Consider the following 45,171-nt stretch of genomic DNA (forward strand, 5'->3'; position numbering starts at 1 on the left):
TGTACACAGCGCATTGGGTTATGTATCGCCTTTTGAGTTTGAAGCAATGTACTATGATAAGATTAACCCGTTAGGTCACGTGGCCTAACTTAAATAAAAATGTCTCCGACAAACCCGGTACGGTTCAAGACTAGCATTAAGATTCAATCTAATTGCTGGAATTTATAACTTGGAGCTGAGTGAAAAATGACTTATGAAAGAAATCTATTGTAAATGCATCTAGGTTATTGTTATTAAGATATGTTTTTGTGCTTTGCCACACACGCTCAGGATAGGCTAGATCCTGAATTAAGGTATCTAATACATCAACCCAAGTTTCTAACTCTGTATCTTTATTTAGAGATTTATCACTTAAGGTAAAATATTTATTGAATTCGGGGTTAAATTGACTCCCTGAAAAGGCGATTACTTTTTTAAATGGATAGCGTTTTTTTATTTCACTTATTATATGCCCACCTTCAAATTTTGAACCAAATGCTTTACCTACCCCAATAATGTCACAGACGATAAGGTCATACGCTTCCACAGCATTTATATCTTCAATATCAGAAACTACTTTTAAATTAAAATCATGATTTTTGAGTAAGTGCTCATATTGAAAACCTTGATCGTCAATACATAAAATTTTGAATTTATTTCTATCTATAGTTTCAATTGAACCAACTCTTAAGTCAGAAATATCAAATTTTTTTTGAATTTTCACATTTCTTTTAAAGAATCCAAACATATTTAAAAATTCTAATTTTCAATTTCTTAATTATATGTTTAATCAAATTTTATGCAATAAAAACCTCCCAATTGGGAGGTTTTTTATTGCTGAATATCAGCAGTAAATGACTTAGCGAATCATTGGAACGATCCAACTGGTAATGATCAGCAAAATACCGAAATGTCCCAATTTACGGGTCACATATACCAATTTTGACGGCTTTTGTTCCAATTGTTTCGCATAGTCTTCGATGCTAATGCCTTGTTTTGCATTACTGGTAAATAAAAACACCGCCAAATCGATACAAATTAAAATCGTACCAACATCTGCCACCACTTCCATTAAATCGTATTGGCCGCTGATCAAGGCGGTTGACACTTGATAAACAAGGAAAAGTGCAAAAGCGATGCAGGCATACTGCAAAACAGTTAAAAATATCCGCATAAATCTATACTAAATAAGCTCAAAATTTTGAAATAGGATTATAGCGTCCCTCGCAAGAGATTACTGTAACGCTCAGAGTGCTTGCATGACTGCTGGGAAATGTTGCTTTTCAACCAACTCCAAAAACTCATCGCCCATACGCTGACTTTCTGCCACACATTGGTTCCACATTTTAATGCGTTGTTGGTTGTCTAAGCCTTTGAGGGTAAAGTCTTTACGGTCAGGCAGTCGGCCAAGCGGCAAGCTTGCAAGGTATTCTTGTGAAGGTGACAGTAACAGGGTACGCGCCTGATTTTCAGGATTGGCTTGGCGTTTAAATAATTTATCAAACCAACCTGGGGTGATGCTATCCGTGAAATGTGGATACAGCACGATGCCCTGACTTTGGAAGGGTAGGTCAATATGATAGTCAATCAGGCCGCCATCGCGGTAACTGCCTTGTGGCGCATCAGGGATATCACGTATCGCGGCCATGACACCGGGAATAGATGCAGAAGCCATAAGCCACGGCATGACACTGTCTTGAGTCAATGCATGGTAATGCGTGGTAAAGCCATCATCCGCCACGGTAAATTGATGACCTGACACAGGCTGACTAATTACACGCTGCATGAAATAACGACTGTGTTTACGTGCGAGCGCTGTCGTGCCCACGATCCCTGCGACAGAGGCTAACAGCGGCAGGGCTTTATCACTTTGGAAAATATGCTGAGCTTTGACTGAAAGCACAGTGAGGTGATAATCCGGGTGATTAACCAGTGCCGCTTCTTGACCTTGAATCAAATCGATCAGCATGCCACGACACACATCGCTGACTTCTTGACGGCTCATCTTTTTATGAAAGCTCAGATTGGTATACAGCTCAGAGAGGCGTTTCGTCCCTTCAATGGCTCCCCAAGCAGCAATACTGGCAAAGCGCCAACTGCCAATCGATGAACCAATTAAAGTACGCTTTTGTTGCGCGCGTGGCAAAAAGTCAGCAAAAATCGCCTGATCTAAACCTTGAATACCAATGCCTTTCGGACCACCCGCAGCACCGGGCAGGATATCCACTTGAGCAGCGTTTAAACCCTCTTGTTCAATCAGTTGGCGGGCTAAATGGCCAGCACGGATATTGAGCGCAGGCGGTCTTTTTTGCAAAATTTGAGTCATGGTAGTCGCTTAAAATACAGTCGTAGAATTATTCTAGTGCGTTTTTGCACAGACCCAATGGCTGAAACTTCCGACAAATGACTTCTCAGTCATATCAGGGCGTCTCTCAGGAATGCTGTAATAGTTGTTCGTTATGCCGATGCAATTGAAACAAACTGAGGCAGACGATTGCCCATGTCGCCATTGGAAAGACCGCCCAAGCAAATAGGTTAATGATAAAAATCACGGCCCCAGCTAATAACCAATAATTTAACCCCGCCATCAGCTTTTGCTGTGGCAAACAAAGTAGGAATAAACAGGGAAGTGCATTAAAGAGAATGATCCACCAAAATGTAGCGCTATGCTGCATCCGATACAGAGTGGTGTTGGCTGGCGGTTGCCAGTTTAGGAAAGGCATGTGCATATTTAATTGAACTAGCACATCGAGCAGGGTCGAAAAACTATACAGCAAGGCCGTTGCACATGCTCGGAGTGGGTTTCGACCATACAGTACCCCTAAATAACTGTATGACATGGCGTTCAGCCTTATTTAAATTTTTGAATTTTTTGTTTTTATGGCTTTAAGCCTTTTATTGTCAAAAGGCTTAAAGGAGCTATGGATACATCAAGATCATTTAAACACACGCCAAATGGCAAGTAAGCTTGAAAGTGCAATTAATACGATGGAAACGTACCATGGCGCAATTATCGCAATGGAGAGGAAGATGGCCATAACACTGCCAAAGACCCAACTACGCTTTTGCTGATGTTCCATTTGCAAGCGCATGCTTTGCAGTTCATTGAGTTGTTTAGCATGCCAAGCCGACTGATTTTTTAAACCATTCAGGCTGTCGATCATCAGCGTTGGTAAATCTTGCGCACCTAAAAGTAAGTCTGGAATTTTTTGTCCGAGTTCTTTTAAGTTTTTCTGCGGATTCATTTGCACTTTAATCCAATCGGTGAGGATTGGTTTTGCCAAACTCCAAATATCCAATTCAGGATAGAGATCAGTTCCTAAACCTTCAACATGGACCAAGGTCTTGAGCAGCAACATCAATTGTGGCGGAATCTCTAAATGGAAACGACGCGCAATATCCATCACTTGAATCAGGATGCCGGCGAAGTCCAATTCATGCATTGGTTTAGAGACCATCGGGCCAACCGTACGACGCATTTCACGTGCTAATGCATCTTGATCTGTACCCGGTGGAATCCAACCCGCTTGATGCACGATTTGAATCAGCTGCATAAAGTCGCTGTTCATAACCGCAAGCAGCATGCGTGCTACGGTCATTTGGTCGTGCTTTGAAAGCTCACCCATAATCGCGCAGTCCAAGGCAATAAAGCGTGGATTGCTTGGATTAATGGTTTCGACGAAGACATTCCCCGGATGCATGTCTGCATGAAAGAAGTTGTCGCGGAACACTTGGGTAAAGAAAATGGTGAGCCCTTTTTCGGCTAAATCTTTACGATCCATGCCCAAGCGATCAAAGGTCGCAATATCAGAAATCGGCACACCCGTAATACGCTCTTCGACCATGACATCACGGCTGTCCATATAGACTTCAGGCACGTACATCATGCTTGAACCGGTGAAGTAATGACGCATACGACGTGTGTTATCCGCTTCTAAAGTCAAATCCAATTCATTGAGAATAATTTGACGGTAGTCCTGAATAATTTCGGACAGATGCAGGGCACGAGCGGCTTCTAGGCGTTTTTCAAGGAACTGACCAAGCCACTCTAATATTTCAAAATCATGCAGAATTTGATTGCGAATATTCGGGCGAGTCACTTTCACCACGACTTCGCGACCATCATGCAGGGCAGCAGTATGCACTTGTGCAATAGATGCTGCGGCTAATGGTTGCTCGTCAAAGCGTGCAAATAAGGTATTCACATCGGCTTTGAGTGATTCCTGAATGCGCATTTTGGCAACGTCATTTGAAAAAGGTTTTACACGGTCTTGTAGAAGCACCAATTGCTGTAAAACTTCAGGTGGAATCAAATCACGACGGGTAGACAGTAATTGCCCCATTTTAATGGCCAGCGGGCCCATCTCTTCCATGGCTTCTTTGAGCTTGAGCGGATTTTTTCGCTCGCGGCTTGACCATGCCGCAGGGTGCATGCGAATGAGAGAAAGAATATGACGGGCTTTTTCCGGTAATTCTTCCGCAGGAAACAACGTGTCGAGTCTATAGTGCGCAGCAATGCGCCAAAGGTCGAGTAAACGTGAAACGTGCGGAATCATATATGCAATTACCTAGTCTTAAGTGTTGTCTTGTAATGAGTCAATTTGGCTGTGCAGCTGCTGAATTTTTGCTTCTGCACGGTCCAGATTTTGATTCAAAATTCGGGTGTCTTGATTCAGGTCATCCATTTGCCAGCGTGGGGCAAGCAAGCCTGAATCTTCTTTTAACGCGTCTTCAGCAAAGAACAAATGGCTTTGTAAAGTACGTTTGAGATGTTTGGGTGCAAGTTGTAACTTACCAATTTCATGCGCAAGGCTTGGACCAATCCAAGGGCTTAGATGCGAAGCTAAATCGGGCTCAGCTTGCTGCATAATGCGCTGGATATCCTGCAATAAGTGATAATCACCTTGCAATGGGATATTGCCAACATCTTCAGCCAACAGCAGTTTAAGGAGCTCGACGACTGTTTTGACATGTAAGGTCGCCGTTGCTTCAGTTATGTTTAACTGCTGCTCGAAAGGGCGTTGCTCAAAGATGGATGCGGTTTCAGTATGTCCTGTTGGCGTCGGTTCTAAGCGAACTTTCTGATCGTCAAAAAACACATCCACCGACAACTGTGGTGAGTCGATCACCACACGAAGCATTTTGCCTTGCAATTCATTCAGTTGGATGCGAGTAATAGCATCCAAATCAATGACATGATGAATTAAGCGTTCAACTGCACCAAGTGCGAGAATCGACCACATAGTTCAGCCTGCAGTATTAAAGTTTGAAACCACGGTGTACAGCCACGATACCACCCGTTAAGTTGTGGTAATCACAGTTTTGGAAGCCCGCATTTTCCATCATACCTTTAAGAGTACGTTGGTCTGGGTGCATACGAATTGATTCTGCAAGGTATTTATAACTTTCAGAGTCATTTGCTACGATTTTTCCCATAATTGGTAATGCAGTGAATGAGTATAAGTCATACAGTTTTGAGAATGGTTCAAATACCGGTTTAGAGAATTCTAAAATCAGTAAACGACCACCTGGCTTAAGAACGCGGTACATTGCAGCAAGAGCAGCATCTTTGTCAGTCACATTACGTAGACCAAATGAAATGGTTAATAGGTCAAAACTGTTGTCTGCAAAAGGTTCTAAAGTTTCAGCATTGGCCAAAACGAAATCGACATTGGTACAACCAGCATCAATGAGGCGGTCACGACCGACATTGAGCATCGATTCGTTAATGTCTGAAAGCACCACATGACCTGTCGGACCAACTTCACGACTGAACACTTTAGCAAGGTCACCTGTACCGCCTGCAATATCCAGTACGTGCTGACCGCGACGAACACCTGACATGTTAATGGCAAAACGTTTCCATAGACGGTGAATACCAAATGACATTAAATCATTCATGATGTCGTATTTTGCAGCCACTGAGTGGAAAACTTCCGCGACTTTTTGCGCTTTGTCTTCGCTGCTCACGGTCTGATAACCAAAGTGTGTGGTTGGCCCAACATTACCTGTGTTCGCGCCACGTGGCAGATTATATTTGGGTACTGAACCTGTCACAGGTGTGTCGGTCAGACGTTGTTCTAAAGATTGTTGCTGACCTTGCGCTGTCCCTTGTGGTAAAGGTTCAGTTAAGAATGGACTCGCTTTGTCTGTATTTTGTGCCGACTCAGGTGTAGGGACAGGCGTTTGATTCTCGTTAGACATTAGAGTCACTCCTAACTTATAAATAGGGTTAATGTTACTTTGTAAGCATGATGACAGATTCTCTGTTGTTATACAGCAGTCATTTGCATTTGTTGTGAATAATATACAGAAAAAATAAGGGGCTGCTGTAATTGCTTTGCAAAACCCCTATAAAAAATCTGAATTCAGCCTTGAACGCCCTGTTTGTTTTATATCAAATGTGGGCTGAATGGGGATGATAATTTTGTTAGGTCGCAGGCTGAAACGGGTTCGGGTCTCCAGCATGTACACGGTCAATGATTTGACGTTCTACAGTGGTAAATTCACGCACAAATTTTTCTGCTGACTTAAGTGGTTTCATTGCGAGAAAGCCATCTTGCATAAAGTCATACATCACTTCGAAGTTATATTTTATTGCTGCACCTTTGCACATCTTAAAGGCGGTATAGACCATAAATGAGCGCATGTATTTATCTAAATTACGACCTAAATCGTCCAACAGTTGCAGTTGCAACATGCGGTCTTTGCCCTGATCGAGCTTGAGATAGGTCTGGCGCATCATTTCGTCGGTCAGAGTTGGATTATTTGGATAATCTTGCAGTAATTGCATGGCCACTTGTTCATCGAGCTGTACGGCCAATATCGCAAGTTGTACACCCGAAGTGCCAGTCTTAATGGCATTGTCTGGAATCAATTTTTCTGCTTTGTGCGCATAGCGGGTGAGACGTGCAATTTGTGCAGCTAATGCATCAAAATCAGGACCGCCATATAAACGGTTAATAAAATATTCAGACATCAGTACATTGTGTTTTTCAGCAAATTGCACAGCATGCGTACGTTGCATGCGCTGTTTTTGCCACTGCTGGACATCTTGTAAACGCTGTAAAATTTCTGGCTTTTTGTGGTAATTCAACTGGTAATACAGTTCAAGTAAATCATCTAATACCGCAAGTTTGGACATTGAGTGTCTCAATTATTTTTTAGATGTTTGAATCTTAGTGGGTGTTGGAGCTTAGGGCTATGACAAAGTGACGAAATTACAGGTCAATCTGAGTCAGTTTGTTGCAGAAACGGTCATATTTTGCATTTCAGCATATACATGAAAGCATTGTTGTGGGGTGAAGGGCATGGTTATACTCAAAACAGAATAAAACCAAGGGTCCGCCATGAGCTTAAAAGAAACAGAATTTCAATTGATGGATGAAGAACAACTCTCGGTTGAGCTGATTGAAGCGCAGTATCAACTAAAAAATACCAGCCGTCAGCCCAATGCCAAAAGCGTGTTGATTTTAGTCAGCGGAATCGAGCTTGCGGGTAAGGGCGAGGCTGTCAAACAGCTCCGCGAATGGGTCGATCCACGCTACTTAAGGGTGAAAGCGGATGCCCCGATCATGTTTAATCAAAAACAAACCTTTTGGCAGTCTTATGCACGGTTTATTCCTGCCGAAGGGCAAATCATGGTGATGTTTGGAAACTGGTACAGTGACTTACTGAGTACCGCCATGCATGTGTCAAAGCCTTTGGATGAAACCTTATTTGATGAATATGTCGAGAACATGCGGGCTTATGAACGAGACCTAAAAAATAATCATGTCGATGTGATTAAGGTCTGGTTCGATTTATCTTGGAAATCTTTACAAAAACGTTTGGATGAAATGGACCCGAGTGAAGCGCGTTGGCATAAATTGCATGGTTTAGATTGGCGCAATAAAAAACAATATGACAACTTGCAACGTTTACGTCAGCGTTTTAGTCATGACTGGATCATTATCGACTGTGAAGATGAACAAGTCCGTGATCAGCAATTTGCACAGCATATTTTACGGACCTTAAAACATTGTCCAGCACATGAAACCACGGCGGTGGGGCGCTGGAAACAAGCCAAAACACCACAGGCGTTATTGGAACCCAGCACTGCCGTCGCTGATGAAGCTGATTATAAAAAAGAATTAAAAAAATTAAGCCGCAAGGTGGCTGAAGCTTTACGTTTTGATTCACGCAATGTGGTGATCGTCTTTGAAGGGATGGATGCGGCAGGGAAAGGCGGGGCAATTAAGCGCATTGTCAAAAAGTTAGATCCGCGCGAATATGAAATTCATACCATTGCAGCACCCGAAAAATATGAGCTACGCCGTCCATACTTATGGCGCTTTTGGAATAAAATTCTCCCTGAAGAAAAGATCACGATTTTTGACCGCAGTTGGTATGGTCGCGTCTTGGTTGAGCGGATTGAAGGCTTTGCCAATACGGTTGAATGGCAGAGGGCGTATGATGAAATCAACCGTTTTGAAAAGGATCTATATGACAGTCAAACGGTCGTCATCAAGTTTTGGTTAGCCATTGGAAAGGATGAGCAAGCTGCACGGTTTAAAGCTCGAGAAGAAACCGCGCATAAGCGTTTTAAAATTACTCCAGATGACTGGCGGAATCGTGACCGTTGGGATGACTATCTCAAAGCTGCCGCAGATATGTTGCAACGTACGGATACAGAATATGCGCCGTGGCATGTGATCGCGACCAATGACAAACATAGTGCGCGCTTACAGGTATTAGAGACGATCTTAGCGCAATTGAAAGCAGATTGAATGCATGAAAAAAGCCACGATATTCGTGGCTTTTTTCATTTTCAAAACTAGCTCATTTTCAGATCTACTTAATCTTTAGATCTATGGTTTAGATCACTTTGATTTGTAAACTATGTTGATGCGCTAGATATCGCCGTTAAACATTGTTCGGCGTTGGGACAGGTTGGTTCGGAAATTTCTGTTGAATACGCTTCGCCAATTGGTAGCTTTCTTCTACATGGGTTTCAGCGACTTTTTTCATCACAATATAACCCAAACTGGCTGCTACCAATTGTCCACCTAATGGAATAAATTTAGTCACTTGTTTGGTAATATATTTTGCTGCAATGTTATTTAGCGATTTTTTCATCGCGGTTCGTGCAACCACTAAACCAGAAAATTCGACACCACGTTTACGCAGTTCTGTCCAATGAATTTGTTTGGTTTTCGGATCATACACACTAATTTGATCTGGCGCTAAACCAAAACGCGCATTAATTTCTGGAATGAGCTGTGACAAAATTCCGACGTCAATCACCACATCCAAAAATGGCACAGGAATAATAGCTGCACCTGCTGAAAAATAAGCACGTTTTTTGACGAGCTCTAAGCATTCAGCGCGAATAATGTCCAGATTTAAGTTAGGGTCGATGGAATCAGGAATGTTATCAATTTTCATAAGCAGATACCCTTGATACTGGATTGGTTTTTTTCTCATAAAGTATCATTAAGATACTTGTTTAAAAGCATTTTTTGCAATCTATTCTCTTGTCAAAGTCGCATAGACAGCCCAAGATGTATAGTAAATAATCATTGTTGTTTTGTAGTAGTTGGTCACTCAGGCTGTAAAGGTAATCCATGGCAATACATGTAATTCAAAGTCAACGAATCGAAGTTTTGGTGGATTGTCTAATCGAAAAATTGAAATCGAATCAATCGACCAATGCTTTGTCCGTCTTGCAAGAACGACATATCGTGGTGCCCGATCAAGCCATTGCTGCATGGTTAGAAAAACAAATTGCTGAAAAAATCAGTATTAGTGCCAATATTAAGCATCATCGTAAAATTTTAGGGTTGCAGTGGAAAGCCTACGATTGGGCCTTGCCGAATAAACAAGACCGAGAGCGGATTAAAGGTATCAACATGCCGCCGTTGATTATGCAATGGCGTATTTATAATGCTCTAGCTGGGTTTATTGCGGCTGATAAGTTTGATGCTGCTCAGATTCCGACAGACGTGCAGCCCTTAGTTCAGCGTATTTTTGACAGCACAGCACAGCTCTCAGATCGAAAAAAACGTGAGCAAAAGCGGCAAGAAATGTTGTACTGGATCGCTGCTCAAGTCACTCGGCTTTTTACCAACTACATGGCCTTTCGTGGCAGTTGTATTCATACCCCAGATGAAGGTGTTGAGCACTGGGTTTGTCCACATTGCGATACTGACTGGCTAAAAGCGTGGAGTTATAACCAGCCGTTAAATATTATGCAACTTACAGGTCTGAAACCTGAACAAGCTGATGAATATCTACCGACTCAGGCTCGACAACTGGAGCATTGGCAGCGTTGGCTGTGGCATCAAGTATTCCAAAAAGACTTTAATGACCGTCAGGAAATAGACAATAAATTTTGGTTTGCCTTGGCGCATGCTGAGCAAAATCGGCAGCAGCAATTTGATTTGGATGCTGAGGATGATGAGCGCGATGATGATGAGCGTCACCAAACCTATAACGGTTTGCCTGAACAGATTTTCGTCTTTACGACCTTAGAATTACCCCCCGCACAACTGAAATTTTTATATCGCTTGGCAGCGTATACCGAAGTGCATCTGTTGTATTTCAACCCATCGCGTGAGTATTGGGCAGACATGGTCGATCCCGTATGGAAAGATCGTTATAACTTGAAATTACAACAGCGTTATATTGAGCGAAATCCCAATGTCAGCACGGCACAAATTCAGGCCTATCTGAGTACGACCAATGCCGAATTTCGTGAATCTCAGCATTCATTACTGACGCGTTTAGGTAAACGTGCGCGGGATAACTTTGCATTATTGGTGAATATGTCTGGTGGCGAAGGTTGGGAAGATATTTTTCCAGACACCGAGCCGACAACGCTGCTCGCTCAAATTCAATATGACATCATGACCTTAGAAGAACCCAAGCAGCATCAATATGCACTCGCGGGTTCAGATGAATCGATTCAATTTCATGTCTGTCATTCTAGCCTGCGTCAGTTAGAGGTTTTACGTGAACAGTTGGTGCATTGGTTGGCCGATGGCACGGAACAAGAGCCACGCTATCCGAGTGATATCTTGGTCTTGGTGCCAAACTTAAAAGAACTGGAACCGCATATTCGGACGGTCTTTTCGACGACTCGAGGCATGGGTCGCAGTGCTGTGGATTTACCTTATATCCCAGTCAAAATTGCAGGGGTGGTCAGTCAAGATATTCAAAATGCATGGCAAGCCTTTGTTGGACGCATTGAAATTAGTCAAGGTCGTTTTACCGCAGAAGATTTTCATGATTGGCTGAATTTGAATGCGGTGCAAGAACTGTATCAGCTCGACCATGTGCAAATGGAACGTATGATGGAACTGCTGATTCAAGCCGGTTTCCGTCGTGGTTTAGACGAACAGCACATGTTGGCTTATTTGTCCGAGCAAGACCGAGATTATCGTTATACCTTTAAATTTGCATTAGACCGTTTGGCTTTAGGGATTGCGATTCCACAACATGCCGTATTTGAGGACACGTTAAGTTTTGCAGGGGTGTTGAGTAGTGATTTTGAGTTGGTGCAAACTTTAATTCAGATCTACCGAGATATCAGTGCGCGTCGAGATTGGCTCAATCCAAATCTCAGCGCACAGACGGTCAAAGCATGGTTGCAACAATTAGACGCAGATTTGAAGCCTTTTGTGGAGGCCAGTGGTCGTGCATTTGAAACCATTCGCAGTGTAATGCGTGCGATGACGCAACGTCTGCACAATGCTCAAAGTGATAAAGTTGAGTCGCTCCCCAATAGCTTTAATTTGCCATTATCTTTGCTGCTCAAAGAAATACAACAAGGCATCGATAGCTCTGCCGATCAGATCGAACCGACAGGATCAGTGACCTTTGCGGACATGGGGAAAATCCGCCAAGTCCCATTTTCATTGGTGGTGTTAATGAACATGGATAGCGGCAAATTTCCGCGTCGTGATCAGCAAGTGCCTTTTGATTTGATGGATGTGTTTAAACCGGTTTTGGGTGATCGCTCTCGTTTGGAAGATGATAAAGGTGCATTTCTAGATGCCTTGTTATTTGCCCGACAGTCCTTGTGGATTTTCTATAATGGCTTTGATGTCAATGATGGTGAAAGTCGGGAGCCATCCTCTGTGATATATGAATTTAGCCAGTTCCTCGCACGGATGATTCAGCCGCAGCAATTGAACCAACCCCATGATGCCATGCTGGATTTGGATGGCTTACGCATTCCACAGCAGCTCGAGCCGCTATACCATATTTATCCTTTGCAGCCTTTTGACCCGATGGGTTTTCAGCAGTCGAAAAACTTACGATATAAAGATCAATGGTTTGCTGTGGCGGAACATATTTTAGATCAGTCGGGACAACGCCAATCGTGGATTAACCGTGATTATCCTGTGCATGATGAGCAAGAAGTACGGGTATTAGATGGTCAGGAATGGATTAAAGATGTGGTGTTTCCTGCCCGTGCATATTTGAAAACGCTTGGCGTGGCCAGTGTCTATACCGGTGACCAATTACCACAGCAAGAGCCTTTATTGCTCGACCGTTTACAGCAATATCATGTCCGTGACTTATTGCAAAAGCATTATGTGCAACCTGCCTCTCGTGTCCATCAAGCTGAGGATCAGAACTCTACGACTCCAACTGAACCGGATATGGCCTTGTTCCAAGATGTACTGCCTGTGGGACATAGTCAAATAGCGACTTGGAAGCTCAGTTTGCAAGAGCAGGCACAGTTATTAGAGCGTTTGGATGGACGCCGTGTAACCGCGACCACCTTACAAAACTTACAGCTTGAACCGCATTTGATACTGAGTATCACCGTGCCTGAAGACTCTCAGAGTATGCATTGGTTAAGCTGTATGGCGTCTGGGGCAAAGCCTAAGCGTCAGACGCAAACCTGGCTCGAATATCTATTGTGGTTGAGCTATTTAGACTTAGGCGATGAGGGCGCGACGTATCGTCGTGAAGTGATTTGTAATGATAAAAGCATAGTCTGTTGTGGATTAAGCTCTGCACAAGCCAAGCTGCAGCTCAGTGAATGGGTGGCGATGTGGAAACATGCACAAAAACGTCCTGTGGTGCTGCCTGCTGCCTTAATTCGCCAAGAAAAATGCACTTGGGTGGAAAATGAAACAGGCCAACTCATGCCTGATAATTTTGCAAAGCTTCAAGAGGAATGGCTGAAAAATCATAGTTTTGGTGGAGTGGAGTTGGAGTCGAATGAAGCCAATAGCCACCATCGTGATTGGAGCTTTATTTTACAGCAACAAGCGGCAGATGAACTTCTGGCATTGTCCTGTCGTTATTATGCAGAACGTTTATATCATGTGATGGATACCGAGGCGGATGACGGCCTAAAAAAACTTAATGTCATCAAGCCTGAGGTGAAAAAATGAATATGCCACAGCAAACGATGAAAATGTCCACCAACCCAATTGCAGACATGAGCTTTACCGGACTGCACTGGATTGAAGCCTCGGCGGGTACAGGGAAAACCTATACGCTTTCCAGTCTAATGGTGCGGATTTTTCTCGATCGCTATATGCCAAATCAGGTCATTGCCACCACTTTCACCCGTAAAGCCACAGCGGAACTCAAAGCGCGGGTACGACTGCGGATTGAAGAAACCCGTGACTTTATTTATGGCCTGCTCGCGGCACCTCAAAATGAGTTGGCCGAACTTCAGCAGAGTTTGAGTGACCCTTTGTATCAGCAGGTGTTGAAAGATCATGGGCATCATTTAGATTATGCCTACAATCGTCTGAACGTGGTCTTACAACAATATGAAGAACTCTTTGTCGGAACTTTAGACAGCTTTAGTCAAAAGTTATTACGTGAATTTGCCTTTGAAAGTGGTCGTATTGAACAGGTGCAAATCAGTGATGATGAAGACCTGCATATTGAACGTATTATTCATGATTTATTAAGAGATTGGATTCAGCAGCAGCCTGCGCATTTGATTGAATATTTGATATTAAATCATCAGTTGAAAGGCCCTGAATACTATCTGGGCGTGGTAAAGGAAAGTCTAAACTTCCCATCGGTGGATTTACGCGTCCCTGAATTACCTGAAAATGCCTTAGCGCATTTTGAGGCGATGATTCATCAGCTTGCGCAGATGCTGCCTACCGCTCGTGTAGAGCTTGCAGCGTGTTTTGATGCCGAAAGTCATTATAAGAACCTTGTCGACGCTAGACGTTTTAATAAAGGGACATTCTTTGTCACTTTTAATACACGCATTCCCGAGTTTTTACAGCACTTTGAAGATTCGGGTAGCCAAGGGGTATTGACTCAGTCCGACGTGTTACAACCGACGATGAAAGCCATTCGTTCATTATTTTATGATCCGAATAAAACTGAATTTAAGCCACGTGTCTTTAAAGACAAAGTCGTTGAAGAGCAGCCAGATGTCTCAAAAGAATTTTATCAACATGCTTTTGTTCAACAACTCCGAGCGGTGCTCAATGCTTATGAACATATCAATCAAGCAGAACAATTTCTAAACTTTTATTTGGCACAGGAAGTCAAAAAGCGTTTACCTCAAGTGTTGTCCCACGCTGGCGAAACCACCTTTTCACAACAAATTAGGACCTTATCGGAAGCCTTACAGCAAAGCTCAGTAGCAGGGAAAGACAGTTTTGCCGCTCATGTTTTGGCAAGATATCCACTGATTTTAGTCGATGAATTTCAAGACACCAACCAAGATCAAGATGACATGCTATCCAGTATTTGGCGGGTCAAGGAGCGCTTACATCAGGGTTGTATGATTATGGTCGGCGACCCCAAACAGGCGATTTATGGGTTCCGTGGCGGTGACATGCTGACCTATCGTAAAGCGCGTCATGATATTCAAACTAAGGGTGGACGTTGTTATACCTTGAACAAAAACCATCGTTCAGTCAAAAATTTGGTTGAAGTGGTGGATGCCTTGTTTCATCGGCAAATGGATTTTGGTGAGCATGTTGAATACACCCCAATTCAAGCAGGTGAGCGTGAGCATCCTCCGTTGATTGATCATGATCAAGTCAATCCACAACCGCTGCGTTGGTTGGCTTTGGATGAAACGCTCAATGAAGCTGAACAAGTAGCTTGGCAGATTCAGTCATTACTCAACCAAGCTCAGCAAGGACATTTATATTTTCAAGACAACAATATCCAGCGAGCACTGACAGCAAACGATATTGCGGTCTTGGGGCAAAACCATTTCGACTTAGAGCAAGTGCAACAATGTTTATTGCAGCTGGGCGTTCCTTGTTATAAAGCCTCTCGGGACAGTGTCTATAAAAGTTCCGTCGCACAAGATGTTGCCGCTTTGCTGACGGCGATTTTAAATCCTTATCAAGAAGCCAAGGTGAAACGTGCGCTGCTGAGCCGTTTATTGGGTTTTGATCTGAAACAACTGGTCGCACTCGAACAGCAGGCAGATGGACTGAGCGAAATTATCGAAAAACTCGAACAGATCCGACAAATTTGGAATGAGCAAGGATTCCGCAGCGCGTGGAATAGCTGCATGACGGTCTTTCAGGTGTGGACGCGTTTGGTGGCTGGGCAAAGTCGAGATAATGAACGCACAGTGGTGAATTTACGCCATATCGCAGAATTATTAAGTCAGCAAAGTGAACATTACACAGGTGCACATAAGCTTTATCAATGGTTTATTCGCCAAATCAATTTAGGCATCAATAATGAAAGCACCCAAGAGCGAAAATTGACTGGGCAATTGGGGGTGCAATTGATGACGATCCATGCATCCAAAGGCTTAGAGTTTGGTTGTGTATTTTTATTGGGAGCAAATGCAGGCTTAAGTGAAAAAGGCAATTTGAATTTTTCCCTTAAAGACAATCAGCAAAAAAGCCTTGGGTTAGAGCGTGTGATTGCCGTGAAGTCTTCGGACTTACCCGAAGATGATATTCAACAAAATGATGCGCGCAATGAAGCAGAGCATCATCGCTTGTGGTACGTGGCGTTGACCCGTGCCAGTTATCGTGTCTATGCTGTGCTACGTCATCATGAAGTAGAAAAGAAACAAATGGCAGAAGCGCGTTCAGGACTGACTTTTTGGCGTGGAAGCGCACCTGATCTGTTCCAACATGCAGAAAGTGTGGATGCCGATGTCCTGCGTGCAGCACCACCGATTTTGACCCAGACTCAGGTTGAAGCTGTTGTATTAGACGCGGAAGAAATTCCCAACAGCCATTTTTATCCACGGGAAACCACCAGCTTTACCGCGCTCACGCGCACGACACATAAGGCACATATACAACGTGACCAACTGGCAGCGGTCATGACCGAGCCAGAAGACAGTGCTGCCGATGAAGTTGAACAAATTGAAATCATTGAAGCAGAAACTGCAGAGAAAATTAGCTGGATTAAACGACATTTTCCAAAGGGAACCAAGCCCGGAAGTTTCTTGCACAAGTTGATGGAAAAAGTTCGATTTAGCACTCCAGAAGATAAGTTGGCCAAAGCCATCGCATCGCGCTTTCACAGTGATGTTGAGTTTGATTCGCCGCAAATATTGCAAAATTTGATGAAGCAGTTTGGGCAAACGGCTAACCCTGAACAAGATGAAGCTGAACTGATTGAAGAAATGCAGGAATGGTACAGTCAAATCATTCATACACCGTTGCATGATGGTTTTAGCCTGCATCAGTTAAACGATGGTGAATACCGTTCAGAAATGGACTTTCATTTAAGTATGGCGGATCGTGCATTGGCGATACGTAAAATACGCATGCTATTTGAAAGCCTAAAAGAGCCAGATTTACAAATACAAGATTTGAATGATGTGTTTACAGCACGCTATCTGACGGGGTCGATTGACTTGGTGTATTTTGATGGTCAGCGCTATCACATTGCCGATTATAAAAGTAATTTCTTAGGCGATCAGACCGCACATTATGATCATGCCTATATTCGAGAAAGTATGAGTCATTCTAGTTACTGGTTGCAGGCGGCTTTATATTTGGTGGCCCTACATCGTTATTTGAAAGCCGTGATGAAAGACTATGACATGACGCAGCATTTGGGTGGGGCGAGTTATCTGTATCTTCGTGGTATGGATGGACAGTCCGATCGTGGAGTATATCACTGGAAGCCGGCGGATACATTCATTCAAAACCTCGATGCAATATTGAGCGAAAAGGTTGTGGCTAAAACGTGAAAAAGCACGAAAAAGATAAAAATATTCACGCTGAAACAATAAGTTGCATTGTGGATAAGTTTGAGGATAACTGTGTGGAAAATGATCAAAAAGCCTTATCAGCACAGCCTTTGCACGCGAGACAAGAAAATACTGTAGAAAAACAGGTTTTAGTTCCCCAAAATACCCAAGAAAAAGCTGATTTAGATGCGGTTTTGCCGGATTGGATTGACTATTTAATCCAACATTATTTACCCAATCAGGCCAGTCATCCTGCTGCAAATCAGTTAATTCAACAATTGATGCAAGCCGTGGAAAAAGGCGATAGTTGTATTTTGGCCGAAGATGCGCAGATTCAATGTTTGGCTCAGATGGTTCAGCATGAGCAAGCTGAAAAAACACCTGTTGCGCCTTTTATTTTTGATTCACAGCGACTTTATCTTTATCGCTATTGGGCATTAGAAAATGCTTTAGCCAAGCAAGTTGCACGTTTAAAACAGCAAACAGAGCAAAATCTCAATCAAACACAGATGCTTAATATCGAAAAGGATTTACTGACCGATCCCCATCAGATCCAAGCACTGCACATGGTGTGTCAGCACAATTTTAATATCATTACCGGTGGGCCTGGGACAGGTAAAACCTATACCTTGGCTCGGATTATTGCCGTGTTGAATGAGCAAAATCCAAATTTAAGAATTGCGATGGCAGCGCCGACAGGAAAAGCGGCGCAGCGAATGGAAGAAGCCTTACAAGCAGCGTTTAAAGATCCTGCATTGCAGCATTATTCGATTATTCACAAACATTTGAAACCCGTAACTTTGCATCGTCTATTGGGTTTAGGGACGCGCGCTATCCCGCGGTTTAATGAGCGCCAACGCTTACCCTATGACGTCATTGTGGTCGATGAAGCCTCCATGTTGGACTTAAGTTTGGCGCAGATGCTATTCGCGGCAATCCCTCAGAACAGTAAGCTGATTCTATTGGGGGATGCAGAACAGTTGGCTTCGGTCGATGTAGGTGCAGTTTTGGCTAATCTTCAGGATGTGGATGCCTTACAAGCCAACCGCACCCATTTACAGACCAGCCGTCGCTTTGTACAGGGTGCAGCCATTGGTGAGTTTGCCCGTTTTATTCAACAACAAGAACAACAGCAAACAACCACAGAAGTTCTGGCGAAATTCGAACATCAGGTGGTATCTGCATCCGAACTTCAGCCGATTCAACTGACACCGAATATGAGCGATGTGATTCAGTTGCAATATCTCCCCGACGCTACGAACAGTGCGGCACATTGGGCAAAATATTATGATCAACTGATGTATGGTTTTCAGCCCTATGTGGCGTGGTTAAAACAATGGCCAGAGCAACCCGCTGAATATGCAAATTGGTCAGCCCAATTGATTCGCTATTTTGATGATTATCGGATTCTATCGGCCATTCGACATGGAAAATTAGGCTTACACGAACTCAATCAGCAGATTGAACTTCGGGTCTTAAATACCTTGGGTGTGTTGAAACAAGGGGATTGGTATGTCGGTCGTCCAGTCATGATGACCTATAACGATTATCAACTTGGACTATCAAATGGTGATATCGGGATTTGCTTAAAACGACCGATGACGGAAAAGTCGCAGTTTGAGGTTTATTTTCCAAGTTTGGATAAATGGGTGGTGGCAACACGGTTACCTAAAAGTATAGAAACCGCCTATGCCTTGACCATACATAAGTCTCAAGGTTCTGAATTTACCCATACGGCGGTAGTTTTGGAAAATCATGCTACCGAAATGATGAGTAAAGAGCTGATTTATACCGCCATCACTCGTGCCAAAAAAGTGGTGAGTTTGCTTGTTGCAAAAGATGCATTGGCAAAAGCGCTTATAAAAAGAACAGCGCGAGTTAGTGGTCTGTTAGAAAAAATTAACAATCACCTACCTTTGTAAAGCCTAGGCAAAATGTACCGTATTTTGTAAGAAATGGCTTACATCGATTCAGGAGATTTGCGCATAGAGCTTTTTAGAGCTTTTTGAGAAGATGACTTCACAGAAAAAGAACTCAACACGGATGGTTGAGTAAAATCGCAAAAGTATAAGAATAACGTCAAAAGACAGCGAACTTACAGTGAAGTAAGGAAATAGGAAACTTACAGCCGCTAAGCCTTGTAGTTTTGGGAGAGACTACAGGGCTTTTTTATGTCTGGAAAATAAGAAATGCCTATACGCTGTAACAGAAAAGAAATAGAGCTTAACTGATGTACGAAAAAGCTTACATATAGATACGAAAAATACGACTTTTATCTAATAGCCGTTGTGGCAAAATCTACCACATAAGGAAGTGCAAGTTAAAACATGGAATGTTTGACATAAGGACGCGGAAAAGCGCCACATAAAACAATAAATAATAAAACAATAACTAAAAAAGAAGAAACTACAGCGCAAAAAAGCCCGAGCCTAGCTCGGGCTTTTTTTTAATCATTCCATTTTGAGTTTTGCATGCTAAACATCGAGTGGCAAAATATATCAAAAAATCAGTTTAAAATTCATTCAATGACATCGCATTCAACATGTTAGAAATATGCGGTTTTGTGTCGCATAAAGTATCGAAACATATAAAAAATTTATAATGGAATCGATGTGAAAAAAAAGGCGCTATTATCGTCATGAAAACCTGACGAAGTCGGCCATCTCTTTTTGCAATTGGGACGATTTTCCCTTAATATAATGCACTTGCTGTAGTGATGCACGGCAGTCAGCTGATTTATCAGTTGATTCGTATCAAAAGTTAACTTTATAAGCATCTCGGAGAAATCGAATGGCTTTAACAAACGCAGATCGCGCAGAGATCGTTGCAAAATTCGCTCGCGCTGAAAACGACACTGGTTCACCAGAAGTTCAAGTAGCTCTTTTAACTGCTCAAATCAATGATTTACAAGGTCACTTCAAAGAGCACAAACACGACCACCATAGCCGTCGCGGTCTTATCCGTATGGTTAACCAACGTCGTAAGCTTCTTGACTACCTTAAAGGTAAAGACGCTACTCGTTACAGCGCATTGATTGCTGCTTTAGGTTTACGTCGTTAATTCGATTTAAACTTTTATTTTCGGACTATTGCATGCTTAGTGCTGTATTACTGAAAACTAAAGTCTATCCAACCTTGGTTGGATAATGGGGAAGGGGCGTTGATTCGCTCCTTCTTTGTGTCTCAAATTAGTATTTTTAATTAATGTTTTTAATATCTAGTGAGGTCGGCTTCTAAGCTTTGTCATTTATGTTGCAGCGTTTGGGGCGTTGAGTGAATGCCAAACCTTAGGGGTCTCCACTAGAATAAAATCAGGAAAAAATAAAACATGTCGATGTTTAATATTATTCGTAAAGAATTCCAATACGGTCAGCATCAAGTTGTCCTAGAAACAGGTCGTGTTGCGCGTCAAGCGAACACTGTAATCATCACTATGGGTGGTGTACAAGTTCTTGTTGCCGTTGTTGCTCAACCAACAGCTAAAGCAGGTCAAGACTTCTTCCCATTGACTGTTAACTACCAAGAAAAACAATATGCTGCAGGTCGTATCCCGGGCGGTTACGGTAAACGTGAAGGCCGCGCGTCTGAAGCTGAAACTCTTATTTCACGCTTAATCGACCGTCCAATCCGTCCGTTGTTCCCAGAAGGTTACTACAACGAAATCCAAGTGACTGCGACTGTGATTTCTTCTGACAAAACGATGGATGCTGACATTGCTGCAATGTTAGGTACATCTGCTGCACTTGCAATTGCGGGTACGCCTTTCCGTGGTCCAATCGGTGGTGCGCGCGTTGGTTTAATCAACGGTGAATACATCCTTAACCCGAACCACGAACAGCTTAAAGAATCTGACCTTGACCTTGTGGTTGCAGGTACAGAATCTGCAGTATTGATGGTTGAATCAGAAGCGAAAGAACTTTCTGAAGACCAAATGCTTGGCGCTGTATTGTTCGGTCATGACGAAATGCAAATCGCGATCCAAGCGATTAAAGAATTTGCTGCGGCTGCTGGTGCAACAGAGTCTACTTGGACTGCACCTGCGAAAAACGAAGACCTTCGTGCAAAATTAAAAGAAGCGTTTGAAGCGAAAATCTCTGAAGCATACACAATCGCTGTTAAACACGATCGTTATGCAGCACTTGATGCGCTTCAAGCTGAAGCTGTTGCTCAATTCGTTCCAGAAGAAGACGTTGACGGTATCGCTGACGACTTAGCTGAATTATTCGAAGACCTGAAATACCGTACAGTACGTGACAACATCTTGTCAGGTAAACCACGTATTGATGGCCGTGATACTAAAACAGTTCGTGCGCTTGACGTACAAGTTGGCGTGTTAGACCGTGCTCACGGTTCTGCATTATTCACACGTGGTGAAACTCAGGCGTTGGTAACAACAACTTTGGGTAATACACGTGATGCGTTAATGGTAGATACATTAGCGGGTACGAAAACTGACAACTTCATGTTGCACTACAACTTCCCTGCATACTCTGTAGGTGAAACTGGTCGTGAATCTGGTCCTAAACGTCGTGAAATCGGTCACGGTCGTTTAGCGCGTCGTGGTGTACAAGCTGTACTTCCAGCAGCTGACCGCTTCCCGTACGTGATCCGTATCGTATCGGACATCACTGAATCTAACGGTTCATCTTCAATGGCTTCTGTATGTGGTGCTTCTCTATCACTTATGGACGCAGGTGTTCCACTTAAAGCGCCAGTTGCGGGTATCGCAATGGGTCTAGTCAAAGAAGGCGAGCGTTTCGCAGTTCTTTCTGACATCTTGGGTGACGAAGACCACCTTGGCGACATGGACTTTAAAGTAGCAGGTTCTGCAAACGGTATTACTGCACTTCAAATGGACATCAAGATCGAAGGTATTACTGAAGAGATCATGGAAGTTGCATTGAACCAAGCGTATGCAGGTCGTATGCACATCTTAAATGCAATGAACCAAGTGATTTCACGCGCTCGTCCTGAAATCTCTATGCACGCGCCTACATTCCAAGTGATCAACATCAACCCTGATAAGATCCGTGATGTGATTGGTAAAGGTGGCGCAACGATTCGTGCGATCACTGAAGAAACTAAAGCAGCAATCGATATCGAAGATAACGGTACAGTTCGCGTATTTGGTGAAACTAAAGCGGCTGCTTCAGCTGCTGTTGCGAAAATCCAAGCGCTTACTGCTGAAATCGAACCAGGTACAATCTACACTGGTAAAGTGATTCGTATCGTTGAATTTGGTGCGTTTGTAAACATCCTTCCAGGTACTGATGGCTTACTTCATATCTCTCAAATTTCTAACGAACGCATTGCGAACGTTTCAGACGTATTATCTGAAGGTCAAGAGATCAAAGTACAAGTTGCTGATGTCGACAACCGCGGTCGTATCAAATTAACCATGAAAGACATCGAACAAGCTTAATGGTTTGTTGATTCACAGGGTTTCGGCTCTGTGAATGGATTCTAAAAAGCCTTGAGTGCAGTCAGAGTATGAACTTTGACTTGCTCAAGGCTTTTTTTATGGCATCATGAAAAAGTAAACACAATAATAAATGAGATATGCAAACCTATTATTTTTTTCAGCATCCAACAGCCGCGCATATCTATGTGCAAGACCAAGTGCAATGTGAGCATTATCCTGAACTTGAGCCTGAGTTTATTTGGATTGATTGTACCCGTGAAGATGTCGTCAACCGCCCAGAGCAGTGGCAGAGTGATATTTTTCAGGCATCAGATCTACGGGTCAATGAATACCATCTGCGGGATATTTTAAATTTAGAGCATCCGTGTGCCTTTGACACACTCGATGATTATGATTTATTAATTTTTAGAAAAATGGTCACACCCGATGACCAAATTGTTGCAGGTGCAGAAGCTCTTGAAAAGCATGAGCGGGTCTTTGGTTTGGCGACCACCCCGATCAGTTTTTTGATCACGCCCCAAGTGCTGATCACGGTGCGCGAAAAAGGCAACAAAGCCATTGAAAGTTATATCCAACGGATTGAAACTTTAATTTCTCGTCCGATTGATGAACAAAATAAACCACGAAAATTAGCCATTACACCCTTAGATTTGGCATTGCGCTTACTGAATAATATGGTAGATGGATACTTGGATTTACGTGTTCCTTTGACCCGCCGTGTCGAGTTTTGGCAGCGAGAATTGCTGCAAGGGCATCGGCGTTTTACCAAGTGGCATCAACTGTTGCAGGAAAATATGGCCTTTCAGCAAGTGGAAAACTTGTGTGAAGAGCAAATTGAAGCCTTGCAAGAACTGCGTGATGAAGTTGTGGATAATTACCCGCATTTGAAAGGCAAAAAGCGCAGTGAAAAGCAGGATATCATGCTGGTTCGCGTAGATGATTTAACTAGCCATATCGAACGCATTCAAAAACACACCACACGATTACGCAGTGCCGTGCAGGCCGCCATTGATCTGCATTTTTCAGCCGTTGCCAACCAAACCAATGAAAATATGCGTATTTTAGCGATTATTACGGCGATTTTCGCACCATTAACCTTATTAACTGGTATATACGGTATGAACTTTGAGTTTATTCCCGGACTCAAATCGCCAACCGGTTTTTGGATCATGCTTGGTATCATGTTGATTACCACGATTTTACTGCTGTATTATTTTTATCGACGGCATTTGGTGGGGCGTGGCGAAAAAAGTGTGATTGATATGCTGGCACAGCAACATGGCGATCAACACATGAATTTGTTTTGGTTTATGGATTATGAACCAATTAAACAAACGGTGAAGGGCACAGTCAAAGGTACGGTTAAAACTATGAAAGAAATTGAGAAGCTGACGAAACTCAAATAGTTCGCGTTAGCTTCTCTGATGGATGGGTCTGCTTTAAATCCTTTGATAACTTCGAGACTCACCAAGGGTGCATATTTGAGTTTGCCTTTGCGTTTTAAGCACACTTCGACCAAGGGCTTGTACGGCATTGGGCGTATTGCAGTAAGTGTTCCACTATACGTCCCGTCGGCATTTTTGACGATGGTCACATCACCGCGTGAATATCCTGTTTGGTCATCCATGGTTTTTCAAATACTCGTTTATCACTGGCATGCAACAGACCGCTGAAACTGAGTAATGCTCCAAATAGCACATGATGTATTTGCATGATGAATCCTTTGTCATGATTTTATTGTTTTTTAAAAATCTGCAGTACAACGCGATTTGACCGATCCTTATGGTCTTAGTAATTCAATTGTGTAGCCTCGTGGGTTGTACTGCGAACGACATGCATCATGAAAAATCCCCTATACGAGTCGATATCTCAAGATATATCATCATTTTCATTACTTTTCAGTAAGCGATAAATTTCATCTTTTAGCTTTAATTTCTTACGCTTAATGGTCTCAATATCCGTGTTGTAGTGATTAACAGGATCTAATTCCAATTGAATGATTTCGCGATCCAACTCATCATGTTCTTCAAAGATCCGCGCAAAATGCGGATTTTCATCACGTAACTGAGTGACCAAATCACGGTACTCAGGAAACATGTTTTTGACTTTTTTATTGCAATCTCGTGTTTTCATGGTTGTCGATCATTTCCTCTACAAGAAAAAAGAAAAACGCCCTGCAGGACAGAGCGTTCACGAATACATTTAGTGCGAATGAAGCTGTTGGTGTTTCACTTGGCGACGTAGTTGTTGGACTTCATCAATCAGGTCGAGCATCATGGCGACCGCAGTAAAACTGGCATCGAAATCTCGTTGAAGCCGATAGGCACGCCGTGCGCGAGATATATCATCGCCAAAAAATTGATGAATCCTGTCTTCTGAACGGCTAGGCAGAATATCGTATTCGAGTAGTTGCAGAACCCATTCTGGACTTTGCCCACAGGCAGAGGCAAAGTGTTGTAGATCAAAACTACTTTTTTCGTCTACGATTTCAGTCTGTTTACATCCGTCACAGACAATTTCACGATAATGAATTGTTGTCATGGTGCTCTCCTTAAGACTGTCGTGGATTAAATGACGGAAAAGCTTGAGCAAAAGCCGCATAAGCTTGTTGCTCTTGTTCTGTTTGTGCAGCTGGTATCACTATATTTAAAACCAGGTAAAGCTGTCCGGGTGTTTTGTTTGGTATCCCTTTGTCCTTTAATCGTAGCTGCTGTCCAGTACGCGCATTTTTAGGAATCTGTAGCTCTAATGTTTTGCCATCAGGACTGGTAAATGCAATTTTTTGACCCAATGCTGCTTCCCAAGGACTGATATTCAGTTGTTGGAAAATATCAGCACCTTCTACACGGGTTTGCTCGGTTTGTTTATACAAAATTTCAATGTATAAATTACCAGCAGCTCCACCGTTATAGCCAGCTTGCCCTTGGCCCGAGAGTCGAATTTGTTGACCTGATTTCATGCCTGCAGGAATTTTGACTTGTAGGGTTTTACGTTGAACTTCAGGCTCACCATGGGCATTTAAGCTCGGAATCTGCAAGGTGATATTCTGCGTTGCACCATGAAATGCGATTTCTAAATCCACTTCTAAACTGGCGTGTTGGTCTTCACCACGGAAGCTCTTGGTTTGGCGGTTTGCACGTTGATACTGATAGTCACCGCCACCAAAGCCTTGCCCAAAACGACCAAACAAGTCTTCAAATCCACTAAAGTCCGCATGCTGACCATCAGTCGTCGATTGGCGATAAAACTGAGATTGGTCAAAACCACCTTGGTTGCCAGCATTAAACCCAGCAAATCCTTGAGGATGATCGAGTTCAAAATCGTATTGTTTTTTCTTTTCGGCATCACTTAAAGTGTCGTATGCAACATTAATCGCTTGCATACGCGTTTCGGCATCAGCTTCTTTGCTGACGTCAGGGTGATATTTACGCGCCAATTTTCGATAGGCTTTTTTAATTTGATCTGCCGAAGCATCTCGGGCGATCCCTAAAGTTTGATAGTGATTGTCTGGCATACTCTCTGTATAAATATTAATCATGTTTTAATCAATATAGAAGGGTTCATCAAACTGTCATAGGGGCAAACTGCAGCATATTGTTTCAAAACATGACAATAAAAAAGCCTCACGAGGAGGCTTTTAAAAACACATTTAAAATTAATATTTTATCCAAGTGACACTACGACCAATCACAGATACACCAACATACCCACGTATAGTTAAATGTTTTCCTGAAGCACTAAGTCTTGCTTTGCCTTTATAGATTTTTCCACCAATCGGGTCCAGAACTTTACCGTTTTGGAATTCACGTGGATTTTTTGGATCTTGTTTAAAGTCCCAAATAAATGGCAAGCCGATAAAAGGTTTATTTTTCAATTCACCTGGGCAGTTCGAGCAGACGCCCATTTTTTCAGTGCCAGGGACATTGCGTGTGGTGACAATGATGCCTTCATAGCTTCCATCGGCTTTTTTGCGAATTTCAACGTCTGCACGTGAATATCCGGTGCGGTCATCGACAGTTTTCCACTTACCCACTAGCGGATCGGTTTCCGCAGCGATTGACAATCCTGACAAAGTGCTAAGTAGTATTCCGGCAAATAATTGTTGATATATTTTTTTCATTTCATCCCCTGAAAATTCAGAATTGTGTTTTTAGAGTAAGTTGCCTAATTTATATATAAAGCCCTACAAAATCAATGTGATGGTTTGTGATGTATTTGGCAGATTTTTTTAAAACACTGCTTTAATATGGAGTTTTTACTCTAATTTTTAAGTTAAAAAAGGCCTTTAATGATTTAAAGGCCTCGTGCTTAGTTTTTGACCCAAGTGACATTGCGTCCAATTGCAGAGCCTTCAGTACGACCATTGATGATCAAATGCTTGCCATTATTCATCAAACGAGCGCGTGCATTGTAGTGCTTGCCTGATTTGGGATCGAGCATCACTCCACCCACAAATTCATTGGGCTTTTCTGGATCAGCGCTTAAGCCGCTTAAAGTGGTTAAACCGACCATGGGTTTATTTTTCTGAGCACCGGTGCATTGCGTGCATGTCGAAACATTTGCTGTTCCGGGTACGCTTCGGCTTTGGATAATGGTGGCCGAATACAGGTCATGCTTATCTTTGCGAATCACCACATCGGCAAGGGAATATCCTGTTCGATCATCAATGGTTTTCCATGTCCCCACTAAGGGGTCAATCGCTGCAAAAGCAGAGGATAAACTGCAGATGGAGAACATGCCGAACAGGATAGAAGGGAGGAATTTAACAGCCATATAATTACCCACATTACACAAAAAGCGGATGCCTAAAACTTAAAGGCATAAAAATATTATGGGTTTAATGTAGCCTGAAATAATATGAATATTCTAGTGATTTTTTAAGAATTGGTATTTATATTTTGAGCCAAAACATGAACGAGTTGGCGCTAAATGAGGTTTATGCTGAACGTCTACGCACTAGTAAAATAGTCGGAATTCATCTCAAAGTAGATTATTATCGGCATGATGAACTCGTCTGGAGTTGAGTTCATCATGCCAATGAAAGCCAAATGGCGACTTTAGTTGACGCGGATCCAAGATACCGTCCGGCCGAGAAGCGTGGTTCCAACATAACCTCGAAGTGTCAGGACATTGCCGCGCGCATTCAATTGCCCTTTACCTTGATAGGTATTGCCTGAAAGTGGGTCGATCACCTTGCCATCGGTATAGGCATTCTCTTTTGCATTATGTTTAAAGCCAGAGAATATCGGTAAACCAATTAAGGGGGCATTTTTGAGTTTACCTTCGCATTTTTCACAAATCGTGGTGACAGGGCGGTTGGGGATGGCATGCACTTTGGTGATTTTACCGCTATAGCTGCCGTCTTTTAATTTGGTGATTTGGACTTCAGCACGAGCATAGCCTGTTTTGTCATCTATGGTTTTCCATGTCCCGACGAGGTCTGCTGCATGTGCTGTCATTGGGCCAAAGCAGAACATGGCTAAAGCAATAGCGAGTGTTTTGAGTTTCATATTTTATCCAGTTTTTTACATTATTTTTCTATTAAAAAATAAAGCTTTTTTGGTTTTTTTGACTTTATTTCTGGCGCGATTCTACTCTAAAAAAAATTGATCGCAAATACAGCTGATCATATTGAGGTTCTAAAGTTCGCAACCATTCGACTAAGCGGAAGAAAGTAGTAGGTCTAAATTTTGCGGGGACAACAAAAAAGCACCCCGAGGGATGCTTAGATTTAGGCTTTTAATCATGCAATGATTTAGCTGAGGTGTTGACCAAAAAGGGATAGAGCTTCTTCTGCCGTAAAAGTATATTTTGTATTACAGAATTGGCAGTCCATTTCAATTGGGTTTTGAAACTCTAGAGTTTCACGAACTGCAGCAACACCAATTTGTTCAAGTGCTGTCGCACAGCGTTCTTTTGAACATGTGCAGCCAAATTTTAAGGCTTCAGTTTCAGGTAGACGAACTTCTTCTTCGTTATATAAACGATATAAAATTTCGTTTGCAGATAAAGACGTTAACTCTTCTGCTTTTAATGTCTCGGTCAGCATGGTTAAACGTGGCCATAGATCTTCATCAACTCGGCGTTGTTCTTCTTCGCTGTTACGCGGCAATAACTGGATCAGTAAACCACCTGAACGGCTGTTGCTGCTTGCTAAGACGATGCGTGTCGGGATCTGTGCAGATAGATCATAATATTGCATCAAGCAACCCGCTAAAGTCGGTTTGTCTAAAGGTACAATCCCTTGATAACGCTCACCAAATTCAGGCTCGATATTAATGAAAAGTACTGGGTTTACCAAGGCTTTGAGTACCGTGCTGCTGTCTTCAGCGGTTTGAAAGTGCGGGTCTTCTTCATAATCTGCAAGTGCGCGAACTTCACCGAGATGATTACATTCCGCCATTGCCCATTTAAAAGTGCCTGCAGCCTGAATTTGTAAGCTAATACGACCTTTAATTTTTAAGGTGCTGGCCAACAAGGCAGTCGCGCTGAGCATTTCACCCAAGAGAATTTGTACAGCAGGTGCATAGTCACGCTGTGCAAGAATCGTTTGTAGAGCTTCTTCAAGATGAACCACTTCTCCACGAACAGGGCTATCTTCAATAAAAAAGCGTTGGCGTAAATCTGACATAAAATTCTCCATAACCCTGCTTTAATGGTGACGATATTGTAAAACACAAGTCATTCATTATCATCTCTTGTGACATCAATACGATGACGTTGTAGACTGCGTTGTAAATCAACACCTGTAGGTTTTTCAAGGGCTTGCGCATCGCTTTCAAACAAATGTTCCAGTTCAGCTAAAGCGTTACGATGCGTTTCATAAATTTTTTGTTCATCGGTATAGATTTGCTGCTGTTGAGTCAGCAGTTTTTCATCATAATCACGGAACAATTCGATACTTTTATAGGCATCTTCATCGCTGATGCCTAAGTCGCACAGCATGTGATAGGCCATTCCTAAAGACGATAAATAGGTTTCACGCCAAATATGCTCAATCCCCAAATCACGCAGCAGATGCACCTGATGACGGTCACGCGCACGGACCAATAATTTTAACTGAGGGTAATTCAGGCGAATATGACGCGCCACGTTCATCGAGTCTTCAATATCATCTATGGCAAGGACGAACACTTTGGCATGTTCAATGCCCGCAGCGCGTAAAATATCTGGTTGTGTGGCATCGCCATAATATAGATGACCACCATAATTACGTACGAAATCGACTTTGTCTAAGTTGCTATCAATGGCGGTAAAAGACAAATGCTGTAAATGCGCCACACGAGCAATGATTTGTCCAAAACGTCCAAAGCCCGCAATAATCACAGGATTATGTTCATCCGGAATGTCGTCATATTCGGGGATGGTTTTTGGATTAAAACGCGGCAAAATTTGTGATTGTATTAACCAGTACAACATAGGGGTCAACACCATCGACAAAGTGACGATGAGGGTTAATGGCTCCAAAATGGCTTGCTGTACGACATTTTCACTTTTCGCCACACTAAAGACTACAAAGGCAAATTCACCGCCTTGAGCCAAACAGGTCGCCAGTAAAATACTGTTGCGCCATGAATTTTTAAGATAACGCGCAATCGCGGTAAGTGAAGCCATTTTGATGAGCATCAGTGCCAACGCACCACCGATAATGAACCATGGCATTTCAACGAATAATGACAGTTCCGTGGTCATGCCCACGGTCATAAAGAACAGACCAAGTAAAAGCCCTTTAAATGGAGCAATACTTGCTTCGAGTTCATGGCGGAATTCCGAGTCTGCCAATAGCACGCCCGTCAGAAATGCTCCGAGTGTGGTACTGATGCCCAGTACATCCATCAACACCACGACACCCAGCACAATAAATAAGCCAACAGCAGTGATCAGTTCATGCGCGCCACTTTTCGCGACGAAACGGAAAAAAGGCCGCATTAAGTATCGACTAAATAAAAATAAGCCTGAAAAAGTTGCAATGATTGCAGCGAAATAGGCGATTCCGTGATGTGATGATTCTGTTCCTGCGAGCAGGGGGATGACTGCAATCAGGGGAATTGCGGCCATATCTTGAAACAGCAAAATCGAAAAGGATTGTTGCCCATAGGTGGTGTTTAATTGCTGTTTTTCACTCAGCATCTGCAAGACAAAGGCAGTAGAGGAGAGTGCCAGAGCGAAACCGATAACGATACTGGCTGCAATGCCTTGTTGTAATGCAAAAAAACTGCCTAGCGCTAAAAGCAGACCGGTCAGACCGACTTGTAAACTCCCCATGCCGAAAATAGAACTACGCATACTCCATAGACGCTGTGGACGGAGTTCGAGGCCGATCAGGAACATCAGTAAGATCACGCCAAACTCAGCGAGATCTTGGATCGCTTGGGGATCACCGGCAATGTTAAAGACATCGGGGCCGAGCAAAATACCAGTGAACAGATATCCCAATACCGTTGCAATACCAAAGCGCTTGAGCAAAGGGACAAGCAATAAGGATGCGCCAAGGAAAATTGTGATCTGTAACAGTAGTGACATTTACTCGTCCTAGAGTTGTGTTTTTGGTCGAAAGTTGCAATTCAGTATGACTGATATTTTCAGACTGAATTGTACGCGTTTAACTGAGTTCCTGTGGGTCTATATCGAGGCTCAATTTCATATTTGATGGCTTGTTATGCAAGATGTTTTGCCACCAATAACGCAGATAATAATGTAAGCGCGCACGATCTGTAGACAGTAAAACCATGTGGGATTGATAACGTCCCGCTTTGCGCTCCATCGGGGCAGGAATCGGCCCCCAAATGTCAATAATTCCAGCAGAGTCCTGACGCAGCAATTGGGCATGTTGCTGTAAAAATTCAGTATTGAGTTCTTGGTTTTTGGACTCACAGCGCACCAATGCGGCATAGCGAAACGGTGGCATTTGTGCCATTTCCCGTTCTTTCATGGTTTCTTTGGCAAATTTTCGATAGTCCTCATTGACCAAGATATTCAAAAGCGGATGGTCGGGTCTTAGGGTTTGTAAAAACACATCGCCTTTACGTTCACCACGGCCGGCACGCCCAGTGACTTGTACAATGAGCTGTGCAGTACGCTCGATGGCACGGAAGTCCACACTCAGTAGACCTGAATCGATATCTAAAATCGCCACCAAGGTGACGTAAGGGAAATGATGTCCTTTGGCCAGCATTTGTGTACCGAGTAAAATGGCAGGTTCGCTTTTTTGAATCTTGTCATAGATTTTTTGCCAACTGCCGACCCGACTGGTGGAATCACGATCGACCCGTATAACGTCATGCTGCGGAAATAGCTCATTTAGGCTTTCTTCAACCTTCGCTGTACCCATACCCACGGATTTCAGTTCTTGGTGATTACACTGTGGACAATGCTCTGGCATACGGTGAATGGTGCCGCAGTGGTGACAATGTAGGTGTTGATAGGGTGTGCGGTGTACCGTGAAATTGGCATCGCAATGTGGGCATTTAGCTTGCCATGCACAACTTTCACAAATCAGTACAGGTGCATAACCCCGGCGGTTTAAAAACACCAATACTTGCTCTTTTTTTTCAAGCCGTTTACGGATTTCACCAATCAAAAGTTGGCTGATTCCATGCTGTTTCTGTGCCACTTTCAAATCAAGGATGTGCATTTTCGGCATGACCGCGGTGCCCGCACGTTGGTTCAATTCCAGTACGGTCATTTTGCCTTGTTTCGCCAGTGCATAGCACTCGATACTAGGCGTGGCAGAACCTAAAATTACAGGGCATTGTTCCAGATGCCCACGGTAAAGTGCGACATCCCGAGCGTGATAGCGAAAGCCTTCTTGTTGTTTAAAGGACAGATCATGCTCTTCATCAATCACAATTAAACCTAGATTCGGCAGTGGGGTATAAATTGCAGAACGCGTGCCTAAGATAATTGACGCCTTGCCCGTTTGCGCAGCTTGCCAAGCTTGCATACGTTTTGAATCGTTCAAACCCGAATGTAGTAGAGCAATATTGCAATGAAAACGTGATTGGAAACGGCTAATGGTCTGTGGGGTGAGTCCAATTTCAGGTACCAAAACCAAGACCTGTTTGCCTTGCTTAAGAACCTCTTGCATGATTTGTAAATAGACTTCGGTTTTACCGCTGCCGGTCAGACCATCAAGTAAAAATGCCTGATATTGATTACGCGCCTTTAACACCCGATCAATGGCTTTCTTTTGCTCAGGATTTGCAGTGAGTGGCATTTGCGCCATGCTCATGGGCATCGGGCTAAAGTCCTGTTCCGCCAAGACACATTGGCAGATGCCTTTTTTCTCTAATGCTTTGAGTGTCGCGGTTTCCACACCTGACAAATTTAAAAGATTTTCACCTGTGCCTGTGGGATGTAATTTTAGTATTTTATACGCCTCTTGTTGACGCTCTGAACGTTTAATTTTGGCTTCAGCATTATGGTCAATCAGATTCCATGTCCGTGCCAATAAATTATAGGGCTTTCCTTGGCGTAACAGCGTCGGAAGGGCACTTTGCATCACTTCACCAATCGGAAATTGGTAATACTGTGCAGACCATGTCAATAAATTTAAAACTTTCTCATCTAAAATGGCACGATCATCAAGAAGTTCGGTAATGGCCTTGAGTTTAAATCTTGAATCGAGTGGTGCATCGGGAGCAATTTTTTCCACGATGATACCGGTCAAATTTTGCCGACCAAAAGATACAGCAACGCGTGCACCTACTTCAGCTTGTTGGTATTGCTCTTGGTTTAAGCTGTAATCGAAGCAGTCGTATAAATATACCGGAACGGCGACTCGAACGCGGTAAATAGGTGTTGCAATGCTCGCTGAATTTGCCATAAAACGTGGATAAGTTCCTGATTAAATTTCGTCGTGATCGTAAAGGAGTTGTGTTAGAGTGAGCTCATATTTTATATCTAAGAATATGAATGATTTTGATGGTCAGACGCAACTGCGCTGATAGAAATTTTGGAAAATTAGAGCATTACAATGCCTGCATATCAGTTTACTGCCATAGACGCTTCAGGGAAGCAGCAGAAGGGTGTACTTGAGGGTGATTCTGCGCGTCAAATTCGTCAACAGCTCAGAGATCAGTCACTCATTCCAGTTGCTGTCGATCCGATAGAGCAAAAAGACAAACACGCGCAGCAGCGCTGGTTTCAAAAAGGGCTGAATGCCTATGACTTGGCTTTATTGACTCGCCAACTTTCAGTTTTGGTTGCCGCTGCGATTCCATTAGAAGAAGCGATTCGTGCTGTGGGAAAACAAAACGAAAAAGCCCATGTACAAAACCTGTTGATGTCGGTGCGTTCTAAAGTTTTGGAAGGGCATTCTTTAGCCAACGCACTACAACAAGCGGGACGCTTTCCTGAACTGTATATTGCCACGATTGCAGCAGGTGAGCGTTCAGGTCATCTCGATCTCATTCTCGACCAACTTGCTGATTACACCGAAAACCGCTTCGCCATGCAAAAAAAAGTGCAGGGTGCGATGATTTATCCCATCATCCTGATGTTAATGTCTTTCGGTATTGTGATGGGACTCATGACCTATGTGGTCCCAGATATTGTCAAAACCTTTGACCAAAGCAAAGATGCCTTGCCGTGGATAACGGTCGCTTTAATGAAAGCCAGTGATTTTATTCGAATGGCCTGGCCATTTTTATTGGTCGGTAGCGTAGTTTCGATTTTTCTCTTGGTTCGATTCCTCAGAACAGCGGCGGGACATTATGCCTTTGACCGATTGACCTTGAAATTACCATTATTTTCCAAACTGTCTAAAGGCATTAATGCCGCTCGTTTTGCCAGTACCTTGTCGATTTTAACCAAGTCTGGCGTGCCTTTGGTCGATGCTTTAAAAATTGGCGCAGCGGTCAGTAATAATTGGGTGATTCGAGATTCGGTCAACCTTGCGGCAGAGAAAGTAACAGAAGGTGGTAATTTAGCAACACAGCTTGAGCGAAGTGGTTATTTCCCACCGATGATGGTACAAATGATCAAAAGTGGTGAAAGTTCAGGCGAATTAGATCGGATGCTAGAACGTGCGTCGACGATGCAAGACCGAGAAGTGACGACTTTAATTTCAACTTTATTGGCGTTGCTTGAACCGCTGATGTTGGTATTTATGGCGAGCATTGTACTGGTGATCGTGATTGCTGTGATGCTGCCAATCGTGAATATGAATAATATGATTTAAGACATTCGAACAATGATGTGAACAGAGATTTGTAACATGCAAGTGAAGACAAAAAATATGAAGCAACAAGGTTTTACTTTAATTGAAGTGATGGTGGTCATTGTCATTTTAGGTGTTTTGGCTGCGCTGATTGTACCGAACGTGATGGGCCGTGGTGAAAAAGCCAAAGTCGATACTACGGCGATTACCTTAAAAACTGTGGCAGGTGCACTAAAGCAATACAAAATTGATAATGGTAAATATCCATCGATGCAAGATGGTGGTTTAAATGCCTTAATCACTAAGCCAGAATCTGCAAAAAATTGGTTACCAGATGGATACTTAAATGGGCAATATCCAAAAGACAGTTGGGACAATGACATTCAATATGTGATTCCCGGTTCTGAAGGCCGTCCTTATGATCTTTATTCATTTGGTGCGGATGGTCAGTCTGGCGGTGAAGAAAATGATGCCGATATTTACTATAAACACTAACTGAGAATAATTATAAATTCAGTTTTAATGGAATTAATCACTTCACTTAATAGGATGTTTCAATATTGAGTGAAGTGATAATAAATCTTAATTATAAAATTAATATTAAGTTGTTGAATTTACTTTAAATAACATAATATAAAATATGTGATATTTATAATAAGAATTATTCCCAATTTTATTGATTACAATAATCGTAAAATATGAATAAATATAGGCTTTTCATTTAAATAAAACCGAGCATAATATCTTTTATGGTACTTTTTTAGCCATGGAGGATAGTATGAAAGCATTATTATTAACGGATGAAATTAACCAATTTCATTGGTCTATGCTGAAATCTGTTCTTTTGATTTTAAGTATTCTGCCGATCAGTCAAGGCATTGTGTATTTATGGCAAAGCACTGAGGGCAGTAGCCAAATTATGGTGGGCTTCTTTGCCATGAGCTTAATGAGTTCATTACTGGCTTTAAGTTTTTGGTCTGCATTAAAAGCGACTGTGGCAAATTTAAAACAAGAACATGCATCTGCCATCGAACAAATGGTTGTTCGTCTTTATCGATATATTCCAATGGTGTCTTTAGCTGCCATGCTTTCCTATTTAGTAACGAAGTTATAAACCACAATCAAACCTTCCAAACTGGAGCTTGCTCCAGTTTTTTTATGTCCCGTGCAAATGAACAGTTAGCCTACATCAAAGCGTACATCAATTTGATACGTTTTCTAAGAAGACCTTGCTTTGTCCGTTTTGACGCATCGAATGTCTGCTTCACATATCGTCAGCCTGAATGAAATTTTTATAATGCATAGATAGTCAGATGAAGTACAACAAAGAAAAGCAAGAGGAAAAGATGCAACAGATCGATTGGCAAGATTTTTTGAAAGTTGAATTACGTGTGGGGAAAATTGTACAGGCGGAAGTCTTTGAGCAAGCACGTAAACCTGCGTACATTCTTTATGTGGATTTTGGAGAGGAACTGGGCATTAAAAAGTCCAGTGCACAAATTACACAACTATATCAGCCGGAAAATCTATTGGGAAAATTGGTCGTTGCCGTCGTGAATTTTCCAAAAAAACAAATTGGTCCGATCCAGTCAGAGTGTTTGGTCACAGGTTTTCATAATGCAGAGGGGCATGTTGCTCTTTGTGTGCCTGATGCAGAGATTCCCCTAGGCACCAAGTTACTTTGAAAAAGTAGGGTGAACTGGCACCCTGAAAGTTTATCAATAAAAAACCGAGCTTTGGCTCGGTTTTTTGATCTTTTGTAGCGGAATCAACGGCGTGATTTAAAAGAAATATCAACTTTACGCGGGCGATAAATCCAACCGAGAACCAATAACAAGAATGAGAAAATCAACACAGGCCAATCACTTAAGCGAGTGTAAAGTGTTTCGCCTTGCATGGCAGGTAAATCACCACGCAGTACTGCATCTTTATCCATCGGTGCCTGTTTCACAATGTGGCCATTATGATCAATAAAGGCGGTAATCCCTGTATTGGTTGCACGGATAAACCAACGGCCATTTTCTTTGGCACGCATTTGAACCATTTGTAGGTGCTGATGCGGGCTCGCTGTTCCAGTAAACCACGCGTCATTGGAAATGGTCACGAGATAGTCACTTTGACTGGCATTACGGCGCGTTAAGTTGGGATAAGCCACTTCATAGCAAATCGCCGCACCTAAATCATGACCTTTAACATTCAAAGGTTTTTGGTTGTTTGCACCACGTGAAAAACCACTCATCGACGGGTCATTTTGTAAGGCTGGCAGTACCCAACTTAACATCCCTGAAAGCGGAATGTATTCACCAAAGGGGACTAGACGTTGCTTCTTGTATAGACCTGAAGATTCATCACCAGTTGCCATGATGGTGTTGTAATACATAGGGTGTTGGTTTTGCTGTGATTCTGTCAAGTCCCAATAGGGAATACCTGTCACCCAAGCCGTGCCTGTTTTATTGGCTTGGACTTTCATCGCATCTAAAAACGGCTCAATATCGGTTTGGAACATTGGAATGGAGGATTCTGGCCAAACAATGACATCACGCCCCCATTCGGTCCGACTTAATGACGCATATTTCATTAAGGTTTGAGCTTGGTATTCTGTTAACCATTTTAAATCTTGTGGAATATTGCCTTGAATTAAGGAAACACTCAGCGGTTTTTCATTTTTAGGCTGAACAAATTGCAGTTGTGCTGCACCCCATGCACCGAGCAAAACAAGGACAGAGGGAACAATCCAAAAGATGCGTTTACGTAGGATTTCAACCAAGGCACAGGCCAATACAATGACCGCAAAAGATACCCCAAAGATCCCGAATAATGGCGCATAGCCATCGAGGAATCGTTCAGTAAAGGTATAACCTGCAAACAGCCATGGAAAACCGGTAAAGACCCAAGTTTTACTCCATTCGAAAAACACCCACAGTGGCGCAAAGGTCAGAGGTGTTTCTGGAAAGAAGCGGCGGTAGAGCCAACTCTGAACTGCGGTAAACAGGCCCATCACAATCGCCATAATGGCAATCATCAAAACACTGAGTGCTGAATTGGTATCACCATAGACATGGATCGAGGTATACAGCCAAAAAGCCCCGACAAACCATAAGCCAAAGCCATAAGCTAGACCAATGAAAAACGATTGTTTAGGGGCACGCTGACTTAAGCAAGCATACAGCAGGGCTGGAGATAAAATTGCCAACCACCAATAATGATAAGGTGCCAGCGACAAGCTGAAGATGGCACCTGAAAATAATGCAATCAGCAAAGGATAGATGAAAGGTAGCTGTTTTTTTTGTTCTGAGTGGTTTAGCAGCTTATCAAAGTAGGTTCTCATTTACGGACAGCTCGGATCAGATGAATAGTACGTGCATCTGCCTCCAAAATGGTAAATTCCCAGTTTTCAAGTTCAATCACTTGACCTTGTAAATCACTGACCAAGCCCATTTCTTGTAGCAGTAAGCCGCCCACAGTTTCTACTTCATCATCTGAAAAATCAGCATCTAAAAGATTGTTAAAGTGTTCAATTGGTGTAAGTGCTTGAACCAACCATGTATTTGCACTTAACGGGTCTTCATCTGGAATGATAAATTGAGCTTCTTCATCGACTTTGTCGTGTTCATCTTCAATTTCACCCACAATTTCTTCAAGAATGTCCTCTAAAGTGACTAAGCCTGAAGTTGTGCCATATTCATCAATCACAACAGCGATATGGGTTTGGGTATTTTTTAACATACGTAAAACTTGGTCAGAACGCGCGCTCTCGGGTACAAATAAGGGTTGACGCATTAATGCACGAATATCGACTTTGGTGGTCGGTTCTGTCAAAAATGGCAACAAATCTTTGGCCAACAAAATACCGACAACATTGTCTGGCTGGTCTGAGGAAAAGACTGGGAAACGTGAGTGTGCAGATTCAACAAGTACATGCAAAATATCTAATAGCTCATCATCTTCTTGTAAGCTGATCATCGCAGTACGGGGGGTCATGACCTCGCGGATTTTAGTTGCAGGTAAGTCGAGTACCCCTTCGAGCATGGCAACTGTATCGGGTTCTAAGAAGCGACGTGAATCTTGTACCAATTTCAACAGTTCGTCACGGGTTTCTGGTGCAGTGCCCAGCCATTTACGTAAGCCGCGCATGCCCCACGACGGGCCGGATTCCTCTTGCATGATCTTTCCTAAAGACTCTTAATATCTAATAAATGATGATTTTATCATACCGTAGAAAATACAGTTGTCTATTGTTAATGTTGATCTAGATGATGAGCGATGAAGTCATTTTAAGACGTTATCATCTGCATTTTTCAAGCTAACATTCGGTCGTCAGGATTATGCTAAAATAGCCCTAGATTTTAATACTGAGTTTTCTAATGTCTGAGCCTTCTGTGTCCCCATCAATTCAATTAAACACCCGTGGCTTACGTTGCCCTGAGCCTGTGATGATGTTGCATCAAGCCATTCGTAAATCAAAATCGGGCGATATTGTTGAGGTTTTTGCAACAGATAATTCGACCTCTTGGGATATTCCGAAATTTTGTATGCATTTAGGTCATGAGCTTTTGCTTCAAGAAGAATGTCTTGATGAAAATGGAAATAAAGAATTCCATTATTTGGTTCAGAAAGGTTAATTTAAGAGATTGTAAAAAAATAATAATTATTAAGATGTTACATTTTTATTAATAAAATAGGCTGGTCAAGTCTGATGGCTAGCCTATATCATTCGCTGCATAATTATACAAAGTTTAAAAAACAGACTTTTAAAATGTTAAATTCGATTGCTCTTATACTTGAAAAATTAGGCTTATCCGCTCAAAAGCGTGCCATACATGCGCAATTTTCCAATCCTGCTTTGAATGACGAGCTTTTTATTCAACGTATTGATGGGGAGCATGTCTTAAACCAAGGCCTGCAAGCGACCCTGATTTGCTTATCCACCAATGCATTGATTCCGCTGAAACAATTTATTGGTGTACAAGTTGCTGTTGATCAAGTGACAGATCAGGGCGAACTCTTCCGTACCACGGGTATTATTACAGAGGCGGCCCAAGGGCAGAGTGATGGTTCACTCACCCTATATAAACTCAGTTTAGAAGACGCAACTTCACTGTGGCATAAGCGCCGCAACAGCCGCGTGTTTATGAACAAATCGGTGCGCGATGTCAGTGAAACTCTCTTTAAAGAATGGCAAAGCAAAAGCCCACTCTTTGCATCCAGTCTAATGCTTGATTTAAGCGGTTTAAGCCAAAACTATGATGTACGACCTTTCATCATGCAGTCGAATGAAAGCGATTATGATTTTTTAACGCGACTTTGGCGCAGTGAAGGCATTAATTGGCTCATCGATGAAGCTCAGCTGAAAGTGTCACATTCCTCAGCGCCAATTGAAAAACAAAAACTCCGCCTGATTGATGACAATAGCCAATATCAAGCACTCAGCCGTCGTAGTATCCGCTTTCATCGCTCTAGTGCCACTGAAAAACAAGATAGCATCACCAGCTTGATCGGTGAACGCAGCATTCAGCCGACTGCGGTCCACGTACAGCGCTGGCAAGCCGATGGACTCAGCCAAGAAGAAGGCGCAGGTTCAGTTCAAAGCAAACATCAGCATAGCCAAAGCCAAGACAATGCCAGTTTAAGTTTGGAACAAGCATGGCATGTCAGCCCTGCATGGATGCAAGACTTAAAAGGCGAAGACCAAGCTACCGCTTCATCCAATAGCCAAATTGAAAAACTGAATCAAAACCTAACGCGCTATCACGAGCTACAATCAAAAAAATTCAATGCACAATCGACCGTGCGTGATACCCAAGTGGGTTATTGGTTTGAACTGAATGAACACCCTGAAATTGATCAACATAGTGGTGCAGACAAACAATTTTTAATCACAGAAAAGAAATTCTATAACCAAAATAACTTACCCAAAGACCTTACTGAACAAGTCAATCAACTGATTGAACAAAGCCACTGGAACATTAAACCGATCCATGAACAGGCCGAGCGTCAGGCCAATCAGCTCACATTGCAACGCCGCAATATTGCGACCGTTCCTGCATATAATCCACTCGAACACCGTCCAAGCACCCATCCGCAACGCGCTAAAGTTGTCGGGCCAAGTGGTGAAGAAATACATGTCGATGAATGGGGACGAATCAAAGTCCGCTTCTTATTTACCCGTGGAGATGACCACAGCCATGATGGCGGTGCAGGCAGCAATGACAATGACACGGACTCTGCATGGGTAGATGTACTGACTCCATGGGCCGGTGAAGGCTATGGCGCACGCTTCTTGCCACGCATTAATGAAATCGTGGTCATCGATTTCTTTGACGGTAATATCGACCGACCATTTGTGGTGGGACGTATACATGAAGCACAGCGCAGTCCGACCCAATTTGATAGTAAAGGCAAACTGCCAGACACAAAAAAACTAGCGGGAATAAAAAGTAAGGAAGTCCAAGGTGAAGGCTTTGGACAACTACGCTTTGATGACACGACTGGACAAATCTCAACACAATTACAAAGTACCCATGGCGCCACTCAGCTCAACCTAGGGAACCTCAGTCATCCCAAAGAAACCGCAGAAAGTGAGGGAAGAGGCGAAGGTTTTGAACTGAGAACCGACCAATGGGGCGCGGTGCGTGCAGGTCAAGGGTTATTGGTTAGTACACACCCACAACAACAAGCAGCAGCAATGCACCTCGACGCACAAGCTGCAAAAGATCAAATCGAAGCCAACTTAAACAGCAGTAAAGCTTTAAGTGAAGTGGCGAAAAATCAACAAACTGACCCACTTGAAGTCTTGGATAATTTAAAAAACTTCCTTCGGCAAATCGAAAAAGGCAGTAAAGAAAAAGCTGATGCCTTTAAACAAGCCTTAATGATTTTATCTGCACCAAACTCAATTGCTGTAAGTAGTCAGGAAGATGTTCATCTTTCAGCAGATGGACAGATCAGCCAAAGTGCAGGGGATAGCATCAACCTCAGCAGTCAAAAATCCTTAATTGCCCATGCACAAAGCAAGATCAGTCTATTTGCAGCACAAGAAGGCTTACGAGCTTATGCAGGCAAAGGCAAAGTTGAAATCCAAGCCCAAGGAGATGGGGCAGATCTGATTGCCCGAAAAGGTATTCAAATTATTTCCACAGAAGATAAAGTTGAAATCAAAGCGAGCAAAAAAATTGTTTTAGTTGCTGGTGGTAGTCAGATTGAGATTAGTAGTGCGGGTGTATTGCCTACTACGGCTGGTAAGTTTGAGGTGAAGGCAGGGCAGCATAAGTTTGTGGGAGGGAACAAGATTCCCACTTTGAATGTAAATTTACCTGCACTGAAAATCAAAGAAAATTCAGTGAGCGAATGTCCTATAAGGTTAAAACAATCAAATTCAAATACCGAATATATATCTAATGCTGAGTCATCCACGGCGTTGAATGATTCAGCATTACATGGAAATAGTTGTTCATCTTTATTAAAACCAATTAGTATAGTTGATTATCTACCAGAAGCTCTTTCTGGGAAAATTGTAGATACGGATGAAAACGGAAATTTAATATCAATAGGTATAGAAAAAAATGAAACTTTAGAAGATGGTTATGTTGACTATTATGAAAATTCAAAGAGGTATAAAGTCAAATTTTATGATTATTCAGAGATAAGCCAACCATTTGATATTAAGTTTGATCCACTTAAAAACCTCTTAACAGTAACAACAAAGATATCTTTTAAAGGAAAAAAGCGTGTCTTAGTTGACAATAATAACCAGATAGTTACTAATAAAAGTGGTATAGAAGTAGAATTACCATATGATTCTAGCTTAGATTTGCAAAATTCCATGTTTTCTTTTGAGGATATAGAAATTCCATATAAAGATTGGTTTGACTTTAATAAAGCTAAATCTGAAATTGAGAAAATTTTAAATAAAAATAATTTTTATTTATATCCGAAAAACTGTGCTCAATCAAAATGTACGTGTAAAGTTCCAGTTTGGTTGGAAGTTGTAGAAGCACAAGATGGTCATGAGGTTAATATATACAAATTAAGTACACGTGCGGATTCAAGTAATTGGTCTATAAATGCTACAGCAGAATACGAAGCATCGAAAAAACAGGTAACTGATTACTATCAAATTTATGAATTTATTGAAAACTCAACTTCATTAACTGATTTTCAACAATATGACTTCGGATGTTGGAAATTTGAGCCAAGTTGGATGTCGAATAATATACATGCGCATGAATCTGGTCATTTATTTAATTGGCCAGATGAGTATTTTGCTTATGGGGGAGCAGTAAATCAAAGATATACTTTAGCTACAAGTAATCCACCATATCAAATAGATCTTAAGATTGCAGAGCCTGCAGATTTTTGGAAAAGAAATTCAAAAAATAATTTAATGGGTGAAGGAACTTTAATTAAAAATCCACAAATGCATGAATATTATCTGCATCAAATTCGAGATTGGTTTGAAAAAGAAACAGGGATTAATTGGGATGTTAAATCTTAAATTTATAATGGTTTCAATTTTATTTATGAGTACTGTATCAATGGCGAAAAATAATCAAGAGTTTTACACGAGTACATATCCAAATTATTGGGGTAATCCTCTTATAGAAAAATTTTGGGCTAATAATGGTAAAGAATTTTATTTGAAAAATTCTACAGTAGATAGAATAGGTAGTAAAAATAATAAAATAAACGGAGTCGGTTTGATTGTTAAAAGCTTAACCGAAAAAGAGGTTGAAGATTATGACAAATATGGAAAAAAAATTTTCTTGCTTAATAAAAAATATGATGTCAAAAGTAGTAAAGATAAGAAGCTAAATTTTAGATTTTTTGAAATTTCAGGTGAGAATACTGTTTCTTCAATACTTTTTAATTCAAAAGACAGTAATGGGCAGGAAGTTTTAAAATGGTTTAATGAAAAAAAAATAAATTTTATTAATTCCAGTGAAAGTAAAATGGAAATAGGATTTAAAATTATTACTAAAATAAAAAAAAGTGAATCTAATTATGTTTTAGAATTGATATTTGAGAATTTATCTGGGCAAGATATATTAATCACTGGGGTTAATGATTGGGAGGTGAGTAATGAAAATAGAAGAAGTAAAATAATATCAAATTTAGTGATTAGGGATGGTTTGAATGCATCTTTTAAATTTAGTTTGAATAAATATAATTTGATAGAGAAAAATGAGGATTTATTAAACAATCTAATATTACCTGGGAAAATGAAAAAAAGTATTCATTTCAAGTTAGATAAAAATGAAATGGATAAGCTAGAAGAATATCAAAAAATTATAGATGATGCAGAGCTAAAATATTATGTTGTTATGGATCTTAGAGTGCTATCGCCAAGTATTATTGCAGGTGATTTTCATTATTTAACTAGTTTGAATGAATTTATTTATTCTAAATGAATTGCATGTCGTATATTTGGTTTTTTCATATTTTTTTGTGCAGGGGAATTGTATTTTTAATGTTTGAAGTAATAATTTTGTAGGCGGAATTTTATTCTGATTTTTTAATTATTTAAACTTTCTTGCAATGGTTTTTGTTGATATTGATTTTTTAATTTTATTTAGTGGGTTTGATTTTAAAAAAATTATGTATTTTATTTTTAATAAATAAATTGAGCTATGATGAATTTTGTTGGTGTTTTTAGATTGTTATTTATAGTGCTCATTAGCTCGCATGTATATGCTGATGACGAAAAAATAGCATATTTATACGAGAAAAATAAACAAGCGCTTTTTTTAGGTGGGTGTAATAGGGGAGTTTTTCCATTTAATAGTACTGATTTTTCTAACATAAAAGATCTAACCTTAAAATATAAGTTGGAAAAAATTCATCGAAATTATGAAGAGCCTACATCGTTTAATTTTCTGATCGAAAATAAGGAAATTACAATGTACGGTGGAGGAGATGAAGTTGTAAGTAAGCTTTGTAATATGGAAAGTTCTAGAGAAATTAAAATTAATTATTATAAAATTGAAGGGTCTAAAAAATTATATTACTATATAGATGAAATTTAAATTTGTATTTAGGCTTAGTGAGGTTATTTCTTTTAATTATTTATAAAATATCTAAATCTAGTGGATATAAAATAATACATTGATAATTATTTTAAATGAAATACTTATGAAATTCATTTTTTATAGGAATTAGTTTTTTTGTAATAATATTTATTTAAAGAGTGTGATTAGATTTCTTTCATAAGTCATTTTTCACTCAGCTCCAAGTTATAAATTCCAGCAATTAGATTGAATCTCAATGCTAGTCTTTTGCCTCGATTGCGATATCGCTCAGCAAGAATTTTGAAGGTTTTCAAACTGCCAAATACATGCTCAATTCCAATTCTTCTTTTATTGATTTCCTGATTATAGATTTTTAGTTCGGAATCCAGTTTACAGTGCTTCTTTGCTTTTAATGGCAACAAGCTATTCGGATACACTGTATAAATTCC

At 41.7% G+C, this 45,171-nt stretch carries 36 protein-coding genes and 1 pseudogene; 15 read left to right on the forward strand and 22 right to left on the reverse strand.

What is annotated here, in order from left to right:
- Positions 1-148 precede the first annotated feature (148 nt).
- The 8 genes from FTV38_RS12020 to FTV38_RS12055 all read right to left on the reverse strand — a co-directional run bounded on the left by FTV38_RS12020 (position 149) and on the right by FTV38_RS12055 (position 7,123).
- Complete coding sequence (locus FTV38_RS12020; protein ID WP_180022595.1) at positions 149-727, reverse strand: response regulator; 579 nt, start codon at positions 725-727, stop codon at positions 149-151.
- A 111-nt stretch (positions 728-838) separates the two neighbouring features.
- The gene (locus tag FTV38_RS12025) at positions 839-1,153 is read right to left on the reverse strand and encodes a hypothetical protein (protein ID WP_078189807.1); all 315 of its coding nucleotides are present in this window, start codon (positions 1,151-1,153) and stop codon (positions 839-841) included.
- 72 nt (positions 1,154-1,225) lie between these two features.
- Entirely contained in the window at positions 1,226-2,305 is a 1,080-nt protein-coding gene (locus FTV38_RS12030) for a patatin-like phospholipase family protein (protein WP_180002876.1), read from the reverse strand.
- 106 nt (positions 2,306-2,411) lie between these two features.
- On the reverse strand, positions 2,412-2,819 hold the full coding sequence (locus FTV38_RS12035; protein ID WP_180010239.1) for a hypothetical protein: 408 nt from the start codon (positions 2,817-2,819) through the stop codon (positions 2,412-2,414).
- 96 nt (positions 2,820-2,915) lie between these two features.
- Positions 2,916-4,535 carry an AarF/ABC1/UbiB kinase family protein gene (locus tag FTV38_RS12040; RefSeq protein ID WP_180022596.1) on the reverse strand — a complete coding sequence of 540 codons (1,620 nt, stop codon included), beginning with the start codon at positions 4,533-4,535 and terminating at the stop codon, positions 2,916-2,918.
- A gap of 18 nt (positions 4,536-4,553) precedes the next feature.
- Positions 4,554-5,222, reverse strand: coding sequence for an SCP2 domain-containing protein (locus tag FTV38_RS12045; RefSeq protein ID WP_168377975.1), 669 nt, complete (start codon positions 5,220-5,222; stop codon positions 4,554-4,556).
- 16 nt (positions 5,223-5,238) lie between these two features.
- The gene (ubiE, locus tag FTV38_RS12050) at positions 5,239-6,183 is read right to left on the reverse strand and encodes a bifunctional demethylmenaquinone methyltransferase/2-methoxy-6-polyprenyl-1,4-benzoquinol methylase UbiE (protein ID WP_078192823.1); all 945 of its coding nucleotides are present in this window, start codon (positions 6,181-6,183) and stop codon (positions 5,239-5,241) included.
- Between the two features lie 226 nt (positions 6,184-6,409).
- The gene (locus FTV38_RS12055) at positions 6,410-7,123 is read right to left on the reverse strand and encodes a hypothetical protein (RefSeq protein ID WP_180022597.1); all 714 of its coding nucleotides are present in this window, start codon (positions 7,121-7,123) and stop codon (positions 6,410-6,412) included.
- A 205-nt stretch (positions 7,124-7,328) separates the two neighbouring features.
- Between FTV38_RS12055 and FTV38_RS12060 the strand changes: the two genes are divergently transcribed.
- Positions 7,329-8,747, forward strand: a complete 1,419-nt coding sequence (locus tag FTV38_RS12060; protein ID WP_180022598.1) for a phosphate--AMP phosphotransferase — start codon at positions 7,329-7,331, stop codon at positions 8,745-8,747.
- 136 nt (positions 8,748-8,883) lie between these two features.
- Here the strand turns inward: FTV38_RS12060 and FTV38_RS12065 are convergent, their stop codons facing one another.
- Positions 8,884-9,405, reverse strand: a complete 522-nt coding sequence (locus FTV38_RS12065; protein WP_168377972.1) for a hypothetical protein — start codon at positions 9,403-9,405, stop codon at positions 8,884-8,886.
- A gap of 179 nt (positions 9,406-9,584) precedes the next feature.
- Here FTV38_RS12065 and FTV38_RS12070 point away from each other — a divergent pair, with 179 nt between their 5' ends.
- From FTV38_RS12070 to FTV38_RS12095, 6 genes are all read left to right on the forward strand, one after another.
- Positions 9,585-13,370 (forward strand): exodeoxyribonuclease V subunit gamma, encoded by a 3,786-nt coding sequence (locus FTV38_RS12070; protein WP_180022599.1) that lies wholly within the window; start codon positions 9,585-9,587, stop codon positions 13,368-13,370.
- Positions 13,367-17,137 (forward strand): UvrD-helicase domain-containing protein, encoded by a 3,771-nt coding sequence (locus tag FTV38_RS12075; protein WP_180022600.1) that lies wholly within the window; start codon positions 13,367-13,369, stop codon positions 17,135-17,137. Before FTV38_RS12070 ends, FTV38_RS12075 begins: the two co-directional genes overlap by 4 nt.
- A 194-nt stretch (positions 17,138-17,331) precedes the next feature.
- Entirely contained in the window at positions 17,332-19,059 is a 1,728-nt protein-coding gene (gene recD / locus FTV38_RS12080; RefSeq protein ID WP_257222537.1) for an exodeoxyribonuclease V subunit alpha, read from the forward strand.
- An 868-nt stretch (positions 19,060-19,927) separates the two neighbouring features.
- Positions 19,928-20,197, forward strand: coding sequence for a 30S ribosomal protein S15 (gene rpsO, locus FTV38_RS12085; RefSeq protein ID WP_005007057.1), 270 nt, complete (start codon positions 19,928-19,930; stop codon positions 20,195-20,197).
- Between the two features lie 273 nt (positions 20,198-20,470).
- Complete coding sequence (pnp, locus tag FTV38_RS12090; protein ID WP_171262611.1) at positions 20,471-22,558, forward strand: polyribonucleotide nucleotidyltransferase; 2,088 nt, start codon at positions 20,471-20,473, stop codon at positions 22,556-22,558.
- 137 nt (positions 22,559-22,695) lie between these two features.
- Entirely contained in the window at positions 22,696-23,964 is a 1,269-nt protein-coding gene (locus FTV38_RS12095; RefSeq protein WP_180022601.1) for a magnesium transporter CorA family protein, read from the forward strand.
- 184 nt (positions 23,965-24,148) lie between these two features.
- Here FTV38_RS12095 and FTV38_RS18120 read toward each other — a convergent pair whose 3' ends face one another.
- The 10 genes from FTV38_RS18120 to FTV38_RS12140 form a co-directional block, all read right to left on the reverse strand.
- A complete protein-coding gene (locus tag FTV38_RS18120; RefSeq protein WP_257224018.1) occupies positions 24,149-24,271 on the reverse strand; it encodes a hypothetical protein in 123 nt (40 codons plus the stop codon).
- 156 nt (positions 24,272-24,427) lie between these two features.
- Entirely contained in the window at positions 24,428-24,691 is a 264-nt protein-coding gene (locus FTV38_RS12100) for a YdcH family protein (RefSeq protein WP_180002890.1), read from the reverse strand.
- A 69-nt stretch (positions 24,692-24,760) separates the two neighbouring features.
- Positions 24,761-25,099, reverse strand: coding sequence for a chaperone modulator CbpM (locus FTV38_RS12105; RefSeq protein WP_078189792.1), 339 nt, complete (start codon positions 25,097-25,099; stop codon positions 24,761-24,763).
- Between the two features lie 10 nt (positions 25,100-25,109).
- Positions 25,110-26,072, reverse strand: coding sequence for a DnaJ C-terminal domain-containing protein (locus tag FTV38_RS12110; protein ID WP_180022610.1), 963 nt, complete (start codon positions 26,070-26,072; stop codon positions 25,110-25,112).
- 141 nt (positions 26,073-26,213) lie between these two features.
- On the reverse strand, positions 26,214-26,678 hold the full coding sequence (locus FTV38_RS12115; protein WP_078192815.1) for a DUF2147 domain-containing protein: 465 nt from the start codon (positions 26,676-26,678) through the stop codon (positions 26,214-26,216).
- Positions 26,679-26,866: 188 nt separating this feature from the next.
- Complete coding sequence (locus tag FTV38_RS12120) at positions 26,867-27,331, reverse strand: DUF2147 domain-containing protein (protein ID WP_168377964.1); 465 nt, start codon at positions 27,329-27,331, stop codon at positions 26,867-26,869.
- A gap of 284 nt (positions 27,332-27,615) precedes the next feature.
- The gene (locus FTV38_RS12125) at positions 27,616-28,068 is read right to left on the reverse strand and encodes a DUF2147 domain-containing protein (protein WP_373683024.1); all 453 of its coding nucleotides are present in this window, start codon (positions 28,066-28,068) and stop codon (positions 27,616-27,618) included.
- 245 nt (positions 28,069-28,313) lie between these two features.
- Entirely contained in the window at positions 28,314-29,189 is an 876-nt protein-coding gene (hslO, locus tag FTV38_RS12130; protein ID WP_078189788.1) for an Hsp33 family molecular chaperone HslO, read from the reverse strand.
- A gap of 50 nt (positions 29,190-29,239) precedes the next feature.
- The gene (locus FTV38_RS12135; RefSeq protein WP_180002891.1) at positions 29,240-31,081 is read right to left on the reverse strand and encodes a monovalent cation:proton antiporter-2 (CPA2) family protein; all 1,842 of its coding nucleotides are present in this window, start codon (positions 31,079-31,081) and stop codon (positions 29,240-29,242) included.
- A gap of 79 nt (positions 31,082-31,160) precedes the next feature.
- Positions 31,161-33,383, reverse strand: a complete 2,223-nt coding sequence (locus tag FTV38_RS12140) for a primosomal protein N' (RefSeq protein ID WP_180022602.1) — start codon at positions 33,381-33,383, stop codon at positions 31,161-31,163.
- Between the two features lie 150 nt (positions 33,384-33,533).
- On the opposite strand from FTV38_RS12140, the gene gspF reads away from it, so the two are divergent.
- The 4 genes from gspF (at position 33,534) to FTV38_RS12160 (ending at position 36,403) form a co-directional block, all read left to right on the forward strand.
- A complete protein-coding gene (gspF, locus tag FTV38_RS12145; protein WP_078189785.1) occupies positions 33,534-34,739 on the forward strand; it encodes a type II secretion system inner membrane protein GspF in 1,206 nt (401 codons plus the stop codon).
- A 36-nt stretch (positions 34,740-34,775) separates the two neighbouring features.
- On the forward strand, positions 34,776-35,213 hold the full coding sequence (gene gspG / locus FTV38_RS12150; RefSeq protein WP_180022603.1) for a type II secretion system major pseudopilin GspG: 438 nt from the start codon (positions 34,776-34,778) through the stop codon (positions 35,211-35,213).
- Between the two features lie 283 nt (positions 35,214-35,496).
- Positions 35,497-35,832: a hypothetical protein gene (locus FTV38_RS12155; RefSeq protein ID WP_180022604.1), complete on the forward strand. Its 336-nt coding sequence runs from the start codon at positions 35,497-35,499 to the stop codon at positions 35,830-35,832.
- A gap of 232 nt (positions 35,833-36,064) precedes the next feature.
- Positions 36,065-36,403, forward strand: a complete 339-nt coding sequence (locus tag FTV38_RS12160; protein WP_180007254.1) for a tRNA-binding protein — start codon at positions 36,065-36,067, stop codon at positions 36,401-36,403.
- Between the two features lie 83 nt (positions 36,404-36,486).
- Here FTV38_RS12160 and lnt read toward each other — a convergent pair whose 3' ends face one another.
- Both lnt and FTV38_RS12170 read right to left on the reverse strand, forming a co-directional pair.
- The gene (gene lnt / locus FTV38_RS12165) at positions 36,487-38,046 is read right to left on the reverse strand and encodes an apolipoprotein N-acyltransferase (RefSeq protein ID WP_180022605.1); all 1,560 of its coding nucleotides are present in this window, start codon (positions 38,044-38,046) and stop codon (positions 36,487-36,489) included.
- Positions 38,043-38,882, reverse strand: a complete 840-nt coding sequence (locus FTV38_RS12170; protein ID WP_078189781.1) for an HlyC/CorC family transporter — start codon at positions 38,880-38,882, stop codon at positions 38,043-38,045. The genes lnt and FTV38_RS12170 overlap by 4 nt, the downstream gene beginning before the upstream one ends.
- 200 nt (positions 38,883-39,082) lie before the next feature.
- On the opposite strand from FTV38_RS12170, the gene tusA reads away from it, so the two are divergent.
- The 4 genes and pseudogenes from tusA to FTV38_RS12190 all read left to right on the forward strand — a co-directional run bounded on the left by tusA (position 39,083) and on the right by FTV38_RS12190 (position 44,740).
- The gene (gene tusA, locus FTV38_RS12175) at positions 39,083-39,340 is read left to right on the forward strand and encodes a sulfurtransferase TusA (protein WP_180022606.1); all 258 of its coding nucleotides are present in this window, start codon (positions 39,083-39,085) and stop codon (positions 39,338-39,340) included.
- Positions 39,341-39,474: 134 nt separating this feature from the next.
- Positions 39,475-42,039 (forward strand): annotated as a pseudogene (locus tag FTV38_RS12180) (type VI secretion system Vgr family protein); the annotation flags it as partial.
- A gap of 1,213 nt (positions 42,040-43,252) precedes the next feature.
- Entirely contained in the window at positions 43,253-44,125 is an 873-nt protein-coding gene (locus tag FTV38_RS12185; RefSeq protein ID WP_180022607.1) for a hypothetical protein, read from the forward strand.
- A gap of 222 nt (positions 44,126-44,347) precedes the next feature.
- On the forward strand, positions 44,348-44,740 hold the full coding sequence (locus tag FTV38_RS12190) for a hypothetical protein (RefSeq protein WP_180022608.1): 393 nt from the start codon (positions 44,348-44,350) through the stop codon (positions 44,738-44,740).
- 185 nt (positions 44,741-44,925) lie between these two features.
- Here the strand turns inward: FTV38_RS12190 and FTV38_RS12195 are convergent.
- The coding region (locus tag FTV38_RS12195; protein ID WP_180022472.1) for a transposase family protein at positions 44,926-45,171 on the reverse strand (246 nt) is incomplete at its 5' end.

Source organism: Acinetobacter sp. YH16044 (genome assembly GCF_013417145.1).
GTDB classification, from domain to species: domain Bacteria; phylum Pseudomonadota; class Gammaproteobacteria; order Pseudomonadales; family Moraxellaceae; genus Acinetobacter; species Acinetobacter amyesii.

Coding starts and splice junctions, on each gene's coding strand:
- FTV38_RS12020 (WP_180022595.1), bottom strand. CDS start 727: ATGTTTGGATTCTTTAAAAGAAATGTGAAAATTCAAAAAAAATTTGAT.
- FTV38_RS12025 (WP_078189807.1), bottom strand. CDS start 1,153: ATGCGGATATTTTTAACTGTTTTGCAGTATGCCTGCATCGCTTTTGCA.
- FTV38_RS12030 (WP_180002876.1), bottom strand. CDS start 2,305: ATGACTCAAATTTTGCAAAAAAGACCGCCTGCGCTCAATATCCGTGCT.
- FTV38_RS12035 (WP_180010239.1), bottom strand. CDS start 2,819: ATGTCATACAGTTATTTAGGGGTACTGTATGGTCGAAACCCACTCCGA.
- FTV38_RS12040 (WP_180022596.1), bottom strand. CDS start 4,535: ATGATTCCGCACGTTTCACGTTTACTCGACCTTTGGCGCATTGCTGCG.
- FTV38_RS12045 (WP_168377975.1), bottom strand. CDS start 5,222: ATGTGGTCGATTCTCGCACTTGGTGCAGTTGAACGCTTAATTCATCAT.
- ubiE (WP_078192823.1), bottom strand. CDS start 6,183: ATGTCTAACGAGAATCAAACGCCTGTCCCTACACCTGAGTCGGCACAA.
- FTV38_RS12055 (WP_180022597.1), bottom strand. CDS start 7,123: ATGTCCAAACTTGCGGTATTAGATGATTTACTTGAACTGTATTACCAG.
- FTV38_RS12060 (WP_180022598.1), top strand. CDS start 7,329: ATGAGCTTAAAAGAAACAGAATTTCAATTGATGGATGAAGAACAACTC.
- FTV38_RS12065 (WP_168377972.1), bottom strand. CDS start 9,405: ATGAAAATTGATAACATTCCTGATTCCATCGACCCTAACTTAAATCTG.
- FTV38_RS12070 (WP_180022599.1), top strand. CDS start 9,585: ATGGCAATACATGTAATTCAAAGTCAACGAATCGAAGTTTTGGTGGAT.
- FTV38_RS12075 (WP_180022600.1), top strand. CDS start 13,367: ATGAATATGCCACAGCAAACGATGAAAATGTCCACCAACCCAATTGCA.
- rpsO (WP_005007057.1), top strand. CDS start 19,928: ATGGCTTTAACAAACGCAGATCGCGCAGAGATCGTTGCAAAATTCGCT.
- pnp (WP_171262611.1), top strand. CDS start 20,471: ATGTTTAATATTATTCGTAAAGAATTCCAATACGGTCAGCATCAAGTT.
- FTV38_RS12095 (WP_180022601.1), top strand. CDS start 22,696: ATGCAAACCTATTATTTTTTTCAGCATCCAACAGCCGCGCATATCTAT.
- FTV38_RS18120 (WP_257224018.1), bottom strand. CDS start 24,271: ATGCAAATACATCATGTGCTATTTGGAGCATTACTCAGTTTCAGCGGT.
- FTV38_RS12100 (WP_180002890.1), bottom strand. CDS start 24,691: ATGAAAACACGAGATTGCAATAAAAAAGTCAAAAACATGTTTCCTGAG.
- FTV38_RS12105 (WP_078189792.1), bottom strand. CDS start 25,099: ATGACAACAATTCATTATCGTGAAATTGTCTGTGACGGATGTAAACAG.
- FTV38_RS12110 (WP_180022610.1), bottom strand. CDS start 26,072: ATGCCAGACAATCACTATCAAACTTTAGGGATCGCCCGAGATGCTTCG.
- FTV38_RS12115 (WP_078192815.1), bottom strand. CDS start 26,678: ATGAAAAAAATATATCAACAATTATTTGCCGGAATACTACTTAGCACT.
- FTV38_RS12120 (WP_168377964.1), bottom strand. CDS start 27,331: ATGGCTGTTAAATTCCTCCCTTCTATCCTGTTCGGCATGTTCTCCATC.
- FTV38_RS12125 (WP_373683024.1), bottom strand. CDS start 28,068: ATGAAACTCAAAACACTCGCTATTGCTTTAGCCATGTTCTGCTTTGGC.
- hslO (WP_078189788.1), bottom strand. CDS start 29,189: ATGTCAGATTTACGCCAACGCTTTTTTATTGAAGATAGCCCTGTTCGT.
- FTV38_RS12135 (WP_180002891.1), bottom strand. CDS start 31,081: ATGTCACTACTGTTACAGATCACAATTTTCCTTGGCGCATCCTTATTG.
- FTV38_RS12140 (WP_180022602.1), bottom strand. CDS start 33,383: ATGGCAAATTCAGCGAGCATTGCAACACCTATTTACCGCGTTCGAGTC.
- gspF (WP_078189785.1), top strand. CDS start 33,534: ATGCCTGCATATCAGTTTACTGCCATAGACGCTTCAGGGAAGCAGCAG.
- gspG (WP_180022603.1), top strand. CDS start 34,776: ATGCAAGTGAAGACAAAAAATATGAAGCAACAAGGTTTTACTTTAATT.
- FTV38_RS12155 (WP_180022604.1), top strand. CDS start 35,497: ATGAAAGCATTATTATTAACGGATGAAATTAACCAATTTCATTGGTCT.
- FTV38_RS12160 (WP_180007254.1), top strand. CDS start 36,065: ATGCAACAGATCGATTGGCAAGATTTTTTGAAAGTTGAATTACGTGTG.
- lnt (WP_180022605.1), bottom strand. CDS start 38,046: ATGAGAACCTACTTTGATAAGCTGCTAAACCACTCAGAACAAAAAAAA.
- FTV38_RS12170 (WP_078189781.1), bottom strand. CDS start 38,882: ATGCAAGAGGAATCCGGCCCGTCGTGGGGCATGCGCGGCTTACGTAAA.
- tusA (WP_180022606.1), top strand. CDS start 39,083: ATGTCTGAGCCTTCTGTGTCCCCATCAATTCAATTAAACACCCGTGGC.
- FTV38_RS12185 (WP_180022607.1), top strand. CDS start 43,253: ATGGCGAAAAATAATCAAGAGTTTTACACGAGTACATATCCAAATTAT.
- FTV38_RS12190 (WP_180022608.1), top strand. CDS start 44,348: ATGAATTTTGTTGGTGTTTTTAGATTGTTATTTATAGTGCTCATTAGC.